Genomic DNA, 57671 nt, shown 5'->3' on the forward strand with positions numbered 1-57671 from the left:
GCCGGTTCGGCAAAGCTTTCCCCGGCGCGGAAGATGTGCAGAACAGTCTGTCCGCCCTCGGCGGTCAGCCGGAAAACCTTGATCCAGCCTTCCAGAACAATGAACAGCCGGTCTGCACTGTCGCCCTGCACGAACAGGGTTTCCCCCCGGCTGAGGGACAGCACGCTGCTGCGGTCCAGCACCGTGGCGCGCACCGGGTCGGGCAGGCCGGACAGCAGGGGGATCCGGGCCAGCTGAAGCTGATCGTGGCGGGTCAGGATGGTCATGGCGGCCGTCATGTCTCCGGCAGGAAGGGGACTGGATCTCCGCAGGCAGGTCCGGTGCGGACCGTCGGTCATTCCGCCGGTCAGGCCCCGCGCAACAGGGGAATGGGACGGAGGGGGCTCCGACCAAAGGGGGATGAGTGCAGACTGCCGTGTCGGCCCGGCAGGGGCAAGAAAAAAGGTCCGGAGCCCGAAAACCGGTGCCGCCGCGTTGCGGGACGGAAAAACATCAACGGCGGTTCGTGTGTTTTTCCGGATCATCAACCTTGGGTTAGATCGGGCGGATCCCTCTGGCCGGTGCCCGGCATTTGCCTACTCTCGGCAGGGGATTGCCGGGGCATTCCTGATGACTGCAACTCTGGAGACTGATGATGACCGAGACCGTTGACCCGATCGCCAAGGCCCGTGCCGCTGCCGTGCAGACCCTGCTGGACCGTGCGGACAGCGATGCCACGTTCCGGGCGCTGCTGCTGAGTGACCCCCGTGCAGCGGTGGTGCAGGTGTTTGGCACCGATCCGCTGCCGGGCGTGACCTATCGTGTGGTGGAAGAGCAGGCCGGGGAAGTGGCGATCGTGCTGCCGCGCCGTCTGGATGAGGGCGAGCTGCCCGATACTCTGCTGGATCTGGCCAGCGGCGGCACCCTGTTCTCCGCTTTCATCGAATACCGGAACGGCCGCCCGGCCCGCAAGGGTGAGTAATCGGCGCTGATGGGGACCGGGCCGGTCACGACACACCGGCCCGGTTGCTTCTCTGCAAGAATTTCCGAGGGCCTTCCCTCACTGATGGAGACTGATGATGACCGAGACTGTTGATCCGATCGCCAAGGCCCGCGCCGCTGCCGTGCAGACCCTGCTGGACCGAGCGGACAGCGATGCCCCGTTCCGGGCGCTGCTGCTGAGTGACCCCCGTGCAGCGGTGGTGCAGGTGTTTGGCACCGATCCGCTGCCGGGCGTGACCTATCGTGTGGTGGAAGAGCAGGCCGGGGAAGTGGCGATCGTGCTGCCGCGCCGTCTGGATGAGGGCGAGCTGCCCGATACTCTGCTGGATCTGGCCAGCGGCGGCACCCTGTTCTGCGCCTTTCTTGAGTATGGTCCCGCCCGCCCGCCGAAGAAGCGTTAAGGGCGTTCTGCTCCGGATGGGGACTGCACCGGGCCTGTCAGGGGAAACCTGACCGGCCCGGTTTCTTTTGCCGGCCTTTGCCTCAGGGCACCGGGTGCCGACTGCTCATCAGGCGGTCGACGGTCATTCCGTTCAGGTGGGAATGGGGGACAAAGTGCCGTTCCAGCAGGGACCACATGTCCGGGGTGTCATAGGATGTCTCAAAGGCGGCAATGGCGTCCGGCCCATGATCCCGGTGCAGGCGCAGGGTGACATCCGCCAGTGTCAGCATCAGGATCCCCCGGTTGGTCAGGTCGGGCCGGACCCACCCCAGCGGGAACAGCCAGCGCTGCGGGCTGGTGTGATGGATACAGGTGATCCAGCCGCCGATGCCCCCGGCCTCCGGCCCGGTGCGCAGCAACAGGGCGTAAGGGGACGGGGCAACCGTCAGTGCCGGGCGCGGATCAGCCCAGCCGGGCAGGATCCCCGCAGCGTCCCAGCCGTCGCAGGCGGTTGCCAGATCGGCTCTGTCCTGCGCTGTCAGCTCCGTCCACGGGGTCAGGGTCACGCCGTTGCGGGCGGCCCGGGCCAGCATCGCTTCCCGCCGGGGGATCATCAGGGGGGTGTGGCGGACCGGCCCCTGAATGCGCAGCAGGACGGCGCGGGGCGGCGTCCATCCGGCAGCGGTCAGGGTGGCGGCGAAGGCGTCCCGCGCCGGAAGGCGGTCTGACCACTCCGTCCGCAGCGGCCAGCCGGGCTGCATCGGCGGCAGGGTCAGGGTGGCATCCAGCAGGGCCCGGCCAAGGCCCTGACGGCGGAACGGGGCACTGACCATCAGGGAATGCACCTGAAGGCCCGGTCCCTGATTCAGCGGTGGCCCCAGCAGGATCAGGCCGACGATCCGCCCGGTGGCGGTCTGCTCCACGACGGCGGCGGCGCAGGGGAAGGGGCGCTCCTGTACCGGCAGGCAGGCGGCTTCCAGCAGGGAGGCCAGGGCCCGGAAGGTCAGGGACAGGCAGGCAGGGCTGTCTGCCGGGATTGCCGGGCGGATCTGAAAGCCGGGATGGGGAGACGGGAAAGGCATGGCATCGGCAGACCGAGAACAGGGAGAGGGACCCTGTTTTACCGCGTCGCCGGGCACTGGAAAACGGATGTATCCGTCATTCCGGCAAATCTCAACCCTTGGTCAGGAACGGCCGGTACCCCCTGATCGTCTGCTCTGAGATGCAGAAAGAGCCATCCTGCCTTCCGTACCCGGCGATGTGCCAGCGCGGAAGGCAGGATGGGCGGTCTTACCCCAGCACCAGTTTCCGGGTGTGGCGGGCGATCATCAGTTCCTCGTTGGTGGGGATGGCCCACACCCCGTAGGCACTGTCCGGCGCGCTGACCTTCATCGCATGGCCGTCGTTGGCGGCGGCATCCAGCCGTACCCCGGTCCAGCCCAGCAGGTCGCAGACCCGCTGCCGCACCGCAGCGGAGTGTTCGCCGATCCCGGCGGTGAACACCAGCGCATCGATGCCGCCGATGGCGGTGGCCAGCGCCCCGACTTCCTTGGCGACGCGGTAGATGAACAGATCGACCGCCTGTTTCGCTTCCGGTGCGTCGCTGTCCATCAGCACCCGCATGTCGTTAGACAGGCCGCCGGAGACGCCGAGCAGGCCGGATTCCTTATAAAACAGCTTTTCCAGTGCCTTGGCGTCCAGACCGTCCTGCTGCATCAGGTGCAGCACCACGCCGACGTCGAGGGATCCGCAGCGGGTGCCCATCATCAGGCCGTCAACGGCGGTGAAGCCGATGGAGGTATCCACCGACCGGCCGTCTTTGATGGCGCACATGCTGACACCGCTGCCCAGATGGGCAACGATCACCCGGCCCCTGGCCGCCTGCGGATCAAGGTCTTCCAGACGGTGGGCGATGTATTCATACGACAGGCCGTGGAAGCCATAGCGCTTGATACCGGCGTCGTAATATTTGCGCGGCAGGCCGAACATCTCCGCTTCCAGCCGCTTGTGGGCATGGAAGGCGGTGTCAAAGCACACCACCTGCGGCAGGTCGGGGTGGAGTTCCGACAGGGCGGCGATCGGGGCCAGATTGTGCGGCTGGTGCAACGGGGCCAGCGAGGTCAGCGCCCGCAGGTCATCCAGCACGCTTTTGTTTACCAGCACCGGCGCGGAATAGCCCGATCCGCCATGCACCACCCGGTGCCCGGCGGCGCGCAGGGTGGCATCGCCCAGATGATCCTCAATCCAGTCAATCAGCCGCCCGAGCAGGGCCGACTGTTTGCCGACCTCCACCGGCGGCCACAGGTCATCGGCCGCCACGGTGCCGTCGGCATCCTTGGCGAAGAAGTGGGGGGTGATGCCCACCCCCAACCCTTCCAACTGGCCGTTACAGGTCAGGCGCAGGTCGCCGTTGTCGGTGACATAGACCGAAAACTTGATCGACGACGATCCGGCATTGATGACAAGAAGTCCGTCAGACATGGGTTATTCCGCCCCTCCGCCGGTCATCAGCTTCTTCTTGCCGGTGCGGCGGGCCTGCGCATACAGCGCGGCGACGGCGCAGGAGGCAAGGCGGGCCTTCACGGTATCGGCGCGGCTGGTCAGGATGATCGGCACCCGGGCCCCGAGGACGATCCCGGCGGCTTCGGCTTCGGCCAGATAGCACAGCTGCTTGGCCAGCATGTTCCCGGCTTCCAGATCCGGCACCAGCAGGATGTCGGCATTGCCCGCCACCGGGCTGGTGATCTTCTTGATCCGCGCCGCTTCCGGAGAAATGGCATTGTCGAAGGCCAGCGGACCGTCAAGGATCGCGCCCTTGATCTGGCCACGGTCGGCCATCTTGCACAGGGCGGCGGCCTCGATGGTGGAGGTGATCTTCGGGTAGACCGTTTCCACCGCCGACAGGATCGCCACCAGCGGGGTGGCAACGCCCATTACCTGCACCAGATCAATGGCGTTCTGGCAGATGTCGACCTTGTCTTCCAGCGTCGGATAGATGTTGATGGCGGCATCGGTGATGAACAGCGGCTTGGGGTAGGTCGGGGTATCCATGATGTAGACATGGCTGATCCGCCGCCCGGTACGCAGGCCGGTGTCACGCTTGGCGACCTCGTGCATCATTTCGTCGGTGTGCAGGCTGCCCTTCATCAGGGCTTCGCACTCCCCGGTGCGGCACAGGGCCACCGAGACTTCGGCGGAGCCATGGGAGTGTTCAGTGTTGATGATGCGCAGGCCGGTCAGGTCCTGCCCGAACTGCTCGGCGGTTTCGCGGATCTTGTCTTCCGGCCCGACCAGAACCGGGGTGATGATGCCGTTCTGATAGGCATCCAGCGCCCCGGTCAGCGAGATTTCGTCGCAGGGATGGCAGACCGCCACCGACACCGGCGGCATCGACTTCACCTGCGTGATGATGTCTTCGTACACATGCGACCGGCGGCGCACCTTGGCTTCCGGGACGAAGGCCCCGGCGATGCGGACCTTCTCAGTCGGGGCCTCGACCACCGCCTGACCGTCAATCACGGTTTCGCCATGCTGGTTGATGGCCAGACAGGCCAGCGTGATGCTGTTGGTGGCGTCTTCCTTGGCGGTGACGGTAATGGTCAGGGTCAGGGTATCACCCAGTTCCACCGGACGGTGGAAGGTGAAGCTCTGGGTCTTGTAGACGCTGCCGGGGCCGGGCAGTTCGTTGCCGAGCAGGGCGGAGAACAGGGAACCGCCCCACATGCCATGGCCGCTGATCTTCTGGGACTTCAGCAGGCGGGTGGCCCATTCCTCGTCCAGATGGGTCGGGTTGTAGTCCGCCGACAGGGCGGCGAACATCTCGGTATCTTCCTTGGTCAGGGTCCGCACCAGCGAGGCCTTGTCTCCGATCGAGATCTCGGCATAGGTCCGGTTTTCGATACTCTGCATGGTTTACTCCCCTAAAGCGTCCGGCAGCGGGCCGGGCAGCGGTGTGGACGGTTCCCCGATACCGTCTTTTCCTAAGCCATAATACTAATATGGATTTTTGCAACAGCGAAGGAGAAAGCGGAAAAAGGATTTATGACAGTTCCCTGATGCACCGGGGCAGGCAGCGCCACCGTTTGCCAAGCCTCCGGCCCCATGGCAGGATCGGCCGCAGGGTTCTGGCAACGGTGAGTGGGTTCTGACATGAGACCGGCAGATGACGACGTTCTGGTATATCAGCCCGAGGCCGAAACGGCGGCGGAGCAGGAAACCGGGGTGGCGTGGAAAGTGCTGGTGGTGGACGACGATGCCGAGATCCATCATGTGACCCGGATTGTGCTGGATGGTTTTGTTTTCCGCAACCGTCCATTGAAAATCATATCGGCATTCTCCGCCCGACAGGCGAGGGAACGGCTGGCAGAGCACCCGGATACGGCGGTGATGCTGCTGGATGTGGTGATGGAAACCGACGATGCCGGTCTGGCGCTGGTGTCGGAGGTGCGCGGCGCGATGGGGCTGGAAGCGCTGCGGATCGTGCTGCGCACCGGTCAGCCGGGGCAGGCACCGGAGCGGGATGTGATCCTGCGCTATGACATCAACGACTATAAAAGCAAAACCGAGCTGACCGCCCAGAAGCTGCTGACGGTGACGGTGGCAGCCCTGCGGGCCTATGAAGGGATTTCCAGCCTGCACGACAGCCAGCGGATTCTGGCCGATACCAATGCGGAGCTGGAACGGCAGGTGACCCAGAGAACGCGGGATCTCGCCGCCTCGGAGGCGCATTACCGGGCGCTGCTGGAAGGGATCCCGGAAGGGGTGATCGCGGTTGATGGCTGGGGGCTGATCCGCTCCGTCAGCCCGTCGGCGGAAGCGGTGTTCGGCATGACGGCGGAGAACCTGACCGGAAAACCTTTTCCCCTGCTGTTTGACACCGCCACCGCCGCCGATCTGAAACCGCTGTGGGGACCCCCGGCGGACGGTGCGGCGGCGACGGCCTGCCTGATTGGCAGGGGGGCGATGGAGGTGCGGGGCCGCCATGCGGACGGGCGTCTGTTTCCGATGGATCTCTCGATCAACCGTCTTGAGTATGCCGACACGGTTCAGTACGTGGCGACGGTGCGCGATGTCACCTCCCGCCACGATTATCAGGAGGCCCTGCGGCAGGCCAAGCGTGACGCCGAGCAGGCCGCCCGCGCCAAGTCGGAATTTCTGGCGGTGATGAGCCATGAAATCCGCACCCCGCTGAACGGCATCATCGGTATGGCGCAGATCCTCAGCGACAGTCTGGACGACGAGGGGCAGAAGGATTTCGCCCGCATCATTCTGTCGTCGGGGGAAAGCCTGCTGAAAGTGCTGAACGATATCCTCGATTTTTCCAAGCTGGAGTCAGGGCGCGTGACTCTGGAGGACCGGCCGTTCCATATCGCCGGAATGGTCGAGGAAACGGCGGCGCTGATGGAAACCACGGCGCGGGACAAAGGCATTGTCCTGACCACGCTGCTGCGCGGCGATGTGGCGGTGCAGGTGACCGGTGATGAAGGGCGCCTCCGGCAGGTGTTGCTCAACCTGCTGTCCAATGCCGTCAAGTTTACCGAGCGTGGGGAGGTGCGGGTGGAGATGACCTGCCAGACCGCCGAGGATGGGTTGTCCGCCTCGGTCGATCTGGCGGTGGTTGACACCGGGATCGGTATCGCCCCGGAGGATCAGGCCCACCTGTTCCAGCATTTCATTCAGGCCAACAGCACCATTTCCCGCCGCTTTGGCGGTACCGGGCTGGGGCTGGCGATCAGCCAGAAGATCATCGCGGCGATGGGGGGCACCATCGGGGTTGACAGCACACCGGGGGCCGGGGCGCGGTTTACGGTGCGGGTGGCCCTGCCGGTGGCCGGGGCCGATCTGGCCATTTTTGATGAAGCGGCGCTGGATGTGTTGACCATGGCGCTGGGGCCGGAAGGGGTGACCGACCTGATGCGGCTGTTCCTGAACGATGCCGACCGCCTTCTTCAGGTGATCGGAGACTGTCTGACCGGCGAGGACGGCGGGTTTGTGATGACCCCGGCGATGGAGCTGGCCCGGACCTCGGACCGGCTGGGTTGCACCATGCTGGCGGCACAGGCGCGGCAGCTGTTGGTGGAGGAGGATCCGGCCCGGCTGGCTTCCCATGCCAAAGGGCTGTGGCTGGTGATGGCGCGCACCCGGCAGGGACTGGTGGCCCGGTTTCCTGACCTTGACGGAGACAGCGGCTGAACCCGCCTGTGGCTCTGGCGGTTGGGGCCGATTACCGTGACCGGGATAACAGATGCGTGAGGAGGATGGGCCTCACGCGGCTGTGAGTTCTCAAAATCTCCGTTGGTTGGTACGGTCATTTCAGAGCCGGGGATTGATCTCTCTCAGAAAACAGGAAATGATTTTTCTCTGGGGGAGCAGAACAGATCCGGTTTTTGATTTGGGAGTGTCTCTCGTCACTCTCCTTTTTTGAAAATGATCCTGATCATGATTGTCTGTCAGGAAACCGCAGGAGTTATTCCCATGACCGTCACCACGCTGCGTCCGCTGTCTCTGGCTGCTGTTGCCCTGTCTGCCGCCCTTGGCTCCGCTGCCCTGTCTGCCCCGGCCTCCGCTGCCGGAGAGATGGAAAAGTGCTTCGGCATTTCTGCCGCCGGAAAGAACGACTGCGCCACCGCCACCTCGTCCTGCGCCGGGACCTCGAAGGTGGATCGTCAGGGGGATGCGTTTGTTGCCGTCCCCAAGGGCACCTGCACCAAGATTTCCGGCGGCAGCCTCGAACCGAAGAAATAAGCGGTTCCGATCCACAGGACTTCCGGCTGGCGGAGGGGGGATGCCTTCGCCGGACCGGCTGGCCGACCGCCAAGGGAAGACTGACCGATGATTTCCGCTGACGCGGCCCCCGGGCTGCCGCGCCGGGCTGGTATTGGCCTGAAGCCGCAGCATTATGCCGATATTCTGCGGGCCGGGCCGCAGGGTTTGAGTGTCGGCTGGTTCGAGGCTCATCCTGAAAACTATATGGGAGCAGGGGGGCCGCCGCACCGTTGGCTGACGGCGATCCGGGAGCATTGGCCGCTGTCGCTGCATGCGGTGGGCTTGTCCCTTGGCTCGGCGGAGGGGGTGGATCCCGCCCATCTGACCCGGCTGAAAGCCTTGGTTGACCGTTATCAGCCGCAGATGGTGTCCGATCATCTGGCGTGGAGTCAGGTGGATGGCCTGTATCTGAATGATCTGCTGCCGGTGCCGTTGACGGCGACGGCGCGGGATGTGTTTGCCGATAACATTGACAGGGTGCAGGCGGCGCTGAAGCGCCGGATCCTGATTGAAAACCCTTCCGTCTATCTGCGCTGGACCGGGGCGGAGATGACCGAGACAGATCTGCTGGCCGATCTGGTCCGCCGTACCGGCTGCGGTCTGCTGCTGGATGTGAACAACGTTGCGGTCAGCTGCGGCAATCTGGGGGCTGATCCGGTGGCCTATCTGCGGGATTTTCCCATGCAGGCGGTGGAGGAAATCCATCTGGCCGGTCATGCGGTGCGCGTGGTCGAAGGGCAGATGATCCGCCTTGACGACCATGGCAGTCCGGTCAGCCCGGATGTCTGGGATCTGTTTGCCCTGACACTGCGATGGATGCGGGACCGGGGACTCCCCCCTCCGCCAACCCTGATTGAATGGGATACCGATGTGCCATCCCTGTCGCGCTGGCAGGAGGAAGCGGTGCAGGCCAATCACCTGCTGTCGTCTGTCTGGCAGCAGGAGGGGACCGATGACCGATAACACTGTGGCCGGACTGGCGGCGCTGCAACAGCGTTTTGCCCGCTGGGCGCTGGGGCAGACTGAGGAGGTTGATTTTGTCGGCCTGATTGAGGGGCCGGGGCTGTGGGTCCACCGCAATACGGTGCGCCTGACCCTCGGTGATGCCTTGGGGGATCTGTTTCCGGTGACCCGGCAGGTGGTCGGCGATGACTTTTTTCTCCGGGCGGCGAAGGATTTTCTGCGACAGGAGCCGCCACGGGCGGCAACCCTGCTGCACTGGGGGGGCGGCTATCCCGCCTTTCTGGAGCAGTATGCCCCGGCGGCTGATCTGCCCTATCTGCCCGACCTTGCGCGGCTGGAATGGCGGCGTCATCTGGCCCTGCACGGGCCGGAGGCCACCCCGCTGACGGCGGCGGATCTGGCGGCGCTGCCGCCGGAGCAGGCGGATGACGTGACCCTGTGCCTGCACCCGACCGCGCATCTGCTGGTCTCGGACTGGCCGGTGCTTGATCTGTGGCAGGCGCATCAGACCGAAAACGGTCTGGACAGACTGACGTTTGCAAGAGGCCGACAGGAGATCCTGATCGTCCGCCCGCATGCGATGGTTGAACTTTACGCCCTGCCTGCCGGAGGATCCGGCTTTCTTGCCGCGCTGGATCAGGGGTTGGCGGCGGCGATTGCCGCAGCGATGGTAGAACACCCCACCTTTGATGCCGGGGCACTGCTGGGGCTGGCCCTGAGTCAGGGATGGTTCCGCAGCCCTGTCCCTGAAACCGGAGCAGAATGACAATGGCCGTTTCTATCCGCACGTCTGACCGCATCCTGTCCCGTCTGCCTGAGGGACTGCTTGTTTTACTGGCCCGTCTGGGTATGGCCGGGGTGTTCTGGCGGTCCGGCCAGACCAAGGTGGATGGCTGGACCGTGACCGATGCCACGGTCTTTCTGTTCGCCGAGGAATACCGCCTGCCGCTGTTGCCGCCGGAACTGGCGGCATGGCTGGCGGCGGGGGCGGAGCATCTGTTCCCGGTCCTGCTGGTGCTCGGGCTTGGCAGCCGCTATGCCGCTCTGGCACTGGCCGCAATGACGCTGGTGATCCAGATTTTTGTCTATCCGGGTCTGTGGCCGGACCATCTGACGTGGCTGGCGGCGCTGCTGCTGATCGTCGCCCGTGGCGGCGGGCCGCTGTCGCTGGATGCCCTGCTGGCGTCCCGGCACCGCTGACCGTCTTACTTCAGAAATGATTTAAGCGCGGAAGAAAACTGTACGGCCAACCTCTGATCAGATTATGGTGATCACGGAGTGTAACGGGGGCCGGTCCGGTGCGTGATTACAGGTCTGTATTGTCGATTTTTGCCATTGCGCTGCTGGTTCTGGCGGCGTGGACGTCATGGTTCGAGTGGCAGAACCGTCAGAACATCCGCCAGTCGGCACGGGTGGAGCTGGCCGCCCGGGCGGATGCGCTGACCGGAACCTTCCTGTCGGCTTTTCAGGTGGTGGAAAACACGCTGGTGGCCGTCGTTGCCCGGCGGCAGGAAAATCTGCGCCGCAATAACGGTATTGACCCGGAAGCACAGTCGACAATCGAGGCCCTGAGCCAGTTCACCGGCCAGATCCGCAGTCTGGTGGTCTTCGATCAGGCCGGGAACTCAGTCTATGATTCCACCGGCTTTCCGGCCCCGCCGGTCAACGTTGCCGACCGGGATTACTTCGTGCATTTCTCCCGCACCGATCATGGCAATGGCCGCGATACCTTCCTTGGGTCGCCGGTGATCGGCCGCACCAGCGGAACATGGTTCCTCAGCATGAGCCGCGAGGTGGTCAATGCCGACGGCCGCTTCTCCGGTGTGGCGCTGGGGGTGATGGATATCGGCTTCCTCCAGCGGCTGCTGCGGGAATCGCGCCGGCATGAGGATGCGGCGCTGGCACTGGTGACGGCGGACAATGTGATTGTCGCCGCCTATGTGCCGGGGGATGAGACCTCCCTGACCGGAAAGCGGCTGGACGAGACCCGGATGTTTGGCGATGTCGCCGCCCGGGTTGCCGCTGCGGCGTCCCCCTACGGGGTGTTTGATGCTGACGACACCCTGACCGCCGTGGCCGCGGTTTCAGGGATGCCGGTGCGGGTGGTGATGATGCGCACCTGGGACAAGGCCAACAGCCAGTGGCATGCCTCGCTGTCCCGCCAGCTGTTCCTGCTGGCCGGAACCCTGATCGTGCTGTTTCTGGTCTGGGCCCCGGTGTCACGGGTGATTCGCGACCGGGACCGGCTGTTCACGCTGTCACCGGATCCGGTCTGTGTTCTGGAGGCCGACGGGCGGTTTCTGTCGGTCAATCCGGCGTGGGAAACCACCCTTGGCCTGCCACGGACGGAGATCATCGGGCAGTCGGTGCTGGACTTCGTCCACAGCGAGGACCGCAACCGGCTGGCCGATATTCTGCTGCGGCTGTCGGTCGGTGGACGGGTGGAGGAATTTACCCTGTGTTTCCGCGACCGTGCCAACGGGCAGGTGTATCTGTCGATGGTGGCGGTGGCGGAAAACAGCCGGGTCTTCGCCATTGCCCGCAATGTGACCCAGCGCCTGCTGTCGGAGGAGGCCCTGCGCCGCAGCGAGCAGCGCTTCCGCGATGTGGCCGAAGCCTCCGGTGAATTCATCTGGGAGACCGATGGCAGCGGTATGCTGGTGTTCGTCACCGACCGCGCCCGCACCGCGCTGGGGGTGGCGGCGTCGGAGCTGATGGGCCGGGCGCTGGCGGACCTGATCGGCGAGGCCGACCGCCCCCGGGTGGCGGCGGCCCTGCGGCGTTACAGTCCGTTCCATTACGAGGTGGAAACCCGCCGTGCCAACGGTGGCCGGGTGATCCTGCGGCTGTCCGGGGTGCCGGTGGTGGATGGCAGTGACCGCCTGACCGGGTTCCGGGGGGCAGCGCTGGATGTAACGGAGCGCCGTCAGGCCCGTCAGGCCCTGCTGGAAAGCGAGGCGCGGTTCCGCAGCATCGTCAATACCGTTATTGATGGCATTCTGACGGTTGATGAATACGGCATCATTGAGTCAGTCAACCCGGCAACGGAGCAGATGTTCGAGTACTCCGCCCGGGAGATGATCGGCCGCAATGTTTCGATGCTGTTTGCCGGGGATGCCGCCCTGCCGCATCAGGATTTCATGGCGCTGTACAGCCATTCCGGTGAACAGGGCGTACTCGGCAACGGGCGGGAAATCCTCGCCTGCCGCAAGTCCGGGCAGGAATTTCCGCTGGAGCTGGGGGTCAGTGAGGTCTGGTTCGGCGGCAAGCGCCTGTTCATCGGCGTCTGCCGCGATATTTCCGAACGCAAGCGTATTGACCGCCTGAAGGATGAGTTCGTCTCCACCGTCAGCCACGAACTGCGGACCCCGCTGACCTCAATCCGTGGGGCGCTGGGCCTGATCAATGGCGGGGCGGTGGGCGAACTGCCGCAGAAGGCCCGCAGTCTGGTCAGCATCGCCTATTCCAACAGCGAACGGCTGATCACGCTGGTCAACGATATTCTGGATATGCAGAAGATTGAGTCCGGCCGGATGGTCTATGACATGCGTCCGCTCGATCTGGGGGTTCTGCTGCGCCGGGCGGTGACGGAGATCAACGCCTTTGCCGTTCAGTACGGGGTGCGGGTTGATCTGGCGGCACCGGACGAAAACGGTGCTGAGCCGGTGATGGTGCAGGGCGACGCCGACCGTCTGGTGCAGGTGTCGATCAATCTGCTGTCCAATGCCATCAAGTTTTCGCCGGAAGGCGGGACGGTTACGGTTTCCCTGCACCGGCGGAATGGCCGGGCGGAGGTGCTGGTCAGCGATCAGGGGCCGGGGATTCCGGAAGAGTTCCGGCCGCATATCTTCCAGAAGTTCTCACAGGCGGATGCCACCGATACCCGGGCCAAGGGCGGCACCGGTCTGGGGCTGTCGATCGCCAAGGCCATCGTTGATCATCATCACGGGATGATCACCTTCGAGACCGCCGCCGGGCAGGGCACCACCTTTGTCCTCAGTCTGCCGATGCTGGAACCGGCCCGTAACAGCGGGACGGAGGATGGTGTGACCGACCCTGCCGGTGCTGCCGGGGCGTCTGAGGCTTCCTCGCCGTGTACGCTGCTGGTGGTGGAGGATGATCCGGTGATTGCCGATCTGCTGACCGATTATCTCCAGCAGGACGGGTATCAGGTCTCTGTGGCGGCATCGGTGACGGCGGCCCGCGATATGCTCAAACAGGGTCGCTTCGACGGGATTACGCTGGATCTGATGTTGCCGGATGGCGACGGCCTGACGCTGGTGGATGAAATGCGCCGTCAGGGCAGTCTGGGGCAGGTGCCGGTGGTGGTGGTCTCGGCGATTGCCGATGACCGCCGGGTGCGGGGCGAGGCTTTGGGGATCCATGACTGGGTCCGCAAGCCGATTGATCCGGATCTGCTGATGGCCAGTGTGCGCCGGGCGGTTCCCGGCGGCAGCCGCGCCAAAGCCCTGTATGTGGAGGATGACACCGATCTGCGCCAGACCCTGAAGGCGGTGCTGTCGGCGCAGGTGGATCTGACCGGGGCCTCGACGGTGCAGGATGCCCGGCGGATTCTGGCGCAGGGCGGGGACCTTGATCTGGTGCTGCTCGACCTCCAGCTTCCCGATGGCCGGGGCGAGGAACTGTTCCCCGATATCCGGGCCCATCCGGCCCATCCGGCGGTGGTGATCCTGTCCGGGCTGCCGGGGTCGCCGCCGACGGATGAAATGATTGCGGCGGCTTTGGTCAAAAGCCGGGTCAGTAACGAAGAGCTTGTGGACATTGTGCGGACGCTGGTCCGTGGTCGCCGGGACAGAACCGCCGCAGAGGGTGCGGCGGACACCGGTGAAAACAGGAGTGATACGGTATGACGGCGCCTCTGGAACGGGTCCTGTATGTCGAGGACGACAGCGATATTCAGGAAATCGCCCTGATGGCTCTGGTCGATCTGGGGGGGCTGGCCGTCAAGGTCTGCTCCTCCGGGATGGAGGCGCTGAAGATCTTCCCGGAGTTCTGCCCGCAGATGGTGCTGCTGGATGTGATGATGCCGGGGATGGACGGCCCGACCACCATGGCCTCGCTGCGGACCCTGCCGGGCGGAGCGGCGATGCCGGTCGCGTTCATGACGGCGAAGGTTCAGTCGCATGAGGTCAGCCGCTATCGGGACATGGGGGCGATCGGGGTTATCAGCAAGCCGTTTGACCCGATGACGCTGGCGGATCAGGTCCGGGCTCTGTGGGCTGAGTGGCGGGAAACGCAAGGGGGGACCGATGCTGAATGAAAAGCTGCGGGGGCTGCTGACCCGCTACTGTGATTCCCTGCCGGACCGACAGGCCAGCCTGACGGCGGCGTTACAGGCGTTGTCTGCGGCGTTGGACACCGATTTCCGGGCGGGGGAGGCGTTTGCCCTGTTCCGTCGGGATGCCCACCAGCTGGCCGGGTCCGGCGGCAGCATGGGCTTCCCGGAGATGGGGCGGGTTGCCCTGTCGCTGGATGTGGCGCTGGTGGCACTGGCCGAGGCGGAAGCGGCCCCCGGTGCGGCGGATCTGGCCCAGCTGCGGCTGCTGACCGGGGCGGTGCTGAAGCGCCTTGCCACCCTGAAGCCGGAAGACAGTTCCCTGTTGCAGCCGGTCGATGAGCAGGCCGAGGCGATTCTGATGGCCGGGGATGTGGCACCGGGATTTGCGCCGCCGGGGATACCGCTGCGGCAGTCGCTGCGGCTGGGGACCGAGATCATTCTGGTCTCGCAGGATGATGTCGTCATCGGCCACCTGCAAAGAGATCTGGCCCCCTATGGTCTGGCGCTGACCGTACGGCGGGATCTGGCGGCGCTGCCGTCCTCGCTGTCGGGGATGACCACGCTGGTGATCGTGGACCGCGCGGTCTGCGGGGAAGACGGTCTGCTGCCGCCGAGTCTGACCGCCGGACTGGCGGCCGATGTGCCGGTGGCGGTGATGGACCATGATGACAGTCTGGACCGCCGGATCGCCGCCCGGGCCGCCGGGGCTGCCGCCTTTGTCGGCAAGCCGGTCAACGCGGCGGTGGTGGTTGACCTGCTCGACCGGATTCACCACATGCCTGACCCACGTCCTCCGACAGTGGTCATCGCCGGGAACGGCGGCATGGACCGGGCTCTGTGTGCCCATGCGTTGCAGGCCGCCGGGATGACCTGTGCCCTGCCGGAAGAGCCTGATGATCTGTTGGGGATTCTGGCGGAAACGCGCCCTGATCTGCTGATCCTGCTGCGCCGCTGGGATGGCCTGTCGGCCGCCGATATTCTGGGGGCGCTGCGTCAGCATCCGGCTCATACCAGTCTGCCGGTCCTGATCCTCGGGGGTGGCGACGGAGATGGGCAGGAAGACAGTGTCGCCGGGGCCGATCTGGCCCTCAGCCTGCCGTTTGATCCCGATGCGCTGGTGCTGTCGGTCTGGCACCGGGTGCAGCGGGCCCGGGAGATGCAGGCCCTGATCACCCGGGATTCCCTGTGCAACCTGCTGACCCATGGTGCCTTCATCAATCAGCTGGAGCGGGAACTGTCACTGGCCCGGCGCAGCCGTGCCGACCTGACCGTCGCCCTGCTGGATATTGATGGCCTGCGGGAAATCAACGAACTGTGGGGGCACCAGACCGGCGATGCCGTTCTACAGGGTTTTTCGCGGCTGTTGCGGCAGCGGATGCGCAAAACCGATATCATCGGCCGTCTGGGTGGGGAAACCTTCGCGATTATCCTGCCGGGGGCGTCGAAGGCGCAGGCCCGTCAGGTGATTACCGATATCGCCGGGGCCTTCCGCAGCCTTGAGCAGCCCTGCCGCGACGGGGTGTTTCAGGCGACCGTCAGCGCCGGGATTGCCGATTTCGCCGATGGGTCCGGTACGGTCCGGGATTGTCTGCGGGCGGCGGATTCTGCCTTGTTTGCCGCCAAAAACCGGGGGCGGGATCAGGTGTGTCTGGCCACCCCGGTGCGGGTGGAGGCCTGAGGGCCCCCGATAACAGGACGACAGCAGGAGTATGCACACGGTGGCAGTCAGTCCCGCGGTTTCGGCGGACCGGATTCTTGATGCGCTGGGCGATATGGTGGTGGTGGTCGATCCCCGCTGCCGGATTGTCTATCAGGGGCAGGGGGTGTCCCGGTCTCTGGGCTATGCCGATGGTGCGCTGACCGGCCGTCTGCTGCCGGAATTCGTCCATGTTGACGATCAGGATACCCTTCTGGCGGTGCTGGATCCCCTGCTGTCCGGGCAGGGAGAGGAGGCCCGCTGCTCCGTCCGCGGTGCGACGGTGTCGGGGGACTGGCGGACCGTTTCAGTGGTGGCCCGCCGGTTGTCCGGCAGTGACCATGTGGTGATTGCCGGGCGGGATGTGACGGCAAGCCATCAGCGGGAACAGGGGCTTCAGCAGGCGCGGGAGCGGGCGGAGGAAAGCGGGCAGGCCAAGGCCGACTTTCTGGCGATGATGAGCCATGAAATCCGCACCCCGATGAGCGGGATTATCGGCCTGATTGACCTGTTACGGGGGACGGAGCTGAACGCCCGCCAGCAGGATTACGTCCGGGCGCTGGTTCAGGCCGGGGAACATCTGTCGGACCTGCTGAATGATATTCTCGATTTTTCAAAGATCGAGGCCAACCATCTGGAAATCGAGGTGGTTGCCTTTGACCTGCGGAAGCTGGCCGGGGCGGTGATGGATATTTTCCGGGCCCGGGCCGAAGCCAAAGGGCTGGCCCTGCGCGGCAGTGTCGCCCCGGGTCTGTCGCGGTGGTGGAAAGGGGATTCCCGGCACCTGCGGCAGGTGTTGGCCAACCTGATCGGCAATGCGGTGAAGTTCACGGACAATGGCCACGTGGAGGTCAAGGTGACCGCCCGGGGGGAACCGGGGCCGGATGGCCGCCAGATGCTGGAGTTCTCAATCTCCGATACCGGCATCGGGATTACGGAAACCCAGAAGGCGCAGCTGTTCCAGCCGTTTGTTCAGGGGGACCTCAGCAGCACCCGCCGCCATGGTGGCACCGGTCTGGGGCTGGCCATCAGCAAGCGTCTGGTGGAGGCGATGGGGGGCAGTATCTCTCTGACCAGCCAGCGGCATGTCGGATCGACATTCCATTTTTCGGTCCCGATCCTGCCGATTGAGGCCCCGCGCGGGCAGGTGCTGCCACTGGATCCGGCCCGCCCCTTCGAAGGGCGGATTCTGATTGTCGATGACTCCGACCTCAACCGGATGGTGCTGGGGGATATGCTGGAACGCTTCGGTCTGGCAGTCACGACCGCCAACAATGGCCTCGAGGCGTTGGAGAAGGTCCGGAAGGAACCCGGGTTTTCCCTGATCTTCATGGATATCCAGATGCCGGTGATGGATGGGTTTTCGGCGATGGAAGCGATCCGGCGGCAGGAAGCGGCCACCGGGGGACCGGCAACGCCGATTCTGGCCCTGTCGGCAACCGCCCTGCGGGAAGACCGGGAACGGGCGCTGGCGCTGGGCTGCAACGATTATGTGGTCAAGCCCCTGCGCAAGGATGTGCTGCTGACCCTGCTGCGCACGTACTGTCAGTCAAAGGACAGCAGCCGGTCGTTGTCAGACCTTGAGATGCAGCCCCCGGAGCCGGCCTCGGAGACGTCTCCGGCGGCACTGGCGGTGGAGCCGGAACTGGCGGCGCTGATCCCGGTGTTTCTGAACGGGGTTGCCGATGATCTTTCCGCCCTGCGACGGGCGGTCTCTGCCGGGGATGGTGCCGGGGTGCGCCGGGCGGCACACACCATGAAGGGAAATGCCATGCTGTTCGGGCTGGCCGATCTGGTGGAGTGCCTGCGGACTCTGGAGGCGGCGGGAAATGAACAGGTGTCCGGGGCCAGTTCCCCCGAAGTCTTGCAGCGGCGCTGTATGTCTCTGGTCGCCCGTCTGGAAGGGTTGCTGCACGATCTGGGCCGGGGGGCCGCCGGATCCGGGCCGGGCTGACTAAATCTGTTTGTGCTGTGATGGAAAAGGCTTACTGTCACCTGGACCGTACTGAGTTCTGATGCGGGAAGCAGGGCAGGGTCAGGGGTAACGAATTCGGGTGTTCTCAGCCAGCAGGGTCCTGTGTGCCCTGCCGGGAATGCCACAGTCCGGTGGGCAGGAAGAGAGGGACAACCGTGAAGCACGACAGGATCATTGAAATCCTGCTGGTCGAGGATAATCCGGGAGATGCCCGGCTGGCGGCCGAGGCTTTCAAGGAGGGAACGATCCCGACCCATTTGCATGTGGCGTCTGATGGTATTGAGGCGATGGCTTTTCTGCGCCGTCAGGGGCGCCATGAGTCGGCACCGCGGCCTGACCTGATTCTGCTGGATCTGAACCTACCCCGGAAGGATGGGCGGGAAGTGCTGGCGGAGATCAAGGAAGACCCGGCGTTGCGGCGGATTCCGGTGATTGTTCTGACAACCTCGCAGGCGGAAAGCGACGTATCCCGGGCCTACGATCTGCATGCCAATTGCTACATCGTCAAACCGGTTGATTTCGACCGCTTTATTGATGTGGTGAAGGGGATTGAGGATTTCTGGTGTTCATTGGTCAAACTGTCCCCGGTGTGAGTCCGGCATCTATCCGTGGTTAAAAAAAGCCCCCGCTGCGGGGCTTTTTTGCTGCCTGGCGGGGAAGGTTTAACGTGATACATATTTTCAGGCTTAAATCTGAAAATTGAAACACTATTAATTTTGCGGTATTGTGATCCCTGACAGAAAGCCGTGGCAGGGTTGCATCGTTGCCAGATCACGTCCTGCCCGGTTTGCCGGGCTGGCGGAACAGACTGGCGGTGCAGCGGCATAACCGGCGAGGCCGCCCTGCCGCTGGGGGCCGCTACCGAGGGAACGACAGGGATCATGCGGGAATCGCTGCATATCATTAAACAGGAGCACCGCAATCTGTTCCGCATCGTCAATATGATGGATCAGATTCTGCGGGGCCTGAAGCCGGGCGATACGCCGGATTTTGCTTTTCTGGATGATGTTCTCGATTACATCGAAACCTTCACCGATGTGTATCATCATCCGAAGGAAGACCAGTTCCTGTTCCGGCTGCTGCGCAACCGGGATGCCGGGGCGGTGGCGATCATCGAGGAACTGGAGGAAGAGCACGAGCGCTGCCCGGTATCGCTGAAATCCCTGAAGGAAGGGCTGGCGGCCTTCCGGGCCACCGGCCCGCAGGGGCTGGAGACCTTCCGGGCGCAGGCGTCGGAATATCTGCGGTTCCAGACCAAGCATCTTCAGAAGGAGGAAGGGATCGTGTTGCCGCTGGCGATGCGGGCCCTGACCGATGAAGACTGGGAAGAGATTGACGCCGCTTTCCGCGATAACAGTGATCCGGTGTTTGGTCCGCAGGGGCGGGCGGAAACCCGGTCGCTGTACAGCCGGATTGTCAACGAGGCCCCGGCTCCGTTCGGATTTGGTGACTGATCCGCCTGCTGCGGACCATGCCAGACTGTTGTTTCGCGCCCTGCGGGGAGGATACTCCGGCGGGGCGCGTTGTTTTGTGGCAAAAAAGGACTTCTCATAACAGCACGAATCATAATATCACAATTTGTGACGTTATTGAGAAGGGGCTTACGATGCATTCCCGTTTTGATGAGTTTCGGGCGACGCCGCTGGGCCAGCAGCTGGAGGCCCTGATTGATGCACCGGGGCGTTATGCCGAATATGCGGCACTGTCCCGCGCCGGGGTTCCGGCAGTGGCGGCGGTGGTCCACGATCTTCAGTCCCGGTTTCCTGAAGTGGTGGCCAGCCATACCGCCCGGCAGTTCTGTGGGGCGATGGTGGCGGATGTGATGCGCCGTCATCACCATGAGATTCTGCGGCCGCGCGGGCGGGTGCCGGGGGATCTGCTGACCTACGGCGCGGTGTGGACGCCCCTGCCGGAGGTGATTCCCTTTCCGGCCCTGCTGGAGGCCCTGCGGCGGATGCCGGAGGAAATTGCCGCCCTCTACGCGCGAATTCCCACTGGGCAGAGTGGTCAGCGTCCGCCGGGGTCCGGACTGGCGGCGGGCGAACATCTGTGCCATCTGCGCGATCTGGACGAGATCTACCGCACCCGCGTGGAGCGGATCCTGCGGGAGGATCTGCCCGATCTGCCCTCGGTCAACGGACAGGTTCTGGCGGATGAGCGGAACTACCGGGCGCAGGATCCGATGCAGGCCCTTCAGGCGTTCCGCGACGGGCGGCAGGCTTTGGTTTCGGTGCTGGAGGAGGCAACGCCGGATCAGCGGTGCCGGACCGGTCTGCGGGACGGAGTCCGCCGGGTGACCCTGCTGGAGGTGGTGGAGGATATCCACCACCACGATCAGACCCATGTGCAGGAACTGCACGATCTGATGGCGGAGTTGCAGGACCTGCCGAAGGGGCACGGCCCGGAACCGACGCGGGCCTGAACGGACAGAGGGGCCGGGAAGGGATCCCGGCCCCGTCCTTTATCCCAGACCCTTCACCGATTTCTGGTAGGGCACCCGGGCATCATGGCCTTCGCCGTCAACGGCAAAGCCGGACACCAGCGCGTATTTCAGTTTGGCCGCTTCCCGCAGATCCTCGTCATCCCGCAGGCCCCAGGCGTAGCGCAGGCGGGGCAGGCGGCCCCGGCAGACGGTGGCCAGATTGGCAAAGTCCTGCAAGGCGCGGATCCTCTGCTCGGAGGAAACCCCGTGGCGGCTGAGGTCATTCAGGTCCATGCCGACGGCATCAGCCCGTCCGGCATGGGGAGCGATCCGCTCCAGATGGCTGAGCAGGGAGCGGACAAACACCCCGCCACAGACACTGCGCAGGTCAGAAATCACCTGCGGCAGGTCGGACAGCGGAAAATTGTCCAGCACCCCGACCAACTCAATCCGCAGTTCCATCTGCCGGTCAGCCGGAACGGCCTTCTGAAGCTGGGCCACCATCCGCTCGCGGTTTTTGCCAAGCATGGACCGGAAGTGCAGCGGCAGGATGAACACCGGCCGCTCCTTCCATGGCTGGGTTGCTTTCAGCTGGGCTGACAGGCTTTCGAGACCGTGCATGTCCACCGCCACGGTCAGCGGATCATCATAGCCACCGTTCAGCACCCACTGGCCGCTGCGGCGTCCGGTTTCCGTCTCGCGGCGGGCGATGGACTGCATGCCCTGCACCATGCCGCTGTCCAGCGTCAGCACCGGGGCATAGACGGTGGACAGCTGATGGTGCAGCTTGGCGAGGATCTCGTTGCTCTGACTCTGGGCCTGCGCGGCGGCGCTGGGGCGCTCGAACATATGGGCGACAGCGTTGTCGACCAGTTCGGACAGGGAGATTCCCTTTACCTGCACCCCGTTACCCTTCAGGGTCACCGGCTGGCCGGACAGCAGGCGGTCACGCATATCGGTGGCAATGGTGGTGGCCCGTTGATCGGCTTCGCCGGAGCGGTTCTGGGCCAGAAAGGTGACAAAGGAAACATCGCCCTGGCGGCTGTAGGCATCACGGCTGCCCAGCCAGCCCTGTAGGATCCGTTCCGCTGCCAGCACCGTTCCTTCCGCAACAGCCTGCCAATGGCTGCCGAAGGCTTCGCGGAACTCCTTCAGGCTGAAGACATACAGCCGGGGCAGGCCAACGGTGGCGGCGCAATATTCCCGCACCACATTGGCCAGCCCCATCTGCGGAAAATCATCGCCCTGATCCGTGCTCTCTTGCAGGGAGCGCAGCGTCACAATCGGTTCAGTCATGGCAGAATTCCCCCAACCCTATGGAATCCTTTTGGACAGACAGCAGTCTTATGATGAAGGCTCCCGTTATCCGGGAATCTTTTGCTGCCCTGTTCCTTCAGGGTATACCCCATTGTGCTTGAAAGAAAAGCCTGTGATGCAAATCACCGTGCGTATCAGATATCCCTGTTTTTCAGGGCTTAGGGGGTATACTGGCCGACCAGCAGGAATTCGACATTCCCTTCCGGCCCCTTGATCGGGCTTTCGGTGATGCCGTCCACCCGCCAGCCGGGGCGGTTGCCCAGCCAGTCGCGCATGGTGTCGCAGACCTCGGCATGCAGGGCGGGGTCGCGCACCACACCACCCTTGCCCAGCCGGTCCTTGCCGACCTCGAACTGGGGCTTGATCAGCGCCACCAGCCAGCCGCCGGGTTTCAGGAAGGTCAGCGGCGTTTCCAGCACGGTGCGCAGGCCGATGAAACTGGCGTCGCAGACCACAATGTCCACCGCCTCGGGGATCTGCTCCGCCGTCAGATGGCGGGCATTGGTGCGTTCCAGCACCACCACGCGCGGATCGGTCCGCAGCTTGTGGGCCAGCTGCCCATAGCCGACATCCACCGAATAGACCTTTGCCGCCCCATGGGTCAGCAGCACATCGGTGAAGCCGCCGGTCGAGGACCCCACATCCATCCCCACCCAGCCGGTGGGGGTGATGCCGAAGGTGGTCAGCCCCTTCTCCAGCTTCAGGCCGCCGCGCGAGACCCACGGATGGTCCTGCCCCTTCAGCTCCACCGTGCGGTCGGTGGGGATTTTGGTGCCGGGTTTATCCATCTTCTGGCCGTTGACGAGGACCAGACCGGCCATGATCAGGGCCTGCGCCCGGGTGCGGCTTTCAGCCAGACCGCGATCGACCAGAATCTGGTCCAGCCGGTCTTTCCCGATCTTTTCAGCCCCGCCCTTTGCCGGTGGGGTGCGGTCACTCTCACTCACGGTACGCTGTCCTTCAGGGTTGCCATGTATTGGGCCATGCCGTTCATCAGCATCTGCACCGCCACCACCACCAGAATCATCCCCATCAGGCGTTCCATCAGGTTCAGGCCCTTATCCTTCAGCCAGCGGCGGCCGAAGTCAGCGGCAAAAATGATCGCCCCGCCGATCAGCCACGCCACCAGAACGGCGGTCAGCCAGTCGGTCATCCGGCCGGGTTCCTGGGTCGCCAGCAGCATGACAAAAGCCATGCTGGACGGGCCCGCCACCAGCGGAATCGCCAGCGGCACCAGCCACGGGTCAGCCTCTCCGCTGTTTCCGGCAATGCCGCCATGGCGGCCGGGGAAGATCATCCGCAGCGCCACCAGAAACAGCACCACGCCCCCGGCGACCGACAGGGCCGGGGTGGAAATGCCCAGCGAGGTCAGGATCACCTTCCCGAAGAACAGGAAAATCATCAGGATCACCAGCGCGAACGACAGTTCCCGCAGGATGGCGAGGCGGCGTTTGCGGTTTTCCAGCTTACCGAGCACGGACAGGAAAATCGGGGCGTTGCCGAGGGGATCCATCAGCAGAAACAGGGTGATCACCGCAGATGTGACGGTCATGTCAGTGCTCCTGCCGGGTCATGGGAAAACCGCCCCGGAGCCGGAAAAGGGCACCGGGGCGGAGTGGGGGAGAAGACTGCGCCGGTCAGGCCGGAGTGGCAGACCCGGTTGAGGCGGATCCGGTTTCCGGCTGGGCATGGCCGAGAATATCCAGCACCCGGGCGGCAATCTGCCGGGCGGTCAGGCCCGCCAGTTCCAGCTGCTTGGCCGGGCTCTCATGCTCAATAAAGCTGTCGGGCAGGCCGAGGGTGCGCACTTTCAGGCCGCCGTCCAGCGCCCCGGTGTCGGACAGATGGGTCAGCACCATCGCCCCGAACCCGCCCCGGGCACTGTCTTCCACGGTGATCAGCACGTCATGGCGGCTGGCCAGATCGGCCAGCAGGGCGGCATCCAGCGGCTTGGCAAAACGGGCGTCGGCGACGGTGACCGACAGGCCATGCGCCTGAAGATCATCGGCGGCAAGGGTACACTGGTGCAGGATCGGCCCCAGCGCCAGCAGGGCGACGCCGCGCCCGTTGCGGACGATGCGGCCCTTGCCCAGTTCCAGCACCTCGCCGGTTTCCGGCAGCGGCACCCCGGTGCCTTCCCCGCGCGGATAGCGGAAGGCGATCGGCCCGCTGTCATGGGCGGCGGCGGTGGCGACGGCGTGGACCAGTTCGGCCTCATCCGAGGGGGCCATCACCACCATGTTGGGCAGGCAGCACAGGTAGCACAGATCGAACGAGCCGTGGTGGGTGGCCCCGTCGGCCCCGACCATTCCGGCGCGGTCGATGGCGAAGCGAACCGGCAGGTTCTGGATCGCCACGTCATGCACCACCTGATCGAACCCGCGTTGCAGGAAGGTGGAATACAGGGCGGTGAACGGCTTGTAGCCTTCACAGGCCAGACCGGCGGCAAAGGTTACGGCGTGCTGTTCAGCGATGCCGACATCAAAGGTGCGGGCCGGAAATTCGCGGGCAAATACATCCAGCCCGGTACCGGCCGGCATGGCGGCGGTGATGGCGACAATCCGGTCATCGGTGCGGGCGGCGGCGGTCAGGGCCTTGGCGAACACCCCGGTGTAGCTCGGCGCATTGGGCTTGCCCTTTTCCTGCGCCCCGGTGACGACGTTGAAGCGGGCGACGCCGTGGTACTTGTCGGCGGCGGCTTCGGCGGGCGGATAGCCCTTGCCCTTCTGGGTCACCACGTGGATCAGCACCGGGCCTTCGCCGTGGTCCCGCACGTTTTTCAGCACCGGCACCAGATGGTCCATCTGGTGGCCGTCGATCGGGCCGACGTAATAGAAGCCGAGTTCCTCGAACAGGGTGCCGCCGGTGACCATGCCCCGGGCGTATTCCTCCGCCCGCTGGGCCGCCCGCTTGACCGGGCCGGGAAAGCGGGACGACAGATCCTTCAGAAGATGGCGCAGCGAGACATAGGATTTGGAGGAAATCAGCTTCGACAGATAGGCGCTCATCGCCCCGACCGGCGGGGCGATTGACATGTCGTTGTCATTGAGGATGACGATCAGGCGGCTGTCCATCGCCCCGGCGTTGTTCATCGCCTCATAGGCCATCCCGGCGCTCATGGCACCGTCCCCGATTACGGCGATGACGTGGTTTTTCCCCCCGGCGAGGTCGCGGGCCACCGCCATGCCGAGACCGGCGGAGATCGAGGTGGAGCTGTGCCCGGCCCCGAACGGGTCGTATTCGCTTTCAAAGCGGTTGGTGAAGCCGGACAGTCCACCGCCCTGCCGCAGGGTGCGGATGCGGTCCCGTCGCCCGGTCAGGATCTTGTGGGGGTAGCACTGATGCCCGACATCCCAGATCAGGCGGTCCGCCGGGGTATCGAACACGTGGTGCAGTGCCACGGTCAGTTCCACCACGCCCAGCCCGGCCCCCAGATGGCCGCCGGTGGTGGAGACCGCGTCAATCATCTCCTCCCGCACTTCCTGCGCCAGTTGCACCAGCTCCTCAGGCTTCAGGGCCTTGAGGTCAGCGGGGGAGCCGATGGCGTCAAGCAGGGGGGTGACCGGGCGCGGAGTGGCGGGAGTGGACACGGGCAGACTCTATGGCTTCAGAAAAAGATCACCGGTCTGGCGGGCAGGGCCCGGCCGGTCCGGAGGGGGGAATGAATCCGACAATAGCAGATCCCGGCAGCCGGAACGAAGTCCAACCGCCGGAAAGACATATTTCGATCAGGATTTCCGGTCCAGAACATACTGCACCACATCGCGCAGCAGGTCGGCCTCACCGTCAAACACCTTCAGGTGGGAAATCGCCTGATCCCCCAGAATGCGGGCGTGATCCCGGGCCCGGTCCAGCCCCAGCAGGGTGACAAACGTCACCTTGCCGGAGGCGGCATCCTTGCCCTGCGATTTGCCCATGGTGGCGGGGTCGCCTTCCACATCCAGCAGGTCATCAACGATCTGGAAAGCCAGCCCGAGATCATGGGCATAGGCCTGCAACGCCTGCCGCAGCTGCGGCGGAGCCTTGCCGAGGATCGCCCCGGCCATGCAGGAAAAGCCGATGATCCGCCCGGTCTTCATCTGGTGCATGCGGGTGATGGCGGCGACATCCAGCGCATCGCGGGTGTCGCCATGCCGTTCGGTCAGCAGGTCAAACATCTGTCCGCCGACCATGCCGTGCGGTCCGGCGGCGCGGGCCAGTTCGCTGACCAGCTGGCAGCGGACGGAGGGGTCGGCGTGGGTGGTCTCGGCGGCCAGCACCTCGAACGCCCGGGTCAGCAGGGCATCCCCGGCCAGAATGGCGGTGGCTTCGTCATACTGGCGGTGGCAGGTCGGGCGGCCCCGGCGCAGGTCATCGTTATCCATGGCCGGAAGGTCGTCATGGATCAGCGAATAGCAGTGCAGCATTTCCACCGCCGCCGCCGTCCGCAGGGCGGAGCGTTCCGCCACCCGGAAGATTTCGGCGGTGGTCAGCACCAGAAACGGGCGCAGGCGCTTGCCGCCGCCCAAGACGGAATAGCGCATCGCCTCGAACACCCGGCCTTCCGGGTCGGTGATCTCGGGGATCAGCAGGTCGAGGGTGCTTTCAACGGCGTCGGCGCGGTCGCGCAGCGCCGCCTTCAGGGCGTCACTCATGCCGGGCATGGCGGGGTTCCCTCTCAGACCGGATCAAACGGGGTGGTACCGGCGGCGGTGCCGTCGGCGGAGATCATGATCTTTTCCACCTTGGTCCGGGCTTCGGCCAGACGGCGTTCGCAGTGGCGCTTCAGGTGCGACCCGCGTTCATAGGCGGTGACGGCCTCGTCAAGGCGGACCTGACCGCGTTCCAGCTGCTGCACGATCTGTTCCAGTTCGCGCAGGGCGTCCTCGAAGCTCAGGGCTGCGATGTCGGCGGGCAGGGCGGCGGTATCGGTCATGCTGTCGGGCTTCCCCAGAAAGGACGGGTCCGGGTTACGGACGGGCGGAAAGGCGGCCAGAATATAGTCCGCCGGTCCCTGCTGGCAAGCCGACACCGCAGGCGGGGGATAAACAGCCCCTGCCTGCGGTGGTCCGGCGGTGTTATTCCGCCGCCTGCGGGGCGTCGGATGACCGGTTCAGCCCCTGTAGCCACTGGCTCAGCCGTTCAAAGTACAGGTACAGCACCGGGGTGATGAACAGGGTCAGGGTCTGCGACACCACCAGCCCGCCGACCACCGCCAGCCCCAGCGGGCGGCGCAGTTCTGCCGCCGCCCCGAAGGCGATGGCAATCGGCAGGGTGCCCATCAGGGCGGTCATAGTGGTCATCATGATCGGGCGGAAGCGCAGCAGACAGGCCTGCTCAATCGCCTCACGCGGGGACAGGTTCTGTTCCCGCCGGGCGGCCACCGCAAAATCGATCATCATGATGGCGTTTTTCTTGACGATCCCGATCAGCATCAGCAGGCCGATGATGGCGATGACGCTCAGTTCTTCCTTGAACAGGATCAGCGTTGCCAGCGCCCCCAGACTGGCTGACGGCAACCCGGAGAGAATGGTGATCGGGTGGATGAAGCTTTCATACAGGATCCCCAGCACCACATAGATCACCAGAACGGCGGCGGCCAGCAGCACCCCCTGATTGGACAGGGTCTGCTGGAACACCTGCGCCGTTCCGGCAAAGTTGGTGGTGATGGTCACCGGCATCGCCAGCGCCCGTTCGGCTTCGTGGATCAGGTCCACCGCGTCGCCCAGCGACACGCCGGGGGCAAGGTTGAACGACAGCGTCACCGCCGGCATCTGCCCCTGATGGTTGACCGACAGCGGCCCGACGGTCCGGCGGACGGCGGCGAAGGAATCCAGCGACACCAGCGCCCCGGTGGAGGACCGCACGTAGACCAGCGACAGAGCCGACTCATCCTGCTGATAGCGGGGATCCAGCTCAATCAGCACCGCATAGTCGTTGGACGGGGTATAGATGGTGGCGGCTTCCCGCTGCCCGAAGGCGCTGTAGAGGGTGGAACGCACCTGATCGACGTTGACGCCGAGGCTGGCCGCCTTTTCACGGTTGATGTCGATGTAGACCTGCGGGTTGTTGCGTTCCAGATCCGATGCGACGTCCTGAAGCTGCGGGATCCGCCGCATGGCGTCCTGCAATTTATCCGACCAGTCGTAGAGGTCGTTCAGATCCAGCCCCTGAAGGGTGTACTGATAGGTGTTCTTCGAGGAACGGGCACCGATGCGCAGGTTCTGCACCGGGTTGAGGTAGACGGCGATCCCGGGGATTTTGCCGACCTCCTTCCGCAGGTCCTGAATCACGCTTTCGACCCCGGCGCGTTCGCTGCGGGGCTTCAGGGTGACGAACATACGGCCGGAACTGATGACCGAACTGGCCCCGCCGCCGATGGCCGAGGTCGCGCCCGCCACCGCCGGATGGGCCTGAATGGTGGCGGCCACCAGTTTCTGCTTTTCCACCATGGCGTTGAAGGAAATATCCGGCGCGGCCTCCACCGAGACGGAAAGCTGGCCGATATCCTCGGTCGGAAAGAAGCCTTTCGGCACCTCGCGGAACAGCAGCACCGTGCCGACAACGGTGGCGATCATCACCAGCCCCATCACCGCCATATGGTCCAGCGACCACAGCAGGCCGCGTTTATAGCCGCGCAGCAGGGCATCAAATCCGGCCTCCAGCGCCCGGCCCAGCGGGCCTTCCTGCTCGCCATGTTTTTCCCGGGTCAGAAACCGCGAGCACAGCATCGGCGTCAGGGTCAGCGACACCACCGCCGATACCATGATGGCGATGGTCACCACCACGGCGAATTCGTGGAACACTTTGCCGACCACCCCGCCCATCAGCAGGATCGGGATGAATACGGCGACGAGGGACAGGGTGATGGACAGGATGGTGAAGCCGATTTCCCGCGCCCCCTTGATGGCGGCATCGAACGGTTTCAGCCCTTCCTCAATATAACGGACGATGTTTTCCAGCATGACGATGGCATCGTCGACCACCAGACCGACTGACAGCGTCAGCGCCAGCAGCGAGATGTTATCGACCGAGAAGCCGAGCAGATACATCGCCCCGGCGGTCGCCACCAGCGAGATCGGCACCGCCAGCGTCGGGATCAGGGTGGCCGCCGCCCGCCGCAGAAACAGGAAGATCACCATCACCACCAGCACGATGGTCAGGATCAGGGTGAATTCCACGTCCTCCACCGCTTCACGGATGGAGGTGGAGCGGTCGTTCATCAGATCAATCGATACCGACGGCGGCAACTGGGCGCGGAAGGCGGGCAACTGCTGGCGGACCAGATCCACCACTTCCACCGTATTGGCTTCCGGCTGGCGCTGCACCGCCAGCACAATGGCGCGGGTGCCGTTGTACCAGCTGGCGGTGCGGGCGTTCTCGACACTGTCGAGGACCGAGGCGACATCGCCCAGCCGCACCGGGGCGTTGCCGCGCCAGGCGATGATCAGGTTGCGGAAGGCATCAGCATCGGGCAGCTGCGGGTTGGAGGTCAGGATCATCTGCTGCCGGGCACCGCTGAGGCTGCCGACCGGGGTGTTGGAATTGGCCGAGGCCAGCGCTTTCTGCACATCATCCAGCCCGATGCCGCGCAGGGCCAGCGCATTGGGTTCCACCTGTACCCGCACCGCATATTTCTGCGATCCGTAGACCAGCACCTGCGCCACCCCGGACAGAGTGGCAATGCGTGGCTGCACCACGGTTTCGGCAAAGTCGTTCAGCTGCGACAGCGGCATGGTCTCGGAGCTGAGGGCCAGCAGCACGATGGCGGCATCCGCCGGATTGACCTTGCGGTAGCTGGGGGGCGTCGTCATTTCCGACGGCAGGCGGCGCAGGGTGCGGTTGATCGCCGCCTGCACATCGGCTGCCGCACTGTCGATGTTGCGGTCCAGCACAAACTGGATGGAGATGGAACTGGAGCCGAGGTTGGAGGAGGAGGTGATGCTTTCCACCCCGGCGATGGTGGAGAATTCCCGCTCCAGCACCGTCGCCACAGAGGCGGCCATGGTTTCCGGGCTGGCACCCGGCAGGCTGGCGGAAACGTTGATCACCGGAAAGTCGACGCTGGGCAGGGCGGCGACCGGCAGTTTCTTGTAGGCAAACAGCCCCAGCACCACCACCGCCGCCGACAGCAGCAGGGTCATCACCGGGCGGCGGATACAGAGTTCGGAAACATTCATGGCGGTCAGCTCCCGCTGCCGGTGGCGGCGGCCTTTTTGGTGGCCTCGACCACGGCGCTGCCGGGGATCAGGCGGGAAGCGCCGTCGCGCACCACGCGGTCCCCTTCCTTCACGCCGTCGCTCAGCACCGCCAGACCATCGGTCAGACGGGCGACGGTGACCGGGTGCATCCGGGCCTTGCTGTCGCCGTCGATGACATACACAAACGGCCCCTTCTGGCTGGCCTGTACGGCTTCCACCGGCACGGTCAGGGCATCGGCATCGGTGCGCAGGATGGCGGTGACATCAACAAACTGCCCCGGCCACAGCCGGGTGGTTTCGTTGGCGAATTCGGCCTTGGCCAGCACGGTGCCGCTCTGCTGTTCGACCTGACTGTCGATGAACACCAGCTTGCCCTGTTCCGGCGGAGTGGCGGTATCCCCCGGCACCTGAGCGGCGACACGCACCGCCCCCTGCGCCATGGCCTGCCGCAGGCCGGGCAGATTGCGTTCGGCCACCCGGAAGGAAACCTGTATCGGGCGAAGCTGGGTCAGCGTTACCAGTGGCGTGGAATCCCCGGACCGGACCGAGGCCCCGGGCTTGACCGTCACCTCGCCGGTGCGGGCAGTCATCGGGGCGGTGATTTTGGTGAAGCTAAGGGCGGTACGGGCGCTTTCGATGGCGGCCTGATTGGCTTTGATGGTGCCTTCCAGCGCATTGGCGGTGGCGATGGCGGTATCATACTGCTGGCGGGGGGCCGCATTCTGGCGGACCAGCTCGGCATAGCGGGTGACGTCGCTGCGGCTTTTCTCCAGCTGGGCGCGGTCCCGTTCCAGATTGGCCTCGGCCTGCGCCAGCTGGGCCTTCAGGCTGCGGTCATCCAGCGTGAACAGCAGGTCTCCGGCCTGAACCTCCTGCCCCTCGGTGAAATGCACCTGATCAATCACACTGTCGATGCGGGCGCGGACGGCGACGGTGGCCACTGGCTGGGCAGTGCCGATGGTGGTCAGCTTCAGGTCCACCGGCTGGCGGGTGACCGGGGCCAGAGTCACCGGAACCGGGCGCTTTTCACCGGCCGGTTTTGCCTCCGGGGCGGTGCCCTTGGCGCCCGATCCCCCCTGAGACCACCACACGGCGGCGGCTGCCACGGCCACAAGGGCCACACCGGTCAAGATTGTGCGACGCTGCATCTGCACCCACTCTGCTGTTCTGTGCTGACCGACGCCATCTCGGCCGGTGCGGTCTCTCGCCATGTCCGCAACTGTCAGGGTCCGCGACCGTCAGGCCGGTCAGGCCGCCTGTATTAGAGTCGGACTTTGCAACAAGATGCGCGTTCCGTGGCTGATTGCAACGGTTGACGGCGGTTAAATTTTGCGCACGGCGGTGTTCCACGCTATTTCCTTGTCCGGCTGCCCGAGGGGGTGGTGCGGAGTCTGCGGAACAAGGGACGAGTGCGATGACCGTGCAGGACAGTCAGCTGCTGTGGGATGGGCCGGAGGATGCGGCGGCGGTGGTGATTCTGGCGCACGGTGCCGGGGCACCGATGGACAGTCCGTTCCAGGCGGCGTTGGCCGCCGGATTGGCGGCGCAGGGCCTGCGGGTGGCGCGGTTTGAATTTTCCTACATGGCGCGGCAGCGGGCGGGGGAGGGGAAGCGTCCGCCTGACCGGGAACCGGTGCTGCTCGACCGTTGGCGGGCGGTGTTGGAGCAGGTGCGCTGCGCTTACCCCGGGGTGCCGCTGGTGCTGGCCGGGAAGTCGATGGGGGGCCGCATGGCAACCCTGCTGGCGGCGGAGCACCCGCCGGGAGCGGTGGGGGTGGTGGCACTGGGCTACCCGTTCCATCCGGCGGGAAAGCCGGAGGCGGCGGAAAAGCGCCTGAAGGCCCTGATGGCGCAGCCGCTGCCGATGCTGATTGTGCAGGGCGAGCGGGATGCGCTGGGCGACCGTGCCTTTGTGATGGCGCAGACCCTGCCGCCGCAGATCCGCCTCCACTGGCTGCCCGATGGCGATCATTCCTTCAAGCCGCGCCGCAGCTCCGGCACGACCGAGGCTGCCAACTGGCAGGCGGCGGCGGATGTGGTGGCGGAATTCATCCGGGCTGTCACCGGCAGCTCAGGGACATGATCCGGACCGTTTTTTATCTGACGACATTTGCCTGATGACATTTGCCCGACGACGTTTGTCTGGCTGTTGGTTTTGGTGAAAGCCCCTCGCCGGATGCTGAGGGCTATGGCATAATATCCACGTTATAAATATGGAAATATTACAAACAGTACGGCAATAGCAAACAATGCAAAGGATCCGGCTGTTTTTGGCAGGGACAGCAAAGAGATCCGGCTGATGTCTCAGGATGGGAAGGGGGCTACCCCGTAGGAAGGTTACATGAGCAGTCACAGTGAAATGGGGGGCGGGTCCAACGCGGTGATCAAGCGCAGCGTCCGGATTGCCCGGCATTCGACATCAATCTCGCTGGAAGACAGTTTCTGGGATGCTTTGCGCGATATCGCCATGGCCCGGGGCCTGAGCCTCAATGCCCTGATCGCGGAAATTGACTCGGCCCGGGCCGGGGATGATCCGGGAAACCTGTCCAGCGCAGCCCGGGTTTATGCTCTGCAATGGTTCCGTCAGCAGGCGCAGCCGGTTGCGGCGGGGCCGGTGCCGCGGGGGGCCGGTATCGCCAACGCGGCGCAGGCCCGGGCCTGATAGCCCGGCTGCCGGAAAGCCGCTCGTAAAGCCGGGCGGTCTGTGTTCCGGCTTGGCCCGGCAGGGGGGCAGGGCTATAAACATGGCAACGGCGGGGTGTTCCCGGGGTCTCTCCGGGCACCGCCGGTCTGCCTGTTTCTAGGGTTTTCCGCCATGCCCCGCATTGATTTCTACCATCTGCACCTGTTCCGTCTGGAGCAGGCCTTGCCGCGTCTGCTTGACCGGGTGCTGAAAAGCGGTCAACGGGCCATGGTGCTGGCCGGGTCGGAAGACCGGGTGGAGGATCTGGCCCTGATGCTGTGGGAGGACCGGGCCAGCTGGCTGCCGCATGGCACCAAACGCGATGGCCGTGCCGCCGAGCAGCCGGTATGGCTGACCGATGATCCGCTGGACAATGCCAATGCGGCAACCGTGCTGGTGCTGTGTGACGGCATGGACAGCCCGCTGGCCGACTCGCTGCCCCGGACGCTCGACCTGTTCAATGGCCGGGACGAACCGGCGGTTGAGGCAGCCCGGGGCCGATGGCGACGGCATGATGGGCTGGGGCACTCCCTCTGCTACTGGCAGCAGGAAGACAGTGGCCGTTGGATCGAGAAAATGGCGAAAAATATGGCCCATGAGTCGTAACACCAAAAAAGTGGATTGGCAGTGAACATATCAGATGCGACTGTGGGGCCTGAGCCGTCCTGCGGCTGATTGTTTAACCCGAGGGCAGAAGCTGGGGTTTGCCGTGGCACCAAAATTTACGTACGAGGTCAAGGTTTCCCGCGAGAAACGCTGGATCGTTGACCGTATTTTCATGACTGAGAGCGAAGCGCTCCAGCATGCCGAAAAGCTGGTGAAGACCAATGCCGCCGATGCGGTGCGGGTCGAAAAGGAACGGGAGCGCCACGACGGCACCTATTCCAGCACCGTGATCTTTGACCGCACCTGTGACGGTAAGCGCAACATACAGGTTGCGATCGTCGCCATTGAATCGGCCCCGCCCTGTGCCGGGCCGGATGAACTTTATGGTCTGGATGCCCGCCTGACGATGTGGCGGATCCTGCGCAAGTATTTCGACAACGTCACCCTCAGCCCGTCAGAGATTCTGTACAACTATAATGCTCTGGCCAAGCTGATGGACAATGACCCGCCGGTCTATCCGGCGGCGGTTGACAAGATTGCCTCGCTACAGGCTCCGGCGCTGAATGTTGACAGCCGGGTCCGCCGGGATGAGCTGTATAAGTGGATGGACGAGATTGCCCGCCGTGCCCGCAGCGCGGAGAAGGAAAAGCGTCTGTTCAAGGAAAGCCTGAAGGATTACGGCGCTCTGGCCGAAATGGCCACCCTGATCAGCGGTGGCGGCGAGGAGCGGGACCATCTGATCCGCTGCGCCATCGCGCGGGAGCTGTACACCAACCGCAACTGGCTTTCCAAGCTGGAGATTTTGCTGTCGGCGGTTGCTCCGGGCATGAGCCATGAAGATCTGGCGATCATCGACGGTTTTGTGGCGGATATCCTTGGGTCCGCGCAGGTGATTCAGGAAATCATCGGCAGCCGGTCGACGCTGTTCAACGCCCTGATGGGGCTGATTGACCTGATGGAAGGCCGCGAGGAAGACTATCCGCCGAAGGATATGCCGGAAGTGGCGCAGGTGCTGCGGCGGATGATTGCCGATGGCAGCCTGCCGTCGGGCAGCAACGTTCTGCTGGACCGGATCAAGGCCCAGATCAGCAGCAAGCAGCCGCTCAACCGGGTCAATCCGGATAAGGAGCAGGAATCCTTTGTCACGCTGATGTCCCGCCTGTCCGGGGTCAAGGGGTTCCGGGGCGGGCCGGAAATGGCCGAGGTGCTGACCGGGCGCTGTAGCCTTCAGTTCAAGGAAGGTGGCGTGACCGGCCGCAAGCTGGCGGTCGGGGCGATGATCAATATGATCCGCGATCCGCTCCAGAAGATCCGCTACATGATCTCGATCTCTGAGACGGAAACCGGGGTGGTCTGCGCCGATGTGGTGCACAAGGCGATCCACCAGCTGAAAGATGCCATGACGGACATCAACAAGCTGGTGCCGGGCAACCTGTCGGCGACCCGCCGCCTGATGGCGGTGACGGAGATTCAGAAGGCGCTGATGGAGTCGGTCCTGACCGACAGTGTCCGTGATCAGCTGGTTGGCATGCTGGATGAGGTTCTGGTGACTTTCATCGAGCGGGAAGGCTTCATTGACCGTCTGGATGATCCGGAACTGGGGCTGCGGGAGCGGTCGGTCCGGCTGATCAAGTTCTGTTCGTCCGGTCTTCTGCTGGAAGGACGGGCGCTGGAACTGGCCCGGCAGCGCATTGCCGCCCATCTGCGGCAGCCGAATTTTGTTCAGCATTATGTGGAAGGTTGCCAGACGCAGGCCGAGGCGGATGAGATTCTGCGGGACCTGCATAAGCAACTGGCGATGGCCGGATTCCGCGGGTAAGCCTCGCTGGAATTTTCGTTTATTCTCCTTTCCGTATCCCACACTCTGCCGGGTGGCAGAATGTGGGATCCGGCAATAAAATTCATCAAGGTGTCGCAAGGGGGACGTGCGCGCGGATGCTATGCAGGCGGTCAAATTCGCCTGCGTGGTTCCCGTGGGCGTATGGCAACCCGGGCAGGCTGTGCCCTCCTCTATGGTGACCCCGATGAAGCAGAAAAAGCTTTCTGTTTACCTTGCCACTCTGGTCGCGGTGATGGCGGTCGGCACCGTCGCCACCTCAGCCTTCGGTCTGTACCTGAAGCGGGAACAGATGATCGGCGACCGTGTCGCCAGCGTCCGCCACATCGCCGACGGAACGGCAGAGATGATCCGCAGGGCTGCCACCGGCGGGGACGCCAGAACGGTTCAGCAGGCCCTGAAGGAAACCCTGCGAAACTTCCGGTTTGATAACGGCAACTACATTTTTCTGATCGACTATGACCATTGCATGATCCTTGATCCTGCCGATCCGGCCGGGGAAGGGGAGTGCAAGCCGAACTCCGAGGTCCGGAAAAAACTGGTGGCCGCCGGTGTTGCCGGCGGCGGGACGGTGTTCTACCGGACCAAGCGCGATGGGCAGGAGGTCCCGAAGGTGGCCTATGTCGCGCAGGTGCCGCAGTGGCGGTGGACTGTCGGCGTCGGGGCCTATCTGGATGACATCAACCGTGACTTTCTGGTTGGCCTGCTGATTGAGGTGGCGGCCATCGGGGCCGTTATTGTGCTCGGCGGTCTGGCGGCATGGGGGATTTCCCGCCGGGTGCATGCCGATGTGGCCGATCTGTCAGGGGAGATGGACCGGCTGGCCGGGGGTGACCTGACGGAAGGCCGCCAGCGGGCCCTGTCGGTGCGGGAAATCAGCGGCATGGCCGACAGCCTCGGGCATCTGCGGCGGCAGCTTCAGGCCGCCCGGGCGCTGGAAGAGGAAAAGCAGCGGCGGCAGGAACAGGATCTGGCCCGTATGCAGCGGCAGACGGTGCTGACGGCTGAGTTTGACCGCCGGATGTCGGGGATGCTGGCGGTGCTGTCCGACAGCGTCACCCGCGCCGGAAAGGCGGTGACGGAACTGCGCGATGTTGCTGACCTGACCGGGCGCCAGAGCACGCAGGTCAGCACGGCGGCGGATACCTCGACCCAGAATGTGCAGGCGGTGGCCAGCGCGGCGGAGGAACTGGGGGCCTCGGTGCAGGAAATCACCCGGCAGGTCAGTGATTCCAGCCGCATTACGGCCGAGGCGGTGGCCGGGATCGAACGGGCGGAGCATGTGGTCAGCGGGCTGGCGGAGAGCGCGGCGCGGATCGGGGAGGTGGTCGGGATGATCACCGACATTGCCAGCCAGACCAACCTGCTGGCCCTGAATGCCACCATCGAGGCGGCGCGGGCCGGAGAGGCCGGAAAGGGCTTCGCCGTGGTGGCGAATGAAGTGAAGACACTGGCGTCCCAGACCGCCCGGGCGACGGCGGAAATTGCCGGGCAGGTGCAGGCGGTACAGGCCGCGACACTGGACAGCCGGGCGGCAATTCAGGATGTTGTGGAAACGATCCGCCGGGTCAACGCGGTGATCTCCGGCATTGCTGCCGCTGCCGAACAGCAGAGCGCGGCGACATCGGAAATCGCCCGCAGCGTCCAGAGTGCGGCGGATGGCAACCGGTCGGTGTCTGACAGTATTGCCGATGTGGCCGCTGCCGCTGGCCGGACCACCGGCAGCGCATCGGAACTGGCCGAGGTGACGGAGGCGCTGGAGCAGGAAGCCCGGTCTCTGCGCAGCAATGTGGAAACCTTTCTGGCGGATATGCGGACAGCATGAGGATAACGGTGTGGGGGTGCGGGATGGTTCTGGTGGCCGGTCTGTCCGGCCCGGCGCAGGCCTGTGCGGTGGCGCTGGATACCGGCCATTCCCGCGACCGGATGGGGGCCACCAGTGCCCGTGGGGCCGGGGAGTGGTTCTTCAACCGCGCACTGACCGAGACCATAGCTGCCGCCCTGACCGCACAGGGGGTGAGGGCCGTTCTGATCAATCCGGAGGGCGGGCCGATTGGCCTGACGGAGCGGACGCAGCAGGCCGCCGCCCTTGGGGCGGACCTGTTCCTGTCCGTGCATCATGATTCGGTGCAGCCGCAGTACCTGACCCCGTGGCAGGTGAACGGAAAAGCGTTGGCTTATTCCGACCGCTTCGCCGGGTTCGGGGTGTTCGTTTCCGGCCGCAACCGTGCCTTCGCCGCCAGTCAGCGGTTTGCCGCCGGGCTGGCCGATGCCCTGATGGCGGTGCGTCTGCGGCCCAGCCTGCACCATGCCGAGCCGATTGCCGGGGAAAACCGTCCGCTGCTGGATGCCCGGCGCGGGCTGTATCAGTACGATGGTCTGGTGGTGCTGCATTCCGCCCCGATGCCTGCCGTGCTGCTGGAGGCGGCGGTGATCGTCAACCGGGCCGAAGAACAGACGGCCACCACGCCGGAATTCCGGCAGCGGGTGGCCGGGGCGGTGACGCAGGCCGTCACCGCCTTCTGCCGGTCCCCTTGAAGGCCGGTCCCTTAAACCCGGGGGCCTGTGTCCGTCAGGCCGGTCTGGTGGACTGAATCAGGGCCTTGTACCAGTCATAGGAGGACTTCGGCGTCCGGGTCTGGGTGGTGTGGTCAACATGCACCAGCCCGAAGCGCGGGCCGTAGCCGCTGCCCCATTCAAAGGCATCCAGCAGCGACCACACGAAGTAGCCGCGCACATCGACCCCGGCATCCAGTGCCTCGGCCATTTTGGCGGTATAAAGCTCCAGATACTTGATGCGGCGGGGGTCTTCGACCCGGCCCTCGGCATTGACCGCATCGTCCCCGGCGCAGCCGTTTTCGGTCACCACCACCGGCAGTTTATAGCGGCGATGCAGCTCCAGCAGTTCATCCCGGAAGGCATCCGGCCAGACCGGCCAGCCGATGCCATGGTCCGGCGAGTCCGGCGGGGAGTCGCCCCAGCCGAAGCCCCAGGTGCTGTTGAGGTCTTCCTTGGCGAAGATCGGGCCGTAGTGGTTGAGGCCGAAGAAATCGACCGGGCGGCAGATCTGCGCCATGTCGCCACCCTGAATGTAGGGCTCCATGTCGCGGGCGATCAGCGGCGGGTAGTGGCCGAGGATCTGCGGGTCGGGGAAGGCAAGGTTCCAGTGTTCGTTCAGCAGGGCGGCGGCGCGGCGGTCGGCCTCGGTCTCCTTTTCCGGCCACACGGCCTGACGGTTGTGGACCGCGCCGATCACCGCACCCTTCACATGGCTGCGCAGCACATCCACGCCCTTGCCGTGGGCAAGGTTGACGTGATGGATCGCCCGCAGGTGGGTGGCGCGGTCGGTGATGCCTGGGGCGGCCCAGTCAATGGCGTAGCCGAACAGGGTGAAGACGGAAAATTCGTTGAAGGTGATCCACTTTTTCACCCGGTCGCCGTAGCGGCGGGCGCACAGGGTGGCGTAATCGGCAAACCATCCGGCGCAGTCGCGCTGCGCCCAGCCCCCAAGATTATGCAGGCCCTGCGGCAGATCCCAGTGGTACAGGCAGGCCCATGGTTCGATCCCGGCTTCCAGAAGGCTGTCAATCAGGCGGTCGTAAAAGTCGAGGCCCGCCTCATTCACAAAGGTCCGTCCGGTCGGCAGGATGCGCGGCCACGCCAGCGAAAAGCGGTAGGCATCCACCCCCAGCCCCTTCATCAGGGCGATGTCTTCGGGGTAGCGGTGGTAATGGTCACAGGCGGTTTCGCCGCTTTCGTTTTTGTAGACCTTGTCCTTGGTGATGGCGCGGATATCCCAGATGCTGGGGCCGCGCCCGTCTTCGTGCGCGGCCCCTTCGATCTGGTAAGCGGAGGTGGAGACCCCCCAGGTAAAGTTTTCCCGCCAGCCGTTTTTGGGGAGTGCGCCGCTCATCGTTGCCTCTTCACACTGTTCCTGTGGTCTGAAACCACTGTGAAACGAGGCGGTTACGGCGTCAAGAGATGCTCCGTCAGCGCAGGGCGGCGGCGTGGTGTTTCAGGTGGTCGTCGATGAAGGAGGCGATGAAGTAATAGCTGTGGTCATAGCCCGGCTGCATCCGCAGGGTCAGCGGATAACCGGCAGCCTCAGCGGCCTGCGTCAGCAGATGCGGCTTCAGCTGGGTGATCAGGAAGCTGTCGGCGTCGCCCTGATCGACCAGCAGCGGCAGTTTTTCCGTCGCCGACTGGATCAGCGCGGCGGAGTCCCAGTCTTTCCAGCCGGAGCGGTCGGCCCCCAGCAGGTGCCCCAGGGCCTTCTCGCCCCACGGGCAGCTCAGCGGGCTGGCAATCGGGGCGAAGGCTGAGACCGAGGCGTAGCGCCCGGGATTGCGCAGGGCGCAGACAATGGCGCCGTGGCCGCCCATGGAATGGCCGGAAATCCCCCGGCGGTCGGTGACGGGGAAGGTGGCCTCAATCAGGTCCGGCAGTTCGCGGGTGACATAGTCGTGCATCCGGTAATGCCGGGCCCATGGCTCCTGCGTGGCATCAACGTAAAATCCGGCCCCATGGCCGAAGTCCCAGTGCTTTTCCGGGTCGGCGGGCACATGGTCGCCGCGCGGGCTGGTGTCGGGGCAGACGATGGTAATCCCCAGTTCCGCCGCCAGTTTCTGCGCCCCGGCCTTCTGCATGAAGTTTTCGTCGGTGCAGGTCAGGCCGGACAGCCAGTACAGCACCGGCACCCTGCCAGTTTCTGCCTGTGGTGGCAGGAAGACGGCGAACACCATGTCGCAGCCAAGGGTGCGGGAGGTGTGGCGATACCGTTTATGCCAGCCGCCGAAGCTGCGGTTGGTGGAAACGATGGTCAGGTCAGCGGTCATGCCGGGCGGGCTCCGTCAGAAGGAGAACAGGACAACGCCGCCGCCCCGGGGGGGGCAGGGCGGCGGCGTTGTGGTCATCAGTACAGGATCACCGAGCGGATGCTCTTGCCTTCGTGCATCAGGTCGAAGGCGGTGTTGATGTCCTCCAGCCCCATGGTGTGGGTGATGAAGGTGTCCAGCTCGAAATCACCGCGCATGTACTGCTCGACGATGCCCGGCAGTTCCGACCGGCCACGCACGCCGCCGAAGGCGGAGCCACGCCAGACCCGGCCGGTGACAAGCTGGAACGGGCGGGTGCTGATTTCCTGCCCGGCCCCGGCGACGCCGATGATCACGGACTCGCCCCAGCCTTTGTGGCAGCATTCCAGCGCCGACCGCATGACGTTGACGTTGCCGATGCACTCGAAGGAGTAATCGACGCCGCCGTCGGTCATATCGACCAGAACCTCCTGAATCGGACGGTCGAAATCACGCGGATTGACGCAGTCGGTGGCCCCCAGCTTGCGGGCGATGTCGAACTTGTCGGGGTTGATGTCGATGCCGATGATGCGCGAGGCCTTGGCCATCACCGCGCCGATGATCGCCGACAGACCGATGCCGCCGAGACCGAAAATGGCGACGGTGGCACCGGGTTCGACCTTGGCGGTCTTCAGCACCGCGCCCATGCCGGTGGTGACACCACAGCCGAGCAGACAGATCTTTTCCAGCGGGGCGTCCTTGTTGACCTTCGCCAGCGCGATTTCCGGCAGCACGGTGTATTCGGAGAAGGTCGAGGTGCCCATGTAGTGGAACAGCTGCTTGCCCCGGGCGGTGAAGCGGGTGGTGCCATCGGGCATCAGGCCCTTGCCCTGCGTGGCGCGGATCGCCTGACAGAGGTTGGTCTTGCCGGACAGGCAGAATTTGCACTTGCCGCATTCCGGGGTGTAGAGCGGGATCACATGGTCGCCGACGCTGACGGAGGTAACCCCCGGCCCGACCGCTTCGACCACGCCCGCGCCTTCATGGCCGAGAATGGCGGGGAAGATCCCTTCCGGATCATCGCCGGAGAGGGTGAATGCATCGGTATGGCAGACCCCGGTGGCGACGATGCGGACCAGAACTTCCCCCTGCTGCGGCGGGGCGACGTCGATCTCTTCGATTTCCAGCGGCTTGCCGGCGGCCCAGGCAACAGCGGCACGGGATTTGATCATGGCGGGGAGACTCCGGTGAAAACAAGGTCATGCAGAGTAACAAAGGGGACTGGATTGGATAATCCGGTGATTTGTGCAAGGATTGTTGCAAATAGGGGATAATCGGATGCCCCCGCCCGGCGTGTGAGGGGCAGATAACGGAAGCCCGGCGAGCAGGGCTGACTGGGCCATTGAGGCCCCGCGCGACCATTCGCGCGTAAGCCAAGGGCGCGGACGCGCCCGCCCGGCGTCTGAGGGGGAGATAACGGAAGCCCGGCGAGCAGGGCTGACTGGGCCATTGAGGCCCCGCGCGACCATTCGCGCGTAAGCCAAGGGCGCGGACGCGCCCGCCCGGTGTCCGAGGGGGAGATAACGGAAGCCCGGCGAGCCGGGCTGACTGGGCCATTGAGGCCCCGCGCGACCATTCGCGCGTAAGCCAAGGGGGCGGATGCCCCCGCCCGGCGTGTGAGGGGGCAGAGAAAAGGCCCTGAAAAGGGCCGGGCGGATGCCCCCGCCCGGCGTTTGAGGGAATGCAAAAATGAGCGGTTGGGATGGTCTGGAGGAATTTCTGGCGGTTGCCGAAACCGGCGGCTTTACCAAAGCGGCGGAGCGGCTGCGGCTGTCGCCGTCACAGGTCAGCCGGGCGGTGGCGCAGCTGGAGGAACGGCTTCAGGCCCGTCTGTTCTTCCGCACCACCCGCAGGGTGGCGCTGACCGAAACCGGCCAGATTTTGCTGACGCATTGCCAGCGGTTGCAGGAAGAACGGGAGGAGGCGTTTCAGGCGATCGGTGATGTGCAGCAGGGCAGCCCGAAAGGGGTGCTGCGGATCACCTGCTCGGTGGCCTATGGCGAGCAGTTTGTGATGCCGTTGCTGAATGACTTTCTGGAGCAGCATCCGCAGGTGCATCTGGATATGGAGCTGACCAACCGGACGGTGGATCTGGTGCATGAACGGTTTGATCTGGCAATCCGGCTGGGGCGGCTGGGGGATTCGGCGATGGTGGCGCGGCAGATCGCGCCACGCCGGATGTTTCTGGTGGCGGCCCCGGCCTATCTGGAACAGCGTGGCACCCCGCACAGCCTGTCGGAACTGGCCGGGCACCGCTGCCTGATCGGCACCAGCGAGACCTGGGTGTTCAGCAATAACGGGGCGGACTGGCTGTTCCGCCCCCGCCAGCACTGGCGCTGCAACAGCGGTCATGCCGTGCTGGATGCCACCCTGCGCGGCTTCGGGCTGGCGCAGTTGCCGGATTATTACGTGCGGGATCCCCTGCGCAGCGGGCGGCTGGTCCCGTTGCTGCCGGATCATCAGCCGCCGGGGCATGGGGTGTGGGCGCTGTATCCGCAGCGCCGCTATCTGTCCAGCAAGGTGCGGCTGGTGGTGGACCACCTGCGCGCCGGTCTGGCACGTTGCCCGGAATATCAGGAGGACTGAGGGCCAGACCGGGCGGGGCAGGGTGGCCTCCGCCCGGTCTGGCCGGAAACAGGGCCGGATCAGTGTTTGACCGTGACCGCGTTCAGGTCATCGACCTTGCGCAGATCGGGGAACATCCACGCCCACAGGCCGACCACGGCAATGGTGCCGATGCCGCCGATCACCACCGACGGGACCAGCCCGAAGAAGGCGGCCATCACGCCGGATTCAAACTCGCCGAGTTCGTTGGACGCACCGATGAACAGCAGATTGACGGCGCTGACCCGGCCTCGCATTTCGTCCGGCGTGGCCAGCTGGATCAGGGTGCCGCGCACGTACATGCTGACCATGTCGGTGGCGCCCATCACAAACAGGGCGGCCATCGACAGGATCAGGTTTTCCGACAGGCCGAAGACGATGGTGCCGACACCAAACCCGGCAACGGACAGGAACATGATGGCCCCGGCGTTACGGCGCAGCGGGCGCTTGGCCAGCCACAGGCCGGTCAGCACCGCGCCGACGGCGGGGGCGGAGCGCAGCAGCCCCAGCCCGGTCGGTCCGGCATGCAGGATATCCTGCGCATAGGCGGGCATCATCGCCACCGCGCCACCGAGCAGAACGGCGAACAGATCAAGGGAGATCGCCCCCAGCACCACCGGCTGGTTGCGCACATAGCGGATCCCGGCGGTCAGGCGCGACAGGGCCGATCCGGTGCTGGCCGAGGCCGCCGGGGCTGCCTGTTTGGTCAGGGTGCGGATGAACATCATCGCCACCCCGGTGACGGCGAAGCCGACCATGCAGGCGGTGTAGGCAAAGGCCGCCCCGAACGCCACCAGCGCGCCACCGGCGGCCGGGCCGACGATCACCGCGGTCTGGAACGCCGAGGTGTTGAGGGCAACCGCCCGGCTGAGGGCGTCCCGTGGCACCAGCAGCGGCAGGAACGATTGCCCGGCCGGACCGGCGAAGGCCCGGCTGACCCCGAACACCGCCAGCAGGGCGTAATAGGCCCCGACATCCTGAATGCCTTCCAGTGTCAGGAACAGGAAGCCGCCCGCCACCGCCGCCTGCAAGGCCGAGGTGGCAAGAATGATGAAGCGGCGGTTGACCATGTCGGCAATCTGTCCGGCAGGCAGGGTCAGCAGCACCATCGGCAGGAACTGGGCCAGACCGACATAGCCGAGGGCCAGCGGGTCGCGGGTGATCTCATACACATGCCAGCCGACGGCGACCGACAGGATCATGGTGCCGAGAACGCCGAAGAAGCGGGCGCTGAGGAACAGGGGAAAGTTGTGGCGGGGCAGGGGGGAGTGCGGTTGAGAGTCTGGGGCCGGTGTCATGATGAAGTGGGGAGTCCTGACAGGCTGAAATAAAGCCGGGATAAATCCGGCATAAAGGGAAAACATCTGACGGCAGTGCCGCAGCGCTGGCAACACCAGATTTTACGAGGGGTTAGGGTGAGTTTATCTGGGGCTGTACAGGCTGGCGGCTTTGCTGGCCTGTGTTCCCGGGTCTGCGTCCGGCGCAACCCAGACCAGCGCCCGGCGCGCAGGGATGTCGTGGTTCTGTTGCTTGGCATACGGCTGTTTCTGTGTATGATGGCGCGCACCTTAGAGTCTGGCCCCGTCGCCGGACCTATAGCCTACAACCCAACGCATCCTGTTCCCGCCCCGGAGTCTGCCGCCAGATCCGCCGGGTGGAGCATACCTCCGCAGGATGGCTGACCCAGAAGGTGCACTGATGCAGATTGCCGAAGCCCTTACCTTTGATGACGTGCTGCTGGTTCCGGCGGCGTCCGATGTGCTGCCGGCGCACGCGCTGACGGCAACCCGCTTCACCCGCGGTGTCAGCCTCGGCATTCCGCTGGTGTCTTCGGCGATGGATACCGTGACCGAAAGCGCCATGGCGATTGCGCTGGCGCAGGCGGGCGGCATCGGGGTGATTCACAAGAACCTCGGCATCAGCGAACAGGCGGAGGAAGTCCGCCGGGTGAAGCGTTATGAATCCGGCATGGTCGTCAACCCGCTGACCATCACCCCGGAACAGCCGCTGGCCGATGCCCTGAAGATGATGGCGGATTACAAGATCAGCGGCATTCCGGTGGTTGACCGCAGCAGCCAGAAGCTGGTCGGCATCCTGACCAACCGCGATGTGCGCTTTGCCAACGATATGGCCAAGCCGGTCGCCGCCTATATGACCAACGGCAACCTGATCACCGTGGGTGAAGGCGTGTCGCAGGAAGATGCCAAGGCCCTGCTGCACAAGCACCGCATTGAAAAGCTGCTGGTGGTTGACGATGCCTACCGCTGCATCGGCCTGATCACCGTGAAGGACATGGAAAAGGCCCAGACCTATCCGGCCGCCTGCAAGGATGACAAGGGCCGCCTGCGCGTTGCCGCCGCCTGTGGCGTCGGTGCCGACGGGGCCAAGCGGGCGGAAGCCCTGCTGGAAGCCGGGGTTGACGTGCTGGTGATCGACACCGCTCACGGCCATTCCTCCGGCGTGATTCAGGCGGTGAAGGATATCAAGTCGATCTCCTCGCTGGCGCAGATCGTCGCCGGGAACATTGCCACCCCCGAAGCCGCCGCCGCCCTGATCGAGGCCGGTGCCGATGCGGTGAAGGTCGGGATCGGCCCGGGCTCCATCTGCACCACCCGCATCGTTGCCGGTGTCGGCGTTCCGCAGCTGTCGGCGATCATGGAAGTGTTTGAGATCACCCGTCAGGCTGATGTGCCGCTGATCGCTGACGGCGGTCTGAAGTTCTCCGGCGATGTCGCCAAGGCGATTGCCGCCGGGGCGTCCTGCTGCATGGTCGGCTCCCTGCTGGCCGGAACTGACGAAAGCCCGGGGGAGGTGATCCTGTATCAGGGCCGGTCCTACAAGTCCTACCGGGGCATGGGTTCGGTCGGGGCGATGGCCCGTGGCTCGGCGGACCGCTACTTCCAGGAAGAAGTGCGCGACAACCTGAAGCTGGTGCCGGAAGGCGTTGAAGGCCGGGTGCCGTACAAGGGTGCCGCCGGGACCGTCATCCATCAGCTGATCGGCGGCCTGAAGGCGGCCATGGGCTACACCGGCAACCGCACCATTGCGGAGATGCAGACCAACTGCAAGTTCCGCCGCATCACCAGCGCCGGGTTCCGCGAAAGCCACGTCCATGACGTGACCATCACCCGCGAAGCCCCGAACTACCGCGTCGGGTCGTAACGCCGGTTCCCGCCCGGCCTTCCGCCGGGTGAATCTGACAGGCCACAGGGCTTGCCTCCGTACCGGTTCGCCTGTACAGGGGGCAGGCCCTGTGGTTTGATTTTTGTTCTCCTGTATTTTTGTCCTCCCGTAATGTCAGAGACCGCACGTGACTCCTGCCGCCCGCCTGCAAGCCGCCCTTGATCTTCTGGAAACCATTGCCCTGTCGCCGCGCCCGGCCGACGGGGTGGCGTCGGAGTTTTTCCGCTCCCGGCGCTTTATCGGGTCGAAGGACCGGCGGGAGATCGCCGACCGGGTGTGGATCATGCTGCGCAACTGGGCGCGGGCGGGCTGGCAGGTGCGCCATGCTGCCCTGTCCACCTGGCCGGTGGGAGATGTGCCGGAATGGGCCGATGTCACCCCGCGTCAGCGCCTGCTGGCCGATCTGGTGCAGCGGGAAAAGGTGACGCTGGAAGAGCTGGAAAGCCTGTTCAACGGCGAAAAGTTCGGCCCGGCCCGCCTGCGGGAACGGGAACGGTCGCTGATCCGGGCCCTGAAATCCAACCGTGTCGCCAAGGCCGATCTGCCGGACTGGGTGGCGGGGGAAATGCCGGGCTGGATTATTCCGCGCCTGCGCACCGTCTATCAGGACCGGTTGCCGGAGGTGCTGGACGCCCTGACCGTCGAAGCGGCGGTGGATCTGCGGGTCAACACCCTGAAGGCTGATCTGGAGACCGTGGTCGACCGTCTGGCCGAGGAGGAGGTCGATGTCGGCCCCGGTACGTGGTCGCCGCTGGCGCTGCGGCTGATCGGCCGGGCCAATCTGCCCGCCACCGCCGCCTTCCGCGATGGTCTGGTTGAGGTGCAGGACGAAGGGTCCCAGCTTCTTGCCCTGCTGACCGATGCCCATCCGGGGCAGTCGGTGGTGGATTTCTGCGCCGGGGCCGGGGGCAAGACCCTTGCGATTGCCGCCACCATGCAGAACAAGGGCCGTCTGGTCGCCTGTGATGTGTCGGCCGGGCGTCTGGAGCGGTCCGCCGTCCGCCTGAAGCGGGCGGGCGTGCATAACGTCACCCGCCATCTGCTGGAAGGCGAACGGGATAAGTGGGTCAAGCGCTCCGCCGGGAAGTATGACCGGGTGCTGATTGATGCCCCCTGTTCCGGCACCGGCACCTGGCGTCGTAACCCGGATGCCAAGTGGCGTCTGCGGGATCAGGATGTGCGGGAACTGGTGGTCAAGCAGGCCTCGATCCTCTCCAGCGCTGCCCGTCTGGCGGCGGTCGGTGGCCGGGTGATCTACGCCACCTGCTCCCTGCTGCCGGAAGAGAATGAGCGGCAGGTCGATGCCTTCCTTGCCGCCAACTCCGGCTTCCGGCTGCTGCCGGTGGCGGAAGTGTGGGCGCAGGTGTTCGGCCCGGACCGTCCGTGCCCGGTGGATGGGCCGATGCTGCGCCTTGATCCGGCCGCCCATGGCACCGATGGTTTCTTCGCCGCCATTCTGGAGCGGGTCGGGGATGCGGCAGCGGGTGAGGCTGTGGCTGAAGACTGATACCGGCTGCCTGTGCTCTGCAAAGGCCGTTAAACAGAAAAGCCCGCGATCCTTGAGGAAAGGACGCGGGCTCTTTCTTGTCAGGTGGGATGTTTACCCCGCCGCCACCGCCAGCATTTCGGGGATGGAGGTCAGCTTTTCACGCGGTTTGCCGTCGCTGGCCCGGGCCTGTTCGGCGGCATTGATTTTCTGCCAGCCATCGAAATCGACGCGGGCGGCGGCGCGGGTGGCCAGCAGGGCATCCAGTCCGTCCGGGCCGGTTTTGCCGCCGGAACAGGTGTCCAGCCATGCCAGCACCTGATCGGCGACGGCGATGGAGTCGCTGCGGTTGGACGGAATCACCCCGGACGGGCCGCGTTTGGCCCAGCCGACAGTGAAGATGCCGGGGGCGACGCTGCCATCCGTATTGGCGATGATGCCTCTGCGGTCGTCCAGTGGCACACCGTCGATGGTGGCGCTGCGGTAGCCGATGGCGCTGATGATGGTTTCAACCGCCAGATCGAAGGTCTCTCCGGTCGGTTCGGCCTGACCGTTAACCAGCCGGGTCCGTTCCAGCCGCAGCCCGGAGACTGCGCCGTCAACCCCGAGGATCTCTTTCGGAGCGGCACAGAACAGCAGATGCACCCGCACCGGTTTGTCCTGATCGGCGGTGACGAATCCGGTCAGGATCTCCAGGTTCTTTTCCTTGACCTTCTGGTCCTTGGGGTCAGCCACGGCTTCGGCGGTGACACCGGCGAGGACGGTGGGATCAATCACCGGACAGGCGCGGTTGAGATGGCCGAGTTCCCCCAGTTCCGGCGGGGTGAAGCTGGCTTCCAGCGGTCCCCGGCGGCCGATGATGTAGAGATCGGTGATCGGGGCGGCCTCGATGGCATCCTGTGCATGGGCGCACAGGTCGGCCCCGGTCATCTCCGCCCGGGTCTTGGCGAGGATGCGGGCGACATCCAGCGCCACGTTGCCGTTGCCGATCACGGCGATGCCCCGGCCAAGGCGCGGGGCCAGCGTGGCGTGATCGGGATGGCCGTTGTACCAGCCGACGAAGGCGGCGGAGCCGTAGACCCCGGCCAGATCCTGCCCGGGAATGCCGAGGGGACGGTCCAGCGGGGCACCGGTGGCGTAAATCACCGCGTCGTACAGGTCGGCCAGTTCGGCGGCGGAAACATCCTTCCCGACGCTGATATTGCCAAGGAAGCGCTGGCTGCCCTTGGCAAAACCGCGTTCAAACTGGCGGACGATGTTCTTGGTGCCCTGATGGTCAGGGGCAACCCCGGCGCGGACCAGCCCGAACGGGGTCGGCAGGCGGTCAATCACATCAATCCGGCAGTCCGGACGTTTGCGGGCAATGTGGTCGGCGGCATACAGCCCGGACGGGCCGCTGCCGACCACGCACACCGCCAGCGGCGTGGTGTCGGTCATGGGGATGTTTCCTCTTTGATGCTGTTTTTTGTGTTTTGTTGTATCGGGTCTCAGGGGGACGGAAAAACCGGGTTCAGGCGGCGGAGTCGATCAGCCCCCCGAAGCGGTCATAGAAATAGGTGGAGGCATCGGGCAGCGGGCCGTCGGCGGTTTCCAGCAGGCCGGTCAGGTGGCGCTCTGCCGGTTCCTGAATCAGCCGGTACAGGTTGCGGCACAGCAGGCGGGAGGCCGCACCCGGCCAGCCCGGCGGCAGCACTTCTTCCGGCAGCATCGGATCGCGCAGCAGAATGCGGCGGTAATCGTGAATCAGCAGGGTGCGGATGACGAAACAGGCCTGCGGGTCCAGCGCATCCAGGGCTTCCAGCGTGCGGTACACCGGGCGGAAGCGGTCAAGGAAGCCATTATAGTCTGCCACCAGCTGATCCAGATCCCAGCAGGAGCGCACCAGCGCCTTCAGGCTGCCGGGGCTGGTCAGGCGGTCGGCGGAGGCCCGCAGCAGCACCACTTTCTCGGTGGCGTCCAGCTCAGCCAGCGTCAGGCGCAGGGCTTCCTCATCCGGGGACGGATGGGCCAGAACGGTGGGGGCCAGCGCCCCGAAGCCCTGCCACGACAGGTCGCGCTTCAGGGTATCGCGGGCGTCCTGATCCAGTTCTCCGGTGTTGGTGTGCACCAGCAGCCATTCGCCGTCCCACGGCTGTTGCGGGGCGGCATAGATGCGGCGGTGGGCGGCCTCAAACCGCTGCCGTCCGACATCGGTCAGGGCGTAATAACTGCGCCGCCCGATCTGGGTGGCTTCCAGCCACTGGTCCTTGGCCAGCCGGAACACGGCGGTCCGCACCATCCGTTCGCTCTGGCCGAAGGGCTCAACCAGACTGATCAGGCTGCCCAGCCATGTTGACCCGCCGTGCACCAGAATGGCATCGCCGTAAATGGTCACGATCAGGGATTTGGCCCGCAGGGTGATGCTGCCAAGCAGGGTGTCGATCAGGTCGTCAAGGCGTTTGGATCGTGCCATTGGGTCCTCAGGAACGGGCCGGTCATCAGGCCGGGGCAAGGGGCGCCGCAGTCAGGTGCGGGGTCTGTCTCCCCCGGAAAGTTCCCGGTTCCGGCGCTGCCGTCAAGCAATTGGCGGGCCCGGTGCCGGGCGGCGAACTTTTGTTACGTCGCCCCGGTCCGCAATCGTTTTAAGTGTAGCATCAGATCCAGTCCTGTCTGTGGGGCGGGCTCAGGCCCCGGAAGCATCCTGATATTGCAACGCACACAGGTTTTGTGCGCTTTTCCGCTGATTCTCACGATTATGATGATTCTAACCTATCGCGGCTTCTGGCTTCAGAAAGCGTTTGACAGGTCAAAACGTGTTACACTAATCTTCAATTCGACGGTAATTCTGTGTCACTTTTGATGCCGGGTCAAGATGCCCGTTCCGCCAGCCCCCGCCGAAGAGTCGGGATCGTCCGGCAGCGGGAGCCGGTAGCGGGAGAATGGGCCGGAACGTCATCAGTCAATAATGCCACCGGCCAAAAGGCCGGGGCGGTGCCCCCGGAAAACGGGCGGCGCAAAAGCCTCAAAGCGGATCCCGTCCGGGCAATGTCCGGCGGATTCAGGAGTTGCCTCAGGGCCGGTGGCCCCGGGGGACGTCACAAAAAGGGATTTTAGGGAGAGTTCTGATGTCCAAGTGGAAGACCTACGACAAGGGCGATGCGCTGCCGGAAGATTACAAGGCGCTGCTGCTGAACCTGATGGCGTTTCAGGCCGATTCCGAATACGCCGGGGCGCAGCGGGTGGCGGAGAACATGCGGTTTGCCCCGCGCCCGGAAGAGGCCTATCGCCTGTCGAAGAAGGTGATGGAGGAGATGGGCCACGGCTATTACGTCTGGAACCTGATGCAGGATCTGGGTGTGGACGTGGATGCCCGCCTGCAGGAACTGGTGCAGAACCCGGACAGCCCCGATCCGAAAAAAGTTAATGTCATCAATGGGTTCCGCAAGGAAAACTGGTCGAAGTGGTTTGAGGACTGGTACGACGTCGGCCTGTTCTCCACCGTGGTGACCCCGGCGGCGGTGGCGTTCCTTGGTCAGTACCGCGAATGCTCCTACCTGCCGTGGGCCCGCGTCAACGTGCGCATCCACAAGGAAGAGCACGGCCATCTGGCCTTCGGTGTGTGGTGCACCAAGCGCAACATCGAGTTCGGTGGCGAAAAGGCCCGCGAGATCTGCCAGTCCAAGGTCTCCAAGTTCATGAAGGTCGGTCTGGGTTTCTATGGCCGTCCGTCGGCGGGGTCCAACGCCTCGGCGATGTTCGACAAGTACTATGAATACGGCATCAAGACCCGCACCCCGGAAGAGCTGACCGCTGAATATCTGGAGCTGCTGGAAAGCCGCCTGAAAGAAGTCGGGCTGGAACTGCCGAAGGATGTGACCCCGGACTACGACATGCGCATGGGCTACGACGCCGGTGACGTGCAGGTGTCCAAGGCGGCGGATGCGGTGGATGCGGCCTGAGGCCTCCTCTGACTGCTCCTGAAATCCATCACCCTGAAGCCGGAAACGGCTTCAGGGTTGATGTGCCCTTAGGGGAAAGTTTCCGTAAAAAATAAAGGGAAAAGCCGGGAAGCCTGAACTCCGGTGTCCTGAGGATCCGTTTCTGGGGAGAGATCTGATGTCGGCATTGCCGGAATTGCCCAACCGCCTGTTTTCCAATGGCCGCAGTGTGCTGGCTCAGTTCGGCTACCGCCCGGTGGATGCCGGAGAGGTGCGCGAGGACTGGGCGGAAATGTGGGATCATCTGCGCGGTGACTTCGCGACTGCTGCCCGTCCGCTGGTGCCGGGGTATGCCGGGCTGACCGCCGACCAGCAGGCTGCCGCCCGCACCTATATGAGCTGTCGCCTGATTGCCGACCGCAATCTGGAAACCTGCGAAGATCTGCACGTCCGCCTGTTCTCCGGCGGAATCAACACCGATCTGGTGGAACGCTATTCCGTGGCCCGTGAGGCCTATGAGGACTCGGTCGAAGCCTTCGGCGATGCCGGGGAGGCTCTGGCCGGTCTGTTGAGCCGCTGACGGTGTCTGTCCGGCGGGTCATCCCGGCAGGGGACGGCCCGCCAATTTGGTTTGATTTACATCAAAGAGGGTTTTGTTGCCGGGCAAGATGCGGTATTAGTTACATTTGAAACGGTTTGGAAATTTTCCGGCAGGAATGTTGCGCACAGCGCGGTCCGCCGGACAGATCCCCGGCCCTTTCAGAGACTGATATGACACCGGTCCCGTCCTGAGATCAGATATCTGTGTATCACTGTTTCCGTGCCGGAATGTCCCACGGTCCCACAAACGGGGCCACCACCATAAGGGGACACGGCACCGCCCCGCGACCGGGGCAGGCCCGCGCTGTGCGGGTAACCATAAGGGAGGAAACCTATGACTTCTGTGATTTCCCGGCGTACCCTGCTGGCCGCTGCGGCGGCGTTCGGCATGCTGTCTGTCTCTGTTGCCCCGGCTTCGGCAGCGGATACCATCAAGGTCGGCACCTTCCTGGCCGTCACCGGCCCGGCGTCGTTCCTGGGTGACCCGGAACTGAAGACTCTTCAGATGTACGTCGACAAGATAAACGACTCCGGCGGCGTTCTGGGCAAGAAGCTGGAACTGGTGCATTACGACACCGCAGCGGATCCCAACAAGGCCGTGACCTTCGTCAAGCGTCTGCTTGATCAGGATGAGGTTGATGTGCTGCTCGGCGGGTCCGCCTCCGGCGAGACACTGGCGGTGATGCCGATGGTCGAAAAGGCCGAGATCCCTTACATCTCCTTCGCCGGGGCCCGCAAGATCGTTGATCCGGTCCAGAAGTGGACCTTCAAGACCCCGCATACCGACACCATGGCCTGCCAGAAGATCTTCGAGGACATGAAGAAACGCGGCCTGACCAAGATCGGCATGATTTCCGGCACCGACGGCTTCGGCGCGTCGATGCAGGCCGAGTGCAAGGCGGAGGCCGGAAAGTACGGTGTGAATATTCTGGTCGATGAAACCTACGGCCCGAAAGACACCGACATGACCGCCCAGCTGACCAAGATCAAGGCCACTGCCGGTGTGCAGGCGGTGCTGAATCCCGGCTTCGGTCAGGGCCCGGCGATCGTCACCAAGAACTTCAAGCAGCTTGGCCTGAATGTGCCGCTGTACCAGAGCCACGGCGTCGCCTCCAAGAAGTTCATCGAACTGGCCGGGGATGCCGCCGAAGGCGTGCGTCTGCCCGCCGCCGCCCTGCTGGTGGCCGACAAGCTGCCGGACAGCGACCCGCAGAAGAAGGTTGTCACCGCCTACACCGCTGAATTCGGTGCCAAATACGGGGCCGAAGCGGTTTCCACCTTCGGCGGCCATGCCTATGACGGCCTGATGCTGATCGTGGATGCCTACAAGCGGGCCGGGTCCACCGATAAGGCCAAGGTGCGGGACGCGCTGGAAGCCACCAAGGGCTATGTCGGCACCGGTGGGGTTGTCACCTTCTCCGCCACCGACCACATGGGTCTCGATCTGTCGGCCTTCCGGATGCTGGAAATCCGCCACGGCGACTGGACTCTGGTGAACTGAGCCGCTGAGGCCGCCGGGCAGGGGGGACCCTTCCCAGCCCGGCGGCGGATGCGACCCTGACCGGCATGGTCCTCACCGGACTGCCGCAGCCCGAGTGCCGCGCGGTGAGGCCTGCCGTCACGACCCCCTGATAAGGCGGCAAGAGACGATGCTGGGAGAATTTCTCCAATACCTGTTCTCCGGCCTGACCAGCGGCGCGATCTATGCGCTGGTCGGTCTGGGTTTCGCCCTGATCTACAACGCCAGCCATGTCATCAACTTCGCCCAGGGCGAGTTTGTGATGCTGGGCGGTATGGGCACGGTGTTCATTGCGGCGGCCGGGGTGCCGCTGCCGCTGGCCGGTCTGCTGGCCGTGCTGCTGGCCACCGTGGTCGGTTTCGCGCTGGAAAAGCTGGCGGTGGAACAGACCCGCAATGCCTCGGTGGTGACGCTGATCATCATCACCATCGGCGCGTCGATCTTTGTGCGCGGCGGGGCTCAGGTGGCATTCGACAAGCAGTTTCATACCCTGCCGTCGTTCTCCGGCGATACGCCGATCAACATTCTGGGGGCGACCATCACCCCGCAGTCGCTGTGGGTGCTGGGCATCACCGTGGTGATCGTGCTGCTGTTGCAGTACTTCTTCACCCGGACCCTGCTGGGCAAGGCCATTCTTGCCACCAGCCATAACCCGATGGCCGCCCGTCTGGTCGGCATCAACGTCAACGCCATCCTGCTGATGTCCTTCGGGCTGTCGGCGGCACTGGGGGCGGTGGCGGGCATCCTGATCACCCCGATCACCTCCACCAATTACGAGGTGGGGATCATGCTGGGCCTGAAAGGCTTCTGCGCCGCCATCCTCGGCGGTCTGGGCAGCGGCTTCGGGGCCATTGCCGGGGGGGTGATCCTGGGGGTGGCCGAGGCGCTGGGCGCGGGCTACATCTCGTCGGAATACAAGGATGTGATTGCGTTCGTGATCATTCTTGCCGCGCTGTTCTTCATGCCGAGCGGTCTGTTCGGCAAACGTGGCACTGACCGAGTCTGATGGCCGGGTCTGAGGAGGCAAGGATGCGTTCTGTTCTGTCGTCCCGCTGGGCCGGGTTGCTGCTGCTGGCAGTGGTGATCGCGCTGCTGCCGCTGGGGCTTAAAAACAATTTCCAGTTCGATATCGCCGTGCGGATCGGCTTCAACGCCATCGTGGTGATCGGGCTTAACCTGCTGATCGGTTATGCCGGGCAGATTTCCCTCGGCCATGCCGGGTTCCTCGGGCTGGCGGCCTATTTCTCCGCCATCACCGTCACCCGCTACGGCTGGCCGCCGCTGGTGTCGCTGCTGGCCGCCGCCACGCTGGTCGGGCTGCTGGCCTTCATCATCGCCCGCCCGGTGCTGCGCCTGAAAGGCCACTATCTGGCAATGGCGACGCTGGGGCTGGGGATCATCATCTCCATCGTCCTCAATCAGGAAGCCGGACTGACCGGCGGCCCGGATGGCATGGCGGTGGATCCCTTCACCATCGGCGCCTTCAAGCTGGTCAAGGCGCGGGAATGGTACTGGCTGGTCGGGGCGCTGCTGTGGCTGGCGGTGTGGCTGTCGCTGAACCTGATCGACAGCCCGGTCGGCCGGGCCCTGCGTGCCGTTCACGGTTCTGAGGTTGCTGCCGAGGTGGTGGGGGTCGATACCACCCGCTACAAGGTGATGGTGTTTGTGCTTTCCGCTGTGTTTGCCTCGGTGGTCGGCAGCCTTCAGGCCCATTATGTCAGCTTCATCAGCCCGCAGCAGGCCGGTTTCTTCCAGTCGGTTGAATGGGTGATCATGGTGGTGCTGGGGGGCATGGCCTCCACCTACGGGGCGGTGATCGGGGCGGTGATTCTGACGGCGCTGCCGCAGGTGCTGACCGCGCTGGAAGATTATGAACACATGATCTTCGGCCTGATCATGATGCTGGTGATGATCCTGCTGCCCAAGGGGATCGTGCCGAGTGCCGGTGCCCTGCTGCGGCGCGTCTCCTCGAAGGCGGAGGGCGGGAAATGACCCTGCTGAACGTTGAAAACCTGTCGAAGGAATTCGGGGGCGTCCACGCCATCTCCGACCTGACCTTCACCATCAATCCCGGCACCATCCATTCGATCATCGGGCCGAACGGGGCGGGCAAGACCACGCTGTTCAACCTGATCACCGGGGTTTACACCCCCAGTGCCGGGCGGGTGCTGTTTCAGGATCAGCCGGTGACCGGGCTGCGCCCGAACGAGCTGGCGGCGCGCGGCATGTCCCGCACCTTCCAGAACCTTCAGATCTTCATGAACATGACAGCGCTGGAAAACGTGCTGGTCGGGCGGCATCTGCACCTGAACACCGGCATCCTGCCGTCTCTGTTCCGCTGGCCGGCGATCGGCCGGGGGGACCGGGCGGCCACGGTCATGGCGAAGGACCTGATGGCCTTCGTCGGGCTGGAGAAATATATCGGCTGGGATGCCGATGCCATGCCCTACGGGGCCCTGAAGCGCCTTGAGATTGCCCGGGCGCTGGCGGCGGAACCGAAACTGCTGCTGCTGGACGAACCGGCGGCGGGCCTGAACGCCACCGAAAGCCGCGAGATTGACGAGGTGATCAAGAAGGTGGCGGCTCAGGGGGTGACCGTGGTGCTGGTCGAGCATGACATGAAGATGGTGATGGAAATCTCCGACCATATTCTGGTGCTGGATTACGGGCGCAAGCTGACGGAAGGGACCCCGGCGGAAGTCCGCCAGAACCCGGACGTGATTGCTGCCTATCTGGGTCAGGTCGGGTAAGGGGAGGACCACAGATGCTTCTTGACGTTAAAGGCCTGAAAAGCGGCTATGGCCGGATTGAGGCCCTGCACGGCATCGACCTGTCGGTGAATAAGGGTGAGCTGGTGGCGCTGGTCGGTGCCAACGGGGCGGGAAAAACCACCTTCCTGCGGGCCCTGTCCGGGGTGCAGGGCGTCACCGCCGGAACCATCCGCTATGCCGGGGAGGACATCACGAGGGCGTCTCCGCAGAAGCGGGTGACGCTGGGGATTTCGCAGGTGCCGGAAGGGCGGCAGGTGTTCGGGCCGCTGACGGTGGAGGATAATCTCCGCCTGGGCGCCTTCAAGCGCCGGGGCGAGGATCCGGCTGCCGATCTGGAACGGATGTATGGCCTGTTCCCGATCCTGAAGAAAAAGCGGCTGGATGCCGCCGGAACCCTGTCCGGCGGTCAGCAGCAGATGCTGGCCATGGGCCGGGCGCTGATGGCCCACCCCGATCTGCTGCTGCTGGATGAGCCGTCAATGGGGCTGTCGCCGCTGCTGGTCGGGGAAATCTTCAACATCGTGCAGATGCTGAAGGAACAGGGGGTGACCATCCTGCTGGTGGAGCAGAACGCCTATGCGGCACTGGCGATTGCCGACCGTGGCTATGTGCTGGAAACCGGCACCATCACCCTGACCGGTGCCGGAACCGACCTGCTGGCCAACGATCAGGTCCGCGCCGCCTATCTGGGCATGTAATACAGAAAACCGCCGGGCATGCGGAATGCCCGGCGGTTTCCTCTGACAGGTGGAGTCAGGGGTAAAGTCAGAGCTTATATCCCATCCGGAATCCGCCCCAGTGCCGCCCGCGCAGGAAGATCGGCACCGACAGATCCTTACACATGACAAAGGTGCCGCCGCCCATATCGCGGCGGTAACTGGTCAGCCGGAACGGCTTGGTGTTGCGGGCAGCGGCCAGACCGGTCGGATCATTGAAGATCCGGCGGTTGCGGCAGTTGGCGGCATTCCACACCGGATCCTTGCCCTGTGGCTTGGAGTAAACGGTATTGTGGGTCGGCAGATAGGCATTCCGGTCAATGCCGACACAGAACAGGATATTGGCATTCCGCTTCAGGATCGGCTCCTGAATCGGCGGCAGAACGCGGTCGGTGAACTCGGTGAAGCGGGTCATCACCTGCTGGGGATCACTGCCGGGGATCGGGCGGTAGGTCTCGTCAAACAGATCGGCCTCGGTGATCTCGCCCCGGCTCAGGGCGGCCTCAAAGGCGGCGGTGATGGCGGTGGCACCGTCCCGGACCAGATCGAGGAACACGCTGTCCGGCGTTGTCAGTCCGGCCAGCATGGCTTCTTCCACCACTTTCTGGCTTTCCCACATCACTTCGGCGGTGTGGCGGTTGGCATCGGACAGGGCGACGGATTCCGTCTCCAGTTCCTGCATCACGCCGCTGATGATTCCGGCGACGCTGCGGCAACTGGTTTCGTTGCGCTCGGCCTCCTGCACGATCCCGGCCACCTGCTGCCCCATGCTGCTGATCTGCACGCACAGCCCATCCATCACCGTGCCGAGGGTGGTGGTGGCGGATTCAACGGCGGCGGCGCGGTCGCGGCTGTCCAGACTTTCCCGGGCCAGTTCGCTGACGATGCCCCCAAGCTGGCCGACCGTCTCGCCGAT

Annotated in this window: 49 protein-coding genes (2 of these 49 running past the window's edge); 30 read left to right on the forward strand and 19 right to left on the reverse strand. The window is 64.6% G+C overall.

The window, feature by feature from the left end:
- Positions 1–266, reverse strand: the start of a protein-coding gene (locus FHS48_RS11510) for a Crp/Fnr family transcriptional regulator (RefSeq protein WP_221443479.1). Its footprint begins 442 nt before the window's first position; 266 of the gene's 708 nt are visible here — the first part of the coding sequence; the start codon lies at positions 264–266; the stop codon falls past the left edge of the window.
- Positions 267–634: 368 nt separating this feature from the next.
- Between FHS48_RS11510 and FHS48_RS11515 the strand changes: the two genes are divergently transcribed.
- Entirely contained in the window at positions 635–961 is a 327-nt protein-coding gene (locus FHS48_RS11515; protein ID WP_184263825.1) for an NHLP leader peptide family natural product precursor, read from the forward strand.
- 97 nt (positions 962–1058) lie between these two features.
- Positions 1059–1382: an NHLP leader peptide family natural product precursor gene (locus FHS48_RS11520; RefSeq protein ID WP_184263826.1), complete on the forward strand. Its 324-nt coding sequence runs from the start codon at positions 1059–1061 to the stop codon at positions 1380–1382.
- A gap of 82 nt (positions 1383–1464) precedes the next feature.
- On the opposite strand, the gene FHS48_RS11525 is transcribed toward FHS48_RS11520, so the two are convergent.
- The 3 genes from FHS48_RS11525 to FHS48_RS11535 form a co-directional block, all read right to left on the reverse strand.
- A complete protein-coding gene (locus FHS48_RS11525) occupies positions 1465–2445 on the reverse strand; it encodes a GNAT family N-acetyltransferase (protein ID WP_184263708.1) in 981 nt (326 codons plus the stop codon).
- A gap of 208 nt (positions 2446–2653) precedes the next feature.
- Entirely contained in the window at positions 2654–3844 is a 1191-nt protein-coding gene (locus FHS48_RS11530; protein WP_184263709.1) for an acetate/propionate family kinase, read from the reverse strand.
- 3 nt (positions 3845–3847) lie between these two features.
- Entirely contained in the window at positions 3848–5272 is a 1425-nt protein-coding gene (locus FHS48_RS11535) for a bifunctional enoyl-CoA hydratase/phosphate acetyltransferase (RefSeq protein WP_184263710.1), read from the reverse strand.
- A gap of 240 nt (positions 5273–5512) precedes the next feature.
- On the opposite strand from FHS48_RS11535, the gene FHS48_RS11540 reads away from it, so the two are divergent.
- The 12 genes from FHS48_RS11540 (at position 5513) to FHS48_RS11595 (ending at position 20483) form a co-directional block, all read left to right on the forward strand.
- Positions 5513–7555, forward strand: a complete 2043-nt coding sequence (locus tag FHS48_RS11540) for a hybrid sensor histidine kinase/response regulator (RefSeq protein WP_184263711.1) — start codon at positions 5513–5515, stop codon at positions 7553–7555.
- 282 nt (positions 7556–7837) lie between these two features.
- Positions 7838–8107 (forward strand): BufA1 family periplasmic bufferin-type metallophore, encoded by a 270-nt coding sequence (locus FHS48_RS11545; RefSeq protein ID WP_184263712.1) that lies wholly within the window; start codon positions 7838–7840, stop codon positions 8105–8107.
- A gap of 87 nt (positions 8108–8194) precedes the next feature.
- Positions 8195–9091 carry an MNIO family bufferin maturase gene (gene bufB, locus FHS48_RS11550; RefSeq protein WP_184263713.1) on the forward strand — a complete coding sequence of 299 codons (897 nt, stop codon included), beginning with the start codon at positions 8195–8197 and terminating at the stop codon, positions 9089–9091.
- A complete protein-coding gene (locus FHS48_RS11555) occupies positions 9081–9857 on the forward strand; it encodes an HvfC/BufC N-terminal domain-containing protein (RefSeq protein ID WP_184263714.1) in 777 nt (258 codons plus the stop codon). The genes bufB and FHS48_RS11555 overlap by 11 nt, the downstream gene beginning before the upstream one ends.
- Positions 9858–9859: 2 nt before the next feature.
- Positions 9860–10291, forward strand: coding sequence for a DoxX family protein (locus FHS48_RS11560; RefSeq protein WP_221443482.1), 432 nt, complete (start codon positions 9860–9862; stop codon positions 10289–10291).
- A 98-nt stretch (positions 10292–10389) separates the two neighbouring features.
- Entirely contained in the window at positions 10390–13962 is a 3573-nt protein-coding gene (locus FHS48_RS11565; protein WP_184263716.1) for a PAS domain S-box protein, read from the forward strand.
- Positions 13959–14372, forward strand: coding sequence for a response regulator (locus FHS48_RS11570; RefSeq protein ID WP_184263717.1), 414 nt, complete (start codon positions 13959–13961; stop codon positions 14370–14372). The genes FHS48_RS11565 and FHS48_RS11570 overlap by 4 nt, the downstream gene beginning before the upstream one ends.
- A complete protein-coding gene (locus FHS48_RS11575) occupies positions 14362–16068 on the forward strand; it encodes a GGDEF domain-containing protein (protein WP_184263718.1) in 1707 nt (568 codons plus the stop codon). The genes FHS48_RS11570 and FHS48_RS11575 overlap by 11 nt, the downstream gene beginning before the upstream one ends.
- A 40-nt stretch (positions 16069–16108) precedes the next feature.
- Complete coding sequence (locus FHS48_RS11580) at positions 16109–18040, forward strand: ATP-binding protein (protein ID WP_184263719.1); 1932 nt, start codon at positions 16109–16111, stop codon at positions 18038–18040.
- 194 nt (positions 18041–18234) lie between these two features.
- Entirely contained in the window at positions 18235–18654 is a 420-nt protein-coding gene (locus tag FHS48_RS11585) for a response regulator (protein ID WP_184263827.1), read from the forward strand.
- A 288-nt stretch (positions 18655–18942) separates the two neighbouring features.
- Positions 18943–19515, forward strand: a complete 573-nt coding sequence (locus FHS48_RS11590; RefSeq protein ID WP_184263720.1) for a hemerythrin domain-containing protein — start codon at positions 18943–18945, stop codon at positions 19513–19515.
- A 152-nt stretch (positions 19516–19667) separates the two neighbouring features.
- Positions 19668–20483: a DinB family protein gene (locus FHS48_RS11595; protein ID WP_184263721.1), complete on the forward strand. Its 816-nt coding sequence runs from the start codon at positions 19668–19670 to the stop codon at positions 20481–20483.
- A 39-nt stretch (positions 20484–20522) separates the two neighbouring features.
- Here the strand turns inward: FHS48_RS11595 and FHS48_RS11600 are convergent, their stop codons facing one another.
- The 8 genes from FHS48_RS11600 to FHS48_RS11635 form a co-directional block, all read right to left on the reverse strand.
- A complete protein-coding gene (locus FHS48_RS11600; protein ID WP_184263722.1) occupies positions 20523–21779 on the reverse strand; it encodes a hypothetical protein in 1257 nt (418 codons plus the stop codon).
- 179 nt (positions 21780–21958) lie between these two features.
- Positions 21959–22747, reverse strand: coding sequence for a TlyA family RNA methyltransferase (locus FHS48_RS11605; protein ID WP_311769127.1), 789 nt, complete (start codon positions 22745–22747; stop codon positions 21959–21961).
- Positions 22744–23352 (reverse strand): MarC family protein, encoded by a 609-nt coding sequence (locus FHS48_RS11610; RefSeq protein ID WP_184263723.1) that lies wholly within the window; start codon positions 23350–23352, stop codon positions 22744–22746. The genes FHS48_RS11605 and FHS48_RS11610 overlap by 4 nt, the downstream gene beginning before the upstream one ends.
- A gap of 85 nt (positions 23353–23437) precedes the next feature.
- Entirely contained in the window at positions 23438–25390 is a 1953-nt protein-coding gene (gene dxs / locus FHS48_RS11615) for a 1-deoxy-D-xylulose-5-phosphate synthase (RefSeq protein ID WP_184263724.1), read from the reverse strand.
- Positions 25391–25528: 138 nt separating this feature from the next.
- Positions 25529–26443: a polyprenyl synthetase family protein gene (locus FHS48_RS11620; RefSeq protein WP_184263725.1), complete on the reverse strand. Its 915-nt coding sequence runs from the start codon at positions 26441–26443 to the stop codon at positions 25529–25531.
- A 14-nt stretch (positions 26444–26457) separates the two neighbouring features.
- Positions 26458–26715 (reverse strand): exodeoxyribonuclease VII small subunit, encoded by a 258-nt coding sequence (locus FHS48_RS11625; protein ID WP_184263726.1) that lies wholly within the window; start codon positions 26713–26715, stop codon positions 26458–26460.
- Positions 26716–26857: 142 nt separating this feature from the next.
- The gene (locus FHS48_RS11630; RefSeq protein ID WP_184263727.1) at positions 26858–29959 is read right to left on the reverse strand and encodes an efflux RND transporter permease subunit; all 3102 of its coding nucleotides are present in this window, start codon (positions 29957–29959) and stop codon (positions 26858–26860) included.
- Positions 29960–29964: 5 nt separating this feature from the next.
- Positions 29965–31128 (reverse strand): efflux RND transporter periplasmic adaptor subunit, encoded by a 1164-nt coding sequence (locus FHS48_RS11635; RefSeq protein ID WP_260402447.1) that lies wholly within the window; start codon positions 31126–31128, stop codon positions 29965–29967.
- Between the two features lie 266 nt (positions 31129–31394).
- On the opposite strand from FHS48_RS11635, the gene FHS48_RS11640 reads away from it, so the two are divergent.
- The 6 genes from FHS48_RS11640 (at position 31395) to FHS48_RS11665 (ending at position 37644) form a co-directional block, all read left to right on the forward strand.
- On the forward strand, positions 31395–32063 hold the full coding sequence (locus FHS48_RS11640) for an alpha/beta fold hydrolase (RefSeq protein ID WP_184263729.1): 669 nt from the start codon (positions 31395–31397) through the stop codon (positions 32061–32063).
- A 258-nt stretch (positions 32064–32321) separates the two neighbouring features.
- Positions 32322–32642, forward strand: a complete 321-nt coding sequence (locus FHS48_RS11645) for a ribbon-helix-helix domain-containing protein (RefSeq protein ID WP_311769128.1) — start codon at positions 32322–32324, stop codon at positions 32640–32642.
- 153 nt (positions 32643–32795) lie between these two features.
- The gene (locus FHS48_RS11650) at positions 32796–33269 is read left to right on the forward strand and encodes a DNA polymerase III subunit chi (protein ID WP_184263730.1); all 474 of its coding nucleotides are present in this window, start codon (positions 32796–32798) and stop codon (positions 33267–33269) included.
- Between the two features lie 103 nt (positions 33270–33372).
- Entirely contained in the window at positions 33373–35088 is a 1716-nt protein-coding gene (locus FHS48_RS11655; RefSeq protein WP_184263731.1) for a hypothetical protein, read from the forward strand.
- Between the two features lie 205 nt (positions 35089–35293).
- Positions 35294–36931 carry a methyl-accepting chemotaxis protein gene (locus FHS48_RS11660; protein ID WP_184263732.1) on the forward strand — a complete coding sequence of 546 codons (1638 nt, stop codon included), beginning with the start codon at positions 35294–35296 and terminating at the stop codon, positions 36929–36931.
- Positions 36928–37644, forward strand: coding sequence for an N-acetylmuramoyl-L-alanine amidase (locus FHS48_RS11665; RefSeq protein ID WP_184263733.1), 717 nt, complete (start codon positions 36928–36930; stop codon positions 37642–37644). The genes FHS48_RS11660 and FHS48_RS11665 overlap by 4 nt, the downstream gene beginning before the upstream one ends.
- A 34-nt stretch (positions 37645–37678) precedes the next feature.
- Here the strand turns inward: FHS48_RS11665 and FHS48_RS11670 are convergent, their stop codons facing one another.
- From FHS48_RS11670 to FHS48_RS11680, 3 genes are all read right to left on the reverse strand, one after another.
- Positions 37679–39019, reverse strand: coding sequence for a GH1 family beta-glucosidase (locus FHS48_RS11670; RefSeq protein WP_184263734.1), 1341 nt, complete (start codon positions 39017–39019; stop codon positions 37679–37681).
- Between the two features lie 76 nt (positions 39020–39095).
- A complete protein-coding gene (fghA, locus tag FHS48_RS11675) occupies positions 39096–39941 on the reverse strand; it encodes an S-formylglutathione hydrolase (RefSeq protein ID WP_311769129.1) in 846 nt (281 codons plus the stop codon).
- 77 nt (positions 39942–40018) lie between these two features.
- Entirely contained in the window at positions 40019–41128 is a 1110-nt protein-coding gene (locus FHS48_RS11680) for an S-(hydroxymethyl)glutathione dehydrogenase/class III alcohol dehydrogenase (protein ID WP_184263831.1), read from the reverse strand.
- 520 nt (positions 41129–41648) lie between these two features.
- Between FHS48_RS11680 and FHS48_RS11685 the strand changes: the two genes are divergently transcribed.
- Entirely contained in the window at positions 41649–42545 is an 897-nt protein-coding gene (locus FHS48_RS11685) for a LysR family transcriptional regulator (protein WP_184263735.1), read from the forward strand.
- 59 nt (positions 42546–42604) lie between these two features.
- Here the strand turns inward: FHS48_RS11685 and FHS48_RS11690 are convergent, their stop codons facing one another.
- Entirely contained in the window at positions 42605–43861 is a 1257-nt protein-coding gene (locus FHS48_RS11690; protein WP_184263736.1) for an MFS transporter, read from the reverse strand.
- A 400-nt stretch (positions 43862–44261) separates the two neighbouring features.
- Between FHS48_RS11690 and guaB the strand changes: the two genes are divergently transcribed.
- Together guaB and FHS48_RS11700 are read left to right on the forward strand one after the other, a co-directional pair.
- Positions 44262–45725 (forward strand): IMP dehydrogenase, encoded by a 1464-nt coding sequence (guaB, locus tag FHS48_RS11695; protein ID WP_184263832.1) that lies wholly within the window; start codon positions 44262–44264, stop codon positions 45723–45725.
- A 148-nt stretch (positions 45726–45873) separates the two neighbouring features.
- Positions 45874–47253, forward strand: a complete 1380-nt coding sequence (locus FHS48_RS11700; RefSeq protein ID WP_184263737.1) for an RsmB/NOP family class I SAM-dependent RNA methyltransferase — start codon at positions 45874–45876, stop codon at positions 47251–47253.
- 93 nt (positions 47254–47346) lie between these two features.
- Here the strand turns inward: FHS48_RS11700 and FHS48_RS11705 are convergent, their stop codons facing one another.
- Entirely contained in the window at positions 47347–48669 is a 1323-nt protein-coding gene (locus FHS48_RS11705; RefSeq protein ID WP_184263738.1) for an FAD-dependent oxidoreductase, read from the reverse strand.
- A 73-nt stretch (positions 48670–48742) separates the two neighbouring features.
- On the reverse strand, positions 48743–49684 hold the full coding sequence (gene paaX / locus FHS48_RS11710) for a phenylacetic acid degradation operon negative regulatory protein PaaX (protein ID WP_184263739.1): 942 nt from the start codon (positions 49682–49684) through the stop codon (positions 48743–48745).
- Positions 49685–50336: 652 nt separating this feature from the next.
- Between paaX and FHS48_RS11715 the strand changes: the two genes are divergently transcribed.
- The 7 genes from FHS48_RS11715 to FHS48_RS11745 all read left to right on the forward strand — a co-directional run bounded on the left by FHS48_RS11715 (position 50337) and on the right by FHS48_RS11745 (position 56737).
- Positions 50337–51170, forward strand: coding sequence for a Phenylacetic acid catabolic protein (locus FHS48_RS11715; protein ID WP_184263740.1), 834 nt, complete (start codon positions 50337–50339; stop codon positions 51168–51170).
- 157 nt (positions 51171–51327) lie between these two features.
- A complete protein-coding gene (locus FHS48_RS11720; protein ID WP_260402448.1) occupies positions 51328–51729 on the forward strand; it encodes a hypothetical protein in 402 nt (133 codons plus the stop codon).
- 354 nt (positions 51730–52083) lie between these two features.
- Complete coding sequence (locus tag FHS48_RS11725) at positions 52084–53250, forward strand: ABC transporter substrate-binding protein (RefSeq protein ID WP_184263741.1); 1167 nt, start codon at positions 52084–52086, stop codon at positions 53248–53250.
- 148 nt (positions 53251–53398) lie between these two features.
- Positions 53399–54274: a branched-chain amino acid ABC transporter permease gene (locus tag FHS48_RS11730; RefSeq protein ID WP_184263742.1), complete on the forward strand. Its 876-nt coding sequence runs from the start codon at positions 53399–53401 to the stop codon at positions 54272–54274.
- 23 nt (positions 54275–54297) lie between these two features.
- The gene (locus FHS48_RS11735) at positions 54298–55260 is read left to right on the forward strand and encodes a branched-chain amino acid ABC transporter permease (protein WP_184263743.1); all 963 of its coding nucleotides are present in this window, start codon (positions 54298–54300) and stop codon (positions 55258–55260) included.
- A complete protein-coding gene (locus FHS48_RS11740; protein WP_184263744.1) occupies positions 55257–56018 on the forward strand; it encodes an ABC transporter ATP-binding protein in 762 nt (253 codons plus the stop codon). Before FHS48_RS11735 ends, FHS48_RS11740 begins: the two co-directional genes overlap by 4 nt.
- Before the next feature lie 14 nt (positions 56019–56032).
- Positions 56033–56737, forward strand: coding sequence for an ABC transporter ATP-binding protein (locus tag FHS48_RS11745; RefSeq protein WP_184263745.1), 705 nt, complete (start codon positions 56033–56035; stop codon positions 56735–56737).
- 67 nt (positions 56738–56804) lie between these two features.
- On the opposite strand, the gene FHS48_RS11750 is transcribed toward FHS48_RS11745, so the two are convergent.
- On the reverse strand, positions 56805–57671 hold the 3' portion of the coding sequence (locus FHS48_RS11750) for a methyl-accepting chemotaxis protein (RefSeq protein ID WP_184263746.1). The gene runs 585 nt beyond the window's last position; 867 of the gene's 1452 nt are visible here — the last part of the coding sequence; its start codon lies beyond the right edge, outside the window; it ends in the stop codon at positions 56805–56807.

It is taken from the genome of Novispirillum itersonii (genome assembly GCF_014205675.1).
Taxonomy (GTDB): Bacteria; Pseudomonadota; Alphaproteobacteria; order Rhodospirillales; family Rhodospirillaceae; genus Novispirillum; species Novispirillum itersonii_A.

Coding starts and splice junctions, on each gene's coding strand:
- FHS48_RS11515 (WP_184263825.1), top strand. CDS start 635: ATGACCGAGACCGTTGACCCGATCGCCAAGGCCCGTGCCGCTGCCGTG.
- FHS48_RS11520 (WP_184263826.1), top strand. CDS start 1,059: ATGACCGAGACTGTTGATCCGATCGCCAAGGCCCGCGCCGCTGCCGTG.
- FHS48_RS11525 (WP_184263708.1), bottom strand. CDS start 2,445: ATGCCTTTCCCGTCTCCCCATCCCGGCTTTCAGATCCGCCCGGCAATC.
- FHS48_RS11530 (WP_184263709.1), bottom strand. CDS start 3,844: ATGTCTGACGGACTTCTTGTCATCAATGCCGGATCGTCGTCGATCAAG.
- FHS48_RS11535 (WP_184263710.1), bottom strand. CDS start 5,272: ATGCAGAGTATCGAAAACCGGACCTATGCCGAGATCTCGATCGGAGAC.
- FHS48_RS11540 (WP_184263711.1), top strand. CDS start 5,513: ATGAGACCGGCAGATGACGACGTTCTGGTATATCAGCCCGAGGCCGAA.
- FHS48_RS11545 (WP_184263712.1), top strand. CDS start 7,838: ATGACCGTCACCACGCTGCGTCCGCTGTCTCTGGCTGCTGTTGCCCTG.
- bufB (WP_184263713.1), top strand. CDS start 8,195: ATGATTTCCGCTGACGCGGCCCCCGGGCTGCCGCGCCGGGCTGGTATT.
- FHS48_RS11555 (WP_184263714.1), top strand. CDS start 9,081: ATGACCGATAACACTGTGGCCGGACTGGCGGCGCTGCAACAGCGTTTT.
- FHS48_RS11560 (WP_221443482.1), top strand. CDS start 9,860: ATGGCCGTTTCTATCCGCACGTCTGACCGCATCCTGTCCCGTCTGCCT.
- FHS48_RS11570 (WP_184263717.1), top strand. CDS start 13,959: ATGACGGCGCCTCTGGAACGGGTCCTGTATGTCGAGGACGACAGCGAT.
- FHS48_RS11575 (WP_184263718.1), top strand. CDS start 14,362: ATGCTGAATGAAAAGCTGCGGGGGCTGCTGACCCGCTACTGTGATTCC.
- FHS48_RS11590 (WP_184263720.1), top strand. CDS start 18,943: ATGCGGGAATCGCTGCATATCATTAAACAGGAGCACCGCAATCTGTTC.
- FHS48_RS11595 (WP_184263721.1), top strand. CDS start 19,668: ATGCATTCCCGTTTTGATGAGTTTCGGGCGACGCCGCTGGGCCAGCAG.
- FHS48_RS11600 (WP_184263722.1), bottom strand. CDS start 21,779: ATGACTGAACCGATTGTGACGCTGCGCTCCCTGCAAGAGAGCACGGAT.
- FHS48_RS11610 (WP_184263723.1), bottom strand. CDS start 23,352: ATGACCGTCACATCTGCGGTGATCACCCTGTTTCTGCTGATGGATCCC.
- FHS48_RS11620 (WP_184263725.1), bottom strand. CDS start 26,443: ATGCCCGGCATGAGTGACGCCCTGAAGGCGGCGCTGCGCGACCGCGCC.
- FHS48_RS11625 (WP_184263726.1), bottom strand. CDS start 26,715: ATGACCGATACCGCCGCCCTGCCCGCCGACATCGCAGCCCTGAGCTTC.
- FHS48_RS11630 (WP_184263727.1), bottom strand. CDS start 29,959: ATGAATGTTTCCGAACTCTGTATCCGCCGCCCGGTGATGACCCTGCTG.
- FHS48_RS11635 (WP_260402447.1), bottom strand. CDS start 31,128: ATGCAGCGTCGCACAATCTTGACCGGTGTGGCCCTTGTGGCCGTGGCA.
- FHS48_RS11640 (WP_184263729.1), top strand. CDS start 31,395: ATGACCGTGCAGGACAGTCAGCTGCTGTGGGATGGGCCGGAGGATGCG.
- FHS48_RS11645 (WP_311769128.1), top strand. CDS start 32,322: ATGAGCAGTCACAGTGAAATGGGGGGCGGGTCCAACGCGGTGATCAAG.
- FHS48_RS11650 (WP_184263730.1), top strand. CDS start 32,796: ATGCCCCGCATTGATTTCTACCATCTGCACCTGTTCCGTCTGGAGCAG.
- FHS48_RS11660 (WP_184263732.1), top strand. CDS start 35,294: ATGAAGCAGAAAAAGCTTTCTGTTTACCTTGCCACTCTGGTCGCGGTG.
- FHS48_RS11665 (WP_184263733.1), top strand. CDS start 36,928: ATGAGGATAACGGTGTGGGGGTGCGGGATGGTTCTGGTGGCCGGTCTG.
- FHS48_RS11670 (WP_184263734.1), bottom strand. CDS start 39,019: ATGAGCGGCGCACTCCCCAAAAACGGCTGGCGGGAAAACTTTACCTGG.
- fghA (WP_311769129.1), bottom strand. CDS start 39,941: ATGACCGCTGACCTGACCATCGTTTCCACCAACCGCAGCTTCGGCGGC.
- FHS48_RS11685 (WP_184263735.1), top strand. CDS start 41,649: ATGAGCGGTTGGGATGGTCTGGAGGAATTTCTGGCGGTTGCCGAAACC.
- FHS48_RS11690 (WP_184263736.1), bottom strand. CDS start 43,861: ATGACACCGGCCCCAGACTCTCAACCGCACTCCCCCCTGCCCCGCCAC.
- guaB (WP_184263832.1), top strand. CDS start 44,262: ATGCAGATTGCCGAAGCCCTTACCTTTGATGACGTGCTGCTGGTTCCG.
- FHS48_RS11705 (WP_184263738.1), bottom strand. CDS start 48,669: ATGACCGACACCACGCCGCTGGCGGTGTGCGTGGTCGGCAGCGGCCCG.
- paaX (WP_184263739.1), bottom strand. CDS start 49,684: ATGGCACGATCCAAACGCCTTGACGACCTGATCGACACCCTGCTTGGC.
- FHS48_RS11715 (WP_184263740.1), top strand. CDS start 50,337: ATGTCCAAGTGGAAGACCTACGACAAGGGCGATGCGCTGCCGGAAGAT.
- FHS48_RS11720 (WP_260402448.1), top strand. CDS start 51,328: ATGTCGGCATTGCCGGAATTGCCCAACCGCCTGTTTTCCAATGGCCGC.
- FHS48_RS11725 (WP_184263741.1), top strand. CDS start 52,084: ATGACTTCTGTGATTTCCCGGCGTACCCTGCTGGCCGCTGCGGCGGCG.
- FHS48_RS11730 (WP_184263742.1), top strand. CDS start 53,399: ATGCTGGGAGAATTTCTCCAATACCTGTTCTCCGGCCTGACCAGCGGC.
- FHS48_RS11735 (WP_184263743.1), top strand. CDS start 54,298: ATGCGTTCTGTTCTGTCGTCCCGCTGGGCCGGGTTGCTGCTGCTGGCA.
- FHS48_RS11740 (WP_184263744.1), top strand. CDS start 55,257: ATGACCCTGCTGAACGTTGAAAACCTGTCGAAGGAATTCGGGGGCGTC.
- FHS48_RS11745 (WP_184263745.1), top strand. CDS start 56,033: ATGCTTCTTGACGTTAAAGGCCTGAAAAGCGGCTATGGCCGGATTGAG.